This window comes from Streptomyces sp. Je 1-79, from assembly GCF_025195125.1.
Lineage (GTDB): Bacteria > Actinomycetota > Actinomycetes > Streptomycetales > Streptomycetaceae > Streptomyces.
Map to the genome: position 1 here is coordinate 1 of NZ_JAMGSL010000022.1, position 50,709 is coordinate 50,709.

The window sequence follows — 50,709 nt, forward strand, 5'->3', positions numbered from 1 at the left end:
CCTTCGCCGCGCGTACGAGGATCGGCGCCGGCTGGAACACGTACAGCCACCTCGTCGGCGTCGGCGACGCCGACCGCGACGGCCGCCCGGACCTGTACGCGGTCGGCGCCGCCCCGTGGGAGGCGCTCCTGTACAAGGGCACGGGCGACTGGCGCGCGCCGTTCCGCTCTCGCGAGCAGGTCGGTGTGTACTCCGACGGCACCGAGCGCCGCCACGACCTCTTCGCCTGATCGCCGCCCCCGTCGAGCACCACCTCCCAGGGAGAGACCTTGAGTTCCGCACGCACCACCCGCCACCTCGCGGCGGCGATCACGGCCGCCCTCGCCATGACGACGGGCACGCTGGCGGCCGGACCGGCCGTCGCGGCACCGGCCACCGAGGGCGTGGTCCTGCCGGCCTCGGAGACGGACCAGCAGGACGTCATCGCGTTCCCTAAGCGCTCCGACATCACTTTCGCGGGCCGGACCGGGTTCCTGACGCGAGCGTGGTACTCCAACGAAATCCGATGGACGCGGTTCTCGGACGGGTCCTCGTCCGTGCTTCCGGGCATGCGGGTCCTCGGTGTCCCCGGTACAGACCGCGTCGTCGTCGATGACGGGCGGCGGGGCATATCACTGACGGACATGGCCACGGGATCGGACGTCGTGGTCGTCCCGCCCGAGAAGGTGGGCTACCCCGAGGGATGGGCGATCGGCGCCGCCGATTCCACCATCCTCTCCTCGGTCGGCGACGGGTCCCTCCGGCTGTACAGCGTGATCGACGGCGCGTTGAAGCGGAGGTCGGTGACCGGACTCCCTCCGGACGCCGACCTCGTGACCGGCCGGGCGGGCACGGAGCCTGGGACGGCGAACGTGACCTACGCGACCGGGACGAAGAAAAGGCATGAGGCCGTCGTGGACCTCGCGACCGCGACGGTCGTCGGGATCCACGATCTCCCGGCGCCCGGTCCGGACGCGGTGATCGACGACTCCGCCGAGTCGGACACGCACAGGGCCTGGGCGGAGAGGTCCCTCGTGTCCGGGGACACGACGCTGGTCGTGTCGGACCGGCAGACGGGCGCGACGCAGCGCATCCCGCTCGGAACCATGACCTCCCCCGCCGTCGGCCTCGCCGGGAACTGGGTGACGTACGCGGCGAAGGGAGGGTACGGACCGGAGCCCAAGTACGCCCTGACCGCCCGTTCCCTCAAGGACGGATCCACGCGCAGGCTCCTGGATCACGTCTCGTCCGAGGTCATGGCCCCCGACGGCACACAACTGGTACGCGGTGGCACGGTCGCCCAGGGCGAGGGGCTGTACCGGATCGCACCCGGTGCGGACGGTGCTCCGATCGCCACGCTCGTCGCGACCACCGGAGAGCCGACCAAGGTCACGCTGGTGCGGCACAGCATCCCGAGCGTGATCGACCTCGACCGCAACGGTGGGGTGGTCAACCTGGACTGGGAACTGTCCCGGGTCAACGTCGAGATGACCGTCACCCTGCGCCACACACGGACCGGGACGACGGAGACGGCGTACCTGTCCCCCAGCCAGGACGAGCTCGTCAGGGAACGAATCGCCCGTCTCCCGTGGGGCGGCAACGTGTACAACGGCGACTACACCTGGGAGATCAGCGCCCGGCCCCTGAACGGCATCGGGCCGGTGCTGAAGGAGTCCGGCGCGTTCAAGGTCGTCCGCAAGACCGCCCCGCACGACTTCAACGACAACGGCTCCCCCGACGTGCTCCTGCGCGACGGCGCAGGTCGACTCTGGCGCAGCGACACCAACTACTTGGCGGGCGGCGACCAGTTGTACGGCCGGCGCAGCCTCGTGGGCAGCGGGTGGCAGATCTACGACCGGATCGAGGCGACGGGGAACCTCGGCGGCCTGGCCGTCGGAGACTTCGTCGCCCGTGACAAGGCCGGCGTGCTCTGGCTCTACCTCGGCAAGGGCGACGGCACGTTCGCCTCCCGTACGCGGATCGGCTCCGGCTGGAACACGTACACCCGGCTCGCCGGCGGCAGCGACCTGACGGGCGACGGCCGCCCCGACCTCGTCGCCACCGACAGGGCCGGGGACCTCTACCTCTACAAGGCCACGGGAGACCACAAGTCCCCCTTCTCCGCACGGAAGAAGATCGGCCACGGCTGGGGCATCTACAACGACCTCACCGCCGTCGGCGACATCGCCGGAGGCACCGCCGGAGACCTCGTCGCCCGCGACACCTCCGGCGTCCTCTGGCTCTACCTCGGCAAGGGCGACGGCACCTTCGCCGCGCGTACGAGGATCGGCGCCGGCTGGAACACGTACACCGACCTCGTCGGCACCGGCGACGCCGACCGGGACGGGCATCCTGACCTCCTCGCGTACAGCGCCGAAGGCTCGTACCTCTACAAGGGGACGGGCGACTGGCGTGCACCCTTCAAGGCGCGTGAACTCGCGGCCGTGGATGAGCTTGCCACCGCGTACAACCTTCTCTCCTGATCAAGGACCCGGGCACGCAGCCCTGGTGCGGCCGGTCGATCGAGAGGAACCGTCCGAACAAGAACTCCGCGCAACTGACGAACAGGTGTACAACCCTCCCCCGCGATCATGAGTCTGACCGGGCGTGGCGCATGGTGCGCCCGGTCTCTCTGGGGGAGGACCTCACTTGTTCCACGTACGAGCCGCCGCTCGTCATCGCCTCGCCGCCGCCGTCACCACGGTGCTCGCGGTCACGGCAGGCGCGGCCCTGACCACGGCCGCCCACGCGAACGCAGTACCCGCAGGGCCCGCCGGCGTCGTCCGGGCGGCTTCCGCCGCACCCGCCGACGCGCGGGACGGCGTCATCACCATCCCCGCGACCTCCCGGATCGTCGGCGCCGGCCAGAGCGGGTTCCTCGCCGCCGAGGCCACCGACAGCGGGTCCGTCTTCCGCTGGACGAGTACGACGACCGGCACGACCACGGAGCTGCCGAAGCGGTACAGCGGGTACCACGCCGGCGGCACCGACACCGTCGCGACCAAGGAAGACGGCAAGACCCAGTACCTGCTGCACGACATGTCGTCGCCCGGCAGCGCCCCGAAGGTCATCTCGCAGCCGGACACCCGCCTCTCCTGGCGAGGGCTCGTCGACAGGACCCTCGTCTTCTCGTCCTGGGACCCGAACGGCAAGAAGGGGCAGCTCCGCCTCGTCCGCGAGGGCATCCACGAGGGCTCCGACCGGCAGGTGACCGGCCTCCCGGCGAACTTCACCTTCCAGAGCATGGAGCCCGTCTCCGCGACCACGATGTTCGTCCGGTACTACGTGGACGACCCCGACGCCCGCCGCTTCCACTTCGCCGTCGTGGACGTCACCAGCGCCTCCGTCGTGGAGCAGCGTGAGGTCGGGGCGGCCGGGTACTCCGTCGACTCGGCGGTCTCCACGGGCCGCATGGCCTGGGTGGAGGGCGCGTCGACGGCGAAGAACGAGCTGAAGTACGCCGACCGCGACGGCACGGGCAGCGCGCCGGCCGTGAAACTCCTCGACCTGGGCAACGCCCTCAACACCCACGTGAGCATCCTGGGCGACTGGCTGGCCTACACCGCCGTGCCGTACGCGCAGTCCTACGACCTCAAGTCCGATCGCTTCGCGTTCAACGCCCTCAACGTCCTCGACAACAGGACGGTGAAGCTGCTGGACCACGCCACGTCCGCGGTCCCCACCCCCGACGGCGCCCTCCTGGTGCGCGGCGGAACGCTCGCCCAGGGCGAGGGCATCTACCGGGTCGCGCTCGGGGAGGACGGCACGCCCACGGCCACGCTCGTCGCGGACACCGGCGTTCCCACCGCGCTCACCGTGCTCAAGACGGACGTTCCCCCCGTCGTCGACCTGGACAGGAACGGCGGCTCGGCATCGCTGAGCTGGACCCTCGCCCGCTACAACGCCAAGGGGACCGTGACGCTGCGTCACGTCCGCACGGGCCAGAGCGTGGAGCGTACGTTCAGCGGGACCAGCGCCACCCACGGGCCCCGAGTCGTCGAGTTCCCCTGGAACGGCCTTCTCACCGGCGCCCAGGGCTACGCAGCGTTCGCCCCCGGCGGCGACTACACGTGGGAGTTCAACGCCACCCCGGTCAACGGCATCGGGCCGGACGTCAAGGAGTCCGGCACCTTCAAGGTCACCCGTGCGGTCACCCTGCACGACTACACCGACAACAGCACCCCGGACCTGCTCTCCCGTGACTCCTCGGGTGTCCTGTGGCGCGACGACTCGGCCAAGACGCCGTCCTCGTCGGCTCCGTACTCGACCGGCCGTGTCCGGGTCGGCAGCGGCTGGCAGATCTTCAACCAGCTGGAGGCCGTCGGGGACGTCGCCGGCAGCCCGGCCGGCGACGTCGTCGCCCGTGACGCCTCCGGTGTCCTGTGGCTGTACCAGGGCAAGGGTGACGGCAACTTCGCCGGCCGTACGAAGGTCGGCGGCGGCTGGAACACGTACAACAAGATCACCGGCGGGAGCGACCTCGACGGGGACGGCAGGTCCGACCTGCTCGCCACCGACACGACGGGTGCCCTGTGGTTCTACAAGGGCACGGGCGACGCGGCCTCGCCGTTCGGCGCCCGGGTGAAGGTCGGCAGCGGCTGGGGGATCTTCAACCAGCTCACGGCCACCGGCAACCTCTCCGGCACCGCCGCCGGCGACCTCGTCGCCCGCGACACGGCCGGTGTCCTGTGGCTCTACGAGGGCAAGGGCGACGGCGCCTTCGCGCCCCGTACGAAGATCGGCGGCGGCTGGGGCGGCTTCACCCACCTCGTCGGCATCGGCGACGCGGACCGCGACGGCCGCAACGACCTCTACGCGGTCGGAGCGTCGGGCTCGAAGCTCTACGCGGGCACGGGCAACACGACGACCCCCTTCGCGCCCGCCGTGGCCGGCAACCTGCTCGGGGACTCGGCACCGGTCAACTCGGTGTTCTGACACCGCCGGCAGCCCTCCGCCTCCTCCCTTGCGAGGGAGGGGCGGAGGGCTGCCCTCGTCCTGACGGACGTCGGCGCGGGCGCCCAGACCGCCTCGCCCGGGTCCCGTACGTCGTGTACGCGGCCGTGCGACCGACGGCGTCGTTGTCAGAACGCGAAGACGGTGCCCGTCTTCGCGTTCAGCTCGCACGTGTTCCCGAACGTCTTCTTCCAGCCGACCGGGACGTTGTCGAAGGTGCCCTGCGCCTCCGCCACCACCGGTTCGTAGACCATCGGGCACATGACGTCCGCGTCGCCGCCCTTCAGCCTGTCGAAGTCGCCGCCCGCGTCGTCCAGGGCGGTGCACGCGACCTCGGCCTGCGGGTGGTTTCCGCCGGTGGGGCCGCACCCGAGATAGACCTCCTTCACGTCGCCGGTCGCGCCGGACGTGATCGTGAGGAAGATCCGGGTGGGCGGGGTGGGCGCGGCGTCCGCCGCGCTCGCGAGCCCGAGGCCCGCGACGGTGGCCGTGGCCACGGCCAGTGCGTGGGTGCTCTTCATGCACCGCAGAACGAGGGCTCCGACCCCGGGTCACCAAGCACCACCCGCATGACCGGGAAGTTCATCCACTTCGCCGTCAACTGGCCGCGTCCCAGCCGGCGACGAGGCCGCCCGGCGGCGGTGGAGAGTCCGCGGCGAACGGGGGTGCTGGCTCCGGCTCCTCGGGCGGGGGCTCCACCCCGTCCACCCCCAGGACCACCCGGCCCGCTCCCCCGCCCTCCGGCGGCGGCTCCTCGGACTCGGGGGCGTACTCGCTGAACGTGGGTGACGGGAAGTGCCTGACGAGCAGCGCCTTCGTGGTCACGTACGCGTGTGAAGGCACCAGTACCCAGCTGTGGCGGAACATCGCCCCCGTGTGAGCGGGCCCGCACGCCGGCCGCCGGGGCCCCGTTCAGTCCGCCCGGCCCTCGTGCTTACCGAACACCGGCACCCGTACCTCTCCCTCCGTACGGAACGTGACCTCCAGGTCCATCCCGATCCGGAGGTCCGCCTCCGCCACGTCCACGATCTCCGTCATCATCCGCGGGCCTTCCGCCAGGTCGACGACCGCCGCCACATACGGCACCCGTTCGCCGAACGGCGGGAGGTCGTTGCGGTGGACGACCGACCAGGTGTACAGCGTGGCCCGGCCGCTCGCCGGCTCCCAGGTCACGTCCTCGCTCCAGCAGTGCGGGCAGAACTCCCGCGGGTAGTGGTGGGCCCGGCCGCACGCGGTGCAGCGCCTGAGCAGCAGACGGCCTGCGCCCGCCGCCTCCCAGTACGGGCGGGTGAAGGCGTCGATGTCGGGGTCGGCGGCCGTCATCAGAAGAGTCCGATCGCGTGGTCGAGGGACCAGGTCTGCCAGGACATCGCGAAGAGGGCGACGAGCGAGATGAGCGCCATCATCGCGTTCTGCCCCTGCTCGGCCCAGTCGTGGATCATCAGGCCGAGGTAGAGCAGGTTGAGGAGCAGGCCGCCGACCAGGGCGATCGGGGTCAGGAAGCCGAAGGTCAGGCCGAGGCCCAGGGCCAGTTCGGCGTAGACGACGACGTACGCCATCAGCTTCGGGCGCGGGGCGACGACCGAGTCGAAGCCGCGCTTCACGAAGGGCCAGCGGTGCTTGCCGGCGACGTCGGCCGCCCAGGCGATGCCCGTGCCGCGCTCGAACCAGCCCTTCCTGTCCTTGTGGCGCCAGCTCTCCAGCCACCAGAGGCCGAGGCCGATGCGGAGGACGGCGAGCCATTCGGCGCCGGTCAGCCAGACGGTCTGCATCGCTCGGTACCTGCCCCTCCTCGATCCTGATCTGACGGTACGTCAGTTCAGCGGATCCGTCACCGTCTGCGCAAGACCCCCGCACGCCACCGCACAGTCCACCCACGCGTGACCGTTTCGCAACCGATTCCCCTCTTGACCGAGACCCACCGAGTGAGCACGCCGTTACGCTGAGCACTCATGGTCAACACCCCCCATTCCAGCCCCGATCACCCGGTGTACGTCATCGGGGGCGGACCCGGCGGACTCGCCGTCGCCGCCTCACTGCGCGCCAAGGACGTCCGGGCCGTCGTCCTGGAGAAGTCCGACGCCGTGGGCGCCTCGTGGCGCTCCCACTACGACCGGCTGCGGCTGCACACCACCCGGCGCCTGTCCGCGCTCCCCGGCCTCCCGATACCCCGGTCCTTCGGGCGCTGGGTCGCCCGCGCCGACATCGTGCGGTACCTGGAGAAGTACGCCGAGGTGCACGAGCTGGAGATCGTGACCGGCGTCGAGGTCTCCCGCGTCGAGCGCGCCGGGGACCAGTGGCTGCTGCACGCGACGGGCGGGCGGCAGCTGACCGGGCGGGCCGTGGTCGTCGCCACCGGCTACAACCACACCCCGCGCCTGCCCGAGTGGCCCGGCCTGGAGGCGTACGGCGGCGAGATCGCGCACGCGAGCGCGTACCGCAACCCCGCCCCGTACGCCGGGCGGGACGTCCTCGTCGTCGGCGCCGGGAATACCGGCGCCGAGATCGCCGCCGACCTCGTCGAGGGCGGGGCGGCGCGCGTACGGCTCGCGGTGCGCACGGTGCCGCACATCGTGCGCCGCTCGACGGCCGGGTGGCCGGCCCAGCGCACGGGCATCCTGGTGCGGCGGCTGCCGGTGCGGCTTGTGGACAAGCTGGGCGAGCTGATGTGCCGCATCGCCGTACCCGACCTGTCGGAGCACGGGCTGCCGCGGCCGGACACGGGGCTCTACTCGCGGGTGCGCCAGGGCGCGATCCCGGTGCAGGACGTGGGTCTGATCGACGCCGTGCGCCGGGGGAAGGTGGAGATCGTGGGCGCGGTCGCATCCTTCGACGGCGACAAGGTCGTCCTGGCCGACGGCTCGGCGGTCACCCCGGACGCCGTGATCGCCGCGACGGGCTACCGTCGGGGCCTGGAGCCCCTCGTCGGACACCTCGGGGTCCTGGACGAGCGGGGAAGGCCGGTGACCCACGGGGCACGGACGCCGCGCGAGACGCCGGGGCTGTACTTCACGGGGTTCACGAACCCGATCAGCGGGATGTTCCGCGAGATGGCGCTCGACGCGGAGAAGATCGCCCGGCGGATCGCGAGAACAGCCACGCGCTGACAGCCACGCGCTGACGGCTACGCGCCGACAGCTACGCCGCCTGACGCCCGCGCGGGTGGACGCGCGGGCCGCCCGTACGGGCTGACCGCGCGGGCCGCCCGTGCGGTCAGCCGAGTCCCGGCGGCCGCGCCCTGCCAGCCGCGCGAGGGGCAGGCCGCGGGGAGGGCAGGCCGCGCGAGGGGCAGGCCTCGCGGGGAGGACAGGCCGCGCGGACGCGGGCCGCGCGGGGGCGGGCGTTGCCTGCCGTCGCCAGTCTCCTCGACGGCTCCCTTCCGGGGCGCCCCACCGGCCCGTATGCGCACACCCATTCCTGACTGCGCGTCAGTTCTGTAATCTGACTATGCGTCAGGTCGATGTGCGGACTGTTCAGCGACGAGCAGGGGAGCGGCGGAACGATGCTTGGATCGACTCACGGCACCTTCACCACCGATCTCCGCGCCCGCGTGGTCGCCTGCGGAGACCACTCCGGGACCCCGGGGGTCGCCGTGCACGGCGTCACCGCCGTCGAGGGGGACACGGACGTCAGCGGGCGGCCGCTCCACGCGCCCGTGCCCGACCTCGACCGGTTCTTCCGGCCCGGGTCCGTCGCCGTCGTCGGGGCATCCGACGCCGAGGGGCGGCCGAACACCGGGATCACCCGGCAGCTGATCGCCTGGGCCGAACGGGTCGGCGCCCGGCTCGTGCCCGTGCACCCCACCCGTACGACCGTCTTCGGCATCGATTGCGCGCCGTCCGTCGCCGCGCTCGCCGAGCCCGTCGACCTCGCCGTCCTGCTGGTGGCCGATCCGCTCCCCGTGATCGAGGAACTGGCTGAGGCCAAGGTGAGGTTCGCCGTCGCCTTCGCCTCCGGGTTCGCCGAGACCGGCGGCGAGGGCGCCGCCGCGCAGGAACGTCTCGCCGACGCCGTGCGGCGCTCCGGGATCCGTCTCCTCGGCCCGAACACCAACCTCAACGCCTTCGAGCGGTTCCGGGACGACCTGGACGGGCCCGCCATCGCGCTCATCACCCAGTCGGGGCACCAGGGGCGGCCCGTCCACACCCTCCAGGAGCTGGGGGTACGGCTCTCCCACTGGGCGCCGACGGGCAACGAGGCCGACCTGGAGACCGCCGACTTCATCTCGTACTTCGCGACCCGTCCCGAGGTCGGGGCCATCGCCTGTTACGTCGAGGGGCTCAAGGACGGCCGCTCCTTCCTCCTCGCCGCCGACCGCGCCGCCCGCGAGGGCGTGCCCGTCGTCGCGGTCAAGGTCGGGCGGACGGAGACCGGGGCGCGGACGGCCGCCTCGCACACCGGGAAGCTGACGGGCGCCGACCAGGTGGTGGACGCGGCCATGCGGCAGTTCGGAGTGATCCGGGTCGACGGGCTCGACGAACTCCAGGACACCGCGGCCCTGTTGGCCCGCGCGCGCAAGCCGGTCGCCGACGGCGTCGTCGTGTACTCCATCTCCGGCGGTACCGGAGCGCACTTCTCCGACCTCGCCACCGCCGCCGGGCTCCGCCTGCCGACCCTCCCCCGGACCAAGCAGGACGAGCTGCACCAGTGGATACCGCCCTATCTGAACGTCGCCAACCCGGTCGACAACGGTGGGCACCCGGTGGGCGACTGGCGCGGGCGGAAGATCATCGACGCGATCCTCGCCGACCCGTCCGTCGGCGTCCTCATCTGTCCGATCACCGGTCCGTTCCCGCCCATGAGCGACAAGCTCGCGCAGGACCTGGTGGAGGCGGCCGAGACGACCGACAAGCTGGTGTGCGTGGTGTGGGGGTCGCCGGTCGGTACCGAGGCGGCCTACCGCGAGACCCTGCTCGGTTCGTCGCGCGTCGCCACCTTCCGTACCTTCTCCAACTGCATCGGGGCCGTGAAGGCCTACCTCGACCACCACCGCTTCACCACCGGCTACCGCTCCCCCTTCGACGAGGCCCCGCGGACCCCCTCCCCCTCCTTCCGCAAGGCGCAGGCCCTGATGCGGCCGGGCCGGCAGCTCAGCGAGCACGCCGCGAAGCAGCTCCTGCGGGCGTACGGCATCAGGGTGCCGCGCGAGCAGCTGGTGACCAGCGCGGCAGCGGCGGTCCGGGCGGCCGCGCTCGTCGGCTACCCGGTCGTGATGAAGGCGTCGGGCGCGCAGCTCGCGCACAAGACGGAGCTGGGGCTCGTGAAGGTCGGGCTGACCTCGGCGAGCCAGGTGCGGGACGCGTACCGCGAGCTCACCGACATCGCCCGCTACGAGGGCGTCGACCTCGACGGGATCCTGGTCTGCCAGATGGTCGGGCGGGGGGTCGAGATGGTGGTGGGCGTGACCCGCGACCCGCTCTTCGGGCCGACGGTCACCGTGGGGCTCGGGGGCGTCCTGGTCGAGGTCCTGAACGACGCGGCCGTGCGCGTGCCGCCGTTCGGCGAGGACCAGGCCAGGGACATGCTCGGCGAACTGCGCGGGCAGGCACTGCTGAAGGGCGTACGGGGGGCTCCGCCGGCGGACGTGGACGCGCTGGTGGAGGTCGTGCTGCGGGTGCAGCGGATGGCGCTCGAACTGGACGGCGACCTCGCCGAACTGGACATCAACCCGCTGATGGTGCTGCCACGGGGGCAGGGCGCGGTGGCGCTCGACGCGCTCGCGGTCTGCCGATAGGAGCCCTGGTGGAAGACCTGCTGCACGAGGTCGGGAACGGCGTCTCGTGGATCACCCTCAACCGGCCCGAGGCGATGAACGCGGTCACCTGGGACCAGCGCGAGCGGATCATCACGCTGCTGGCGGAGGCGTCCGCCGACCCGGACGTACGGGCGGTGGTGGTGACGGCCACCGGGCGGGGCTTCTGCGCGGGGGCGGACCTGCGGGGCACGCCGTCGTCGGACGAGCGTGTGCCGGACGAGCGTGTGCCCGGGGGGCATGTGCCGGGCGAGCGTGTGCCGGGGGAGCGTGTGCCGGGGGACGTGGCGCGGACGATCCGGCAGGGCGCGCAGCGGTTCATCGGGGCCGTACTGGACTGCGAGAAGCCGGTGATCGCGGCGGTGAACGGGACGGCGGCCGGGATCGGGGCGCATCTGGCGTTCGCGTGCGATCTGGTCCTGGCGGCCGAGTCGGCGAAGTTCATCGAGGTGTTCGTGCGGCGGGGTCTGGTGCCGGACGGGGGCGGGGCGTATCTGCTCCCCCGGCTGATCGGGCCGCAGCGGGCGAAGGAGCTGATGTTCTTCGGGGACGCGGTGACCGCCCACGACGCCCGGGAGCTGGGCCTGGTGAACCGGGTCGTGGCGGCAGAGGAGCTGGAGAAGACCGCGCGGGAGTGGGCCGAGCGTCTCGCCCAGGGGCCGACCCGCGCCCTGGCGCTCACCAAGCAGCTGGTGAACGCCTCGCTGGACGCGGACCGGGCCGCCGCCTTCGCCGCGGAGGCGGCGGCCCAGGAGATCAACATGACCACGCGGGACGCGAACGAGGGCGTCGCGAGCTTCGTGGAGCGCCGGACGCCCCGGTACGAGGGCCGCTGAGCCGCGCGAGGGGTCAGGGCGCGGTCAGGGCAATCAGGCGGTCAGGGCAATCAGGGCGCGGTCAGGCTGAACTTCTGCCCGTTGGTGTTGCTGGCACCAGGGCTGTTGATGTTGTTGTTGGTGCTGATGTTGTTGAACATCGGCAGGACGCCGTTGAGGTTGACGGGGAGGATCGACAGGACGCCGCCCCCCTCCTCGCCGTCGTCGTCACAGTCGCCGCCGGTGACGGTCGTGGGGTCGCTCGCGGAGTCCGAGGCGCCGGTCGGCGTGTCCTCCACGATCGCGGTGTTGGTCAGGTTGCAGGGAGCGTCGGCGGCGACCAAGACCGTCACGTCGATGGCGTAGCCCTGGCCGGCGGGGATCGCGGGGGTGTTGCACGTGAGCGTCTGGGTCCAGACGCAGCTGACCGCGACGTCGTTGTCGACGACGTTCAGGTCGTCGATCTGGAGCCCTGCCGGAAAGGTGTCCGTCATCTCCGTCCCGCCGCTCGCCTCGTCACCGGAGTTGGTGACCGTGATCCGGTAGACGCCCTGACCACCCCGGGCGAAGTCGCCCGTGTGGGTCTTCGTGATCTCCAGCTGGGCCGCCGCGTAGGCGGAGGTGACCCCGAAGGCGAACGGCAGCCCGAGACCGAGTCCCAGGACGGTGCCGACGGCCGACATGCGGCGCCCGAACGTGTGCGTGGCCATGTACGTCTCCTGTCGTGTGATGTCTGTCGCGACCGGCTCCGGCTGCTCCACGGCGGCACGGTCCACGGATGTCTGCACGTCGGCAACGCACCAGGTGGGGGCCTGATTACGGGGGCATGGCCCGCTTCACCCGATCGCCATGACGAGGTGGCCGCCGTGCGGGGTACGGACGGTCCTCGGCACACGGGTTTTCATCTGACGACTCGTCAGGTTCAATGGACGTGTGATGGGACACGCTGGGATGGCGGCCACCGCCGTCCGATACCTCAGGTCGGCCGGATCGCCCACGACCGTCGAAGCACCGCCCAGGCCGCGGCTCCGGGCGGTACGGGAGGACGAACGGCTGCCCGTGGACCCGGCCGAGTTCCGGCGCGTGCTCGGGCACTTCGCGAGCGGCGTCACCGTGGTGACGGCGCTGGACGCGGACGGCCCGGCCGGCTTCGCCTGCCAGTCCTTCGCCTCGCTCTCCCTGGACCCTCCCCTGGTGGCCTTCATGGTCGCCCGTACGTCGACGACCTGGCCCCGGATCGCCCGCGCCGGGGTCTTCTGCGTCAACGTGCTGGGCGCGGACCAGCGGGCCCTGTGCCTGGGCTTCGCGAAGAGCGGGGCTGACAAGTTCGCGGGGGTGGCGTACGACGCGGCTCCGGTCACGCGCTCGCCCCGGCTGGCCGGGGCCCCCGCGTGGATCGACTGCACGATCGCCACGGTCCACACGGGCGGGGACCACCTGATCGTGGTGGGCAGGGTGGAGGCCCTGGGCACTCCCGACGAGGACGAGGGCGAGCCGCTGCTCTTCCACCGGGGCCGGTTCGGGCGCTTCGGCGACTGACGGGCGCCTGTGGCGGGTGCCGTCGGGGCCAGGCGTCGCCGGTTCCTCGATGCCGGGGACGCCGTGTATCGCGGGCGTATCGAAAACCGCATACGCCACCGCAACGGCCCCCCGTCTCCAATGGGCACATGACCCACGACGCATCCCTGCCGGTACCGACCCGCCGCACGCGCAGGACCGTGCTCCTCGGCCTGGCGGTCCTCGGCGTGGCGAGCGCCCTGTTCGTCGTACGGAAGCCGCTCATGATGTCCGCTCCGAGGTGCATGGCCGGGCGGTGGCACGGCTGCCTCGACACCTTCAACGGCGTGATGCTCATGACCTTGGTCACGCTGCCGCTGGCCGCGCTGGTGGCGTGGGCCCTGGCGCGTCGTCGGCGGGCCGCAGGCGTCGCGTCGGCGTGGCGGAAGTCGCTCGCCGAGGTGGGCATGGTCCACGGGACGGTGCCGTTCGTGTGGATGACGATGATGCCGGGCGGCGGGGCCGGGACCGTCCCCGCGCGGGTGAGCCTGGTACCGCTGCGGGACCTGGTCACGATGGGGCCGCTCGGGATCGGCGGCAACCTGCTGGTCTTCGCGGCGCTCGGCTTCTTCGCCCCGATGCGGTCCGCGGCGCTGACATCCGTACCGCGGATCCTGGCGCTCGGGGCGGGCTGCTCGGTCCTGGTCGAGACCGCCCAGTACGTCCTGCGGCTCGACCGGGTGTCCTCCGTGGACGACGTACTGGTCAACGCCGCCGGCGCCGCGCTGGCCGGGCTGGCGTCGCGCCGCTGGTGGCGCACGTCGCCGGAGACGCCCTCCTCGTACACGTCGGCGGTACGGCGTGCTGCTTAGGCTTCCGGCATGCGCGTACTGATCGTGGAGGACGAGCCCTACCTGGCCGAGGCCGTCCGTGACGGCCTGCGGCTGGAGGCGATCGCCGCCGACATCGCCGCCGACGGCGACACCGCCCTGGAACTGCTCAGCGTCCACTCCTACGACCTCGCGGTCCTCGACCGCGACATCCCCGGCCCCTCCGGCGACGAGGTCGCCCGGCGCATCGTCGCCTCCGGCAGCGGCATCCCGATCCTCATGCTCACCGCCGCCGACCGGATCGACGACAAGGCCTCCGGGTTCGAACTCGGCGCCGACGACTACCTCACCAAACCGTTCGACCTGCGAGAGCTCGTCCTGCGGCTGAGGGCGCTCGACCGCAGACGCGCGTACGCCCGGCCCCCGGTCCGCGAGATCGCGGGCCTGCGGCTCGACCCCTTCCGCCGGGAGGTCTTCCGCGACGGCCGCTACGTCGCGCTCACCCGCAAACAGTTCGCCGTGCTGGAGGTCCTCGTCGCCGCCGAGGGCGGGGTCGTCAGCGCCGAAGAGCTGCTGGAGCGGGCCTGGGACGGGAACGCCGACCCCCTCACCAACGCCGTGCGCATCACCGTCTCCGCCCTGCGCAAACGGCTCGGCGAACCGTGGATCATCGCCACGCTCCCCGGCGTCGGCTACCGGATCGACACCGGCACGGACAGCGCCCCGGGCACGGACACCACCGGCCCCGGCACGGACCGCGCCCCCGGGACGGACGCCACCGGCCCCGGCAGCACTCATGCCTAGACGCCGAGGGCTCAGCGCCCGACTGAAACTCACCCTCAGCTACGCCGGGTTCCTCGCCGTCGCCGGAGCCCTCCTGCTGGCCGTGGTCTGGGGGTTCCTGCTGCGCTACGTACCCGACAACTCCCAGGGCCTTCTCGGGATCTCACCCAACCGCTACCTCCTGGTGCGCACCTTCGTCCCCGCCGCGGCCGTGGCGATGCTCTTCCTCCTCCTGTTCGGCCTCGTCGGGGGTTGGATCCTCGCCGGCCGGATGCTCGCGCCCCTCACGCGGATCACGGACGCGGCACGGAGGGCCGGGAACGGGTCGCTGTCCCACCGGATCCGTATGAAGGGCCGCCAGGACGAGTTCCGCGAACTCTCCGACGCGTTCGACTCGATGCTCGAACAGCTCGAGTCCCACGTCGCCGAGCAGCAGAGGTTCGCCGCGAACGCCTCCCACGAGCTGCGCACCCCGCTGGCGATCTCGCGCGCGCTCCTCGACGTCGCCCGCGAGGACCCCACGCGGGACCGGGGCGAACTCGTCGAACGCCTGCACGCCGTCAACACGCGGGCGATCGACCTCACCGAGGCCCTCCTGCTGCTCAGCCGCGGCGACCGCGGAACCCTCACCCGCGAGAGCGTCGACCTCTCCCTCCTCGCCGAGGAAGCCGCCGAGACGCTGCTTCCCCTCGCCGAACAGCGCCGGATCACCCTCGACGTCACCGGCGGGGCGGCCCGGACCAGCGGCTCGGCGGAGCTCCTGCAGCGGATGGTGACGAACCTCGTCCAGAACGCCGTCGTCCACAACCTCCCCGCCGACGGCACCGTGACGGTCCACACCGAGGCGTACGGCGACAGGAGCGTGCTGCGGGTCGAGAACACCGGTCCTCGGCTGCCACCGGAACTCGTACCGACCCTCACCGAACCCTTCCAGCGCGGAGCGGAGCGCGCCCGCACCGACGAGCACGCCGGCGCCGGTCTCGGCCTGGCCATCGTGGCCAGCATCGTCCGCGCCCACGACGGGACCCTCGAACTCGCCCCCGGCCCGGCCGGCGGTCTCCTCGTCACGGTCGGGCTTCCCGGCACGCCGTAGACACAGTCTCTGAGCCTCGGTCCGTGCTCGGGCGCGGCCCGTTCAGTCCGTGTTCGTGGGCTCAGCGACGTCCGTGGCCTCCCTGGCCCTGGTGACCAGTGCGTCGGCGACGTCGGCGGCCAGGTAGAACGGCAGCCACCGGTTCACCAGGTCCTCGTTGTCGCGGTAGCGGGCGAAGGGGAGCAGGGAGGCGAGCAGGGCCCACTGGTATTCGAGGTCGTTGAAGGCCCAGTTCGACTGCTCGCAGCCCTTGAGGATGCTCCGCAGCTTGATGACACAGGTCAGGATGCGGCGCATCGAGTCGTCCGCGCCCGGCGGGAGGTCCGACAGGGACGGGCTCCACAGCTTGTCCGCGTGCAGTGACGCGGCGAACCACTCGCGGATCAGGGTCACCTGTTCCGGCCCCCACAGGAACGTCCGCGACCACAGCGCCGCTTCGAGGCGGGCGAAGTCCTTGGCGATGTGGCCGCGGTGCGTGGTCTCGAAGTCGATCACGTACAGGTGGGGGTCGGCCGGGTCCGGACCGCTGGCGAGGATGTTCTCGCAGTGCAGGTCGCCGTGCGAGACGCAGGTGAGGTACCGGGTCGTCAGGCCGTGCTCCCGGTCGTAGAGCAGCCAGTCGATGAGCCGGGCGGAATCCGGCTCGGGCTTCGCGATGTCGGCGATCCGGGCCACCAGCCACAGCGGGCTGGTCCGCTCCTTGTCCGACGCCAGTCCGCCGACGCGCGAAGGGTCCCCCAGCAGCCTGCCCAGGGTGTCGGGCCGCGAGGAGAGACCGTCCGGGACCCCGAAGAGGGCGCCGACCTCCTCGGAGGCGAACTTGTCGAGCTCCGACTCGGCGTCCTTGCCCGGGCGGTAACCGGCCCGTTCGAAACCGGCCGGGCGCAGGGCCGGATACTCGCCCCGCAGGTCGCCCACGGCCCGGCTGGCATTGCTCAGCCACGGACCGAGCGCCTTGACGAAGAGCCGCTGGACCACGTGGCCGAGCGCCTCGTCGCTCACGGGCTCGGGCCGCGTGAGCCAGTCGCGGAACGTGCTCGGTTCGTCGTCCTCACGGAAGACGTACGACGTGAGGATCGCCTGGTAGCGGCTGCCGTTGCTGCGGTTGACGATCGCCGTGGACGAGACCGTGCACTTGCTCGACCGGTAGAACGGCTGGAGCTGTTCGCCGAACTCGTCGAAGTTGTCCTTCTCCCGCTGGACCTTGCTCTCCTCGTCGATCTTCAGCACACCCACCGGGCCGAAGACGTTGCGCGCCAGGAACGTCGGCACGGGGCGGCCGGCGAACAGGGCGCCCTGCACCATGAGGCCGCCGTGCCGGGGGGCCAGTTCGGCGGCCACGCCCTGGAGGAGCCGGTTGGGCAGCTGGAGCATGTGGTCCCGCTCCGTGAGGGACATCGAAGCGGTCGTCTCCGACGCCGTGCCGGGCTCCCAGGCGTTCTTCACGACGCTCACGTCCCGGGCCTTGTCCAGCAGGTCGACCGCGTGCCGGCGCCAGAACCGGCGGACGTCCCTGTCGCGCGCCGAAGGCTCCCTCTGGGGATTGTGGTACAGCCCCGTGAGCAGCCGGTCGAGCTGGTCCTCCTTCCAGCCGGAGAGGTTCAGCAGCATGAAGGCGGTGCTGTGCCGGTGCTCCGGCATGTTGGCCCACTGGTCGAGCAGATGGGTGGCCCACCACTCGGCGGTGTCCACGTCCCTCACCCGCGGGTCCTGATTGCTGTACTCGGGGTCGACGGGGTCGGGGCCGCCGATGAGCAGCTGGATACCCACGGCATGCCGCAGCCAGCCGCAGACCGGGAGCAGGCGCAGCTCCAGGTCGACGTCCTGCAGCTCGCTGACGGCGACCAGCGTGGTCGCCTCCGCGGCGGCGAGCAGCAGTTCGCGCTGATCGCTGTTGCGCCGGTGCTCGGCCTGGATGGTCTGGAGGTAGGCGACGACGTCGGCCACGATCTGGTAGTTGTTCGATCTGAGGTGCTCGCGCAGGCAGAAGTTCAGCAGGGCGCTCTGCAGGAACCTCATCCGGACCTGCTGCGCCTCGGAGGCGGTACCTCCGTTGACGTAATTGCGCATGGCCGCGCGCGCCGCGTTCCGGACCCTCATCGCGCCGTCGTGCAGGGGCCAGTACTCGTCAGCCGGAATCCGGACGTCCGCGAGCTCGTCCGTCAGCATCTTCAGGTCGGAGTCGATGAGGGGCCGCAGAAGCTCGGCCGCGTCGGGGGCGTGCTCGGTGAGGCGTTCCACGAGCCGCTTCTGGAAACCGGCGTACAGCTCCGAGAAGGAGGCCTTCCACGGCTGGTCGGACCGCCAGCGCGCGAACAGATCCAGCGCGACCTGTCCGGCGGGGGCGGTCATGCGGGTCTGACCGGGAATCCTGGCCCGGGTCGGCCCCGGTGAGTTCGACGGCTCGGCCTCGACCTCCACCTCCACCTCCACCTCGACCGCCACCTGGGCCTCGGCCGCGTCGGCCGCCGGTACCTCCTCCTGGACCGGTGGCGGGGGACCGAGCAGCACGAGCCCCTTGCGGCACTCGTCGATCGACTGCTGGAACCTGTCCGGATGGCGAGACTCATATAACCGGACCGCCAGGTCGAACAGGACGCGGGCGCGTCCGGGGTCCGCCTCCGCGTAGTGCAGCTGCGCGGCGATCTTGGCCGCATTGGCGATCTTGAAAGTGGGACCCGCGAAGTTCCCGTTCGCGAGCTCCTCCTCGGCCGTGGCCAGGATGCCGAGCGACCTGGACAGGTCGCCCGGCAACCGGCCGTCGGCCCCGGCGGCGTCGTGCAGGGCCTTGGTGACGATGTTGTACGCCTCATTGAACTCATCCGGCGACACCGACGAAGCAACCATCATCTGTTCCTTCCGAGAGATCACGACAGCCCCGTGCGAGCGGGGGGCGGAGCGGGACGAAACCGGCAGGTGGCACACGGTTGATGCCAGGGGGAAGCGGGTGGGGCCGGCCGCGGTGCAGGCGCGCCGAGCCGGACGTGGTCCGAGCCGGAGTGGTCCGAGCCGGCCCTGGTCTGAGCCGAAAGCGGTCCGACCGGGAGCCCTTCACGCCGGGCGCGGTCCGGGCCGAGGCAGTCCGGACGGGACGGGAGAGTCGGCCCCGAGGGACGGCGGACCGCCGCGGCGGGTCAGGACACCGGGGCGATGTCCTCCCGGACCCGGCGGTCGCCCGCGAGGAAGGCCGACTGGGGCAGGACCACGTGGGCCTGGGACCGCCCCCGGGTGATGTCGCGCCGGGTCACGCCGATGACCAGGGGTTCGTCGGCATCCGCCGCCAGGTTCAGCACGGCCGAGCGGAGCTCGGTCGCCTCCGGCTTGTCGGGCACGAGGTCGTACACCTCGAAGAAGCGGATCTGCCGGTAGGTCTCCCCCGGCACCTTCAACGGCCCGTCGATGTGCCGGCCCACCGGGCGGAAGCCGGCCTCACGGGCCAGCGGGGCGAGCTCCTCGTGGCCCACCTCGCCCAGTTCCTCGACGAGTTCGCGGCGCAGGCACTCGGTCGCCGCCTCGCGGTCGGTGCCTCGCTGGAGCCAGCGGGCGAAGCCCAGGACCCGCAGGGCGGGCAGGAAGCCGCGCAGGTCGTGCCGCATCTCGGCGCGGGCGCGGCCCTCGGGTTCGAAGCCGAACCGTTCGAGCCGGGGCTTGGCCGCTTCGTGGTACTTCACCACGCCGCCGGGCGGGCCGAAGGCCCCCGGGCGGGTGACCGAGGAGAAGAGGACGTAGTGGTCCTCGTCGTTCACCCGCAGCAGTACGGCGACGGAGACGCGTATGCGGCGCGTCGGCGTGAGCAGGACGCGGAGCAGGGTGAGGTGACGCCTGTTCTGCCACAGTATTCGGCCCACCGCCGTCAGCAGAGCCACGACGACGCCACCGACGATCTTCTCAACCACCAGGACAGCCCTCCCCGTCGAGCACGTCGCACCCGGCGGAATCAATGTACTCCGCGAACAGGCGAGTTGACCCTCGGTCACGAGATCCGGTCGGCCTCGCGCGACGGCCGCCCGGTGGGGCGGGAGGAGCCCCACCGCCTCGGCACCGGGCCCTCGCGATCAGACCGCGGCCGCCGGCCCGGCTGCGGCGGCGGTTCAGGCGGTGGCAGTCACGGCCGGGCTGCGGCGGCGGATGACCAGCGCCATCAGCGCCGCCGCCGCGCAGAGCGCGCCCGAGGCGTACCAGACCACGTCGTACGAGCCGAAGACGTCCCGCGCCACTCCGCCGGCGAAGGCGACGACCGCCGCGCCCACCTGGTGGGAGGCGAGGACCCAGCCGAAGACGATCGCGCTGTCCTCGCCGTAGTGCTCGCGGCACAGGGCGATCGTCGGCGGGACCGTGGCCACCCAGTCCAGGCCGTAGAAGACGATGAAGAAGACCATCGGCGGGTGGACCGAGGGCGCGAGCAGCATCGGCAGGAAGAGCAGGGACACGCCGCGCAGCGCGTAGTACACGGCCAGCAGGCGCCGCGCCTCGAAGCGGTCCGTGAACCAGCCGGAGGCGATCGTGCCGACGACGTCGAAGACCCCGATCACCGCGAGCAGCGAGGCCGCCGCGGTGATCGGCATGCCGTGGTCGTGGGCCGCGGGGACGAAGTGGGTCTTGACCAGCCCGTTCGTCGAGGCGCCGCAGATGGCGAAGGTGCCGGCGAGGAGCCAGAACGGGCCGGTGCGGGCCGCCTTGAGGAGCACCGTCACGGCGCGGCGGGCCGCCCCGGTGACGGGGGCGGGCTTCGGTACGAACTCACCGCCGTAGGGCGCGAGACCCACGTCCGCCGGGTGGTCGCGCAGCAGCAGCCAGACGAAGGGGACGACCGCGAGGGCGGAGAGCGCGACGGTGACCGCGGCCGGGCGCCAGCCCTCGTTCTCGACCAGCCAGGAGAGGAGGGGGAGGAAGACGAGCTGGCCCGACGCGCCGGCCGCGGTGAGGATGCCGGTCACGAGGCCGCGCCGGGCCACGAACCACCGGTTCGTCACCGTAGCCGCGAACGCCAGCGCCATCGAGCCGCTGCCGAGGCCGACGAGCACGCCCCAGTACAGGACGAGCTGCCAGGACGCCGTCATCCACACCGTCAGGACCGAGCCGAGCGCGATCACGCTCAGCGCGACGGCGACGACCTTGCGGATGCCGAAACGGTCCATCAGGGCGGCCGCGAAGGGAGCCGTCAGGCCGTACAGGGCGAGGTTCACCGAGACCGCGAAGCCGATCGTGCCGCGCGACCAGTCGAACTCGCTGTGCAGCGGCTCGATCAGCAGCCCGGGCAGCGAGGCGAAGGCCGCGGCGCCGATGATCGTGACGAAGGTGACGACCGCGACGAACCAGGCGCGGTGGACACGGGGAGTACGGGAGGGGGCGGCCGTGGGCGCCACGGGCTCGGTTGTCTGGGTCACGTCACACAGCTTCGCGGCCCGGACCCGCCCCCCACCATTGGCCCGAACGACAGCTTTCGCAAGGATCGGGACACGGATCGGGGCACGGATCGCGCCATGGATCACGCCAGGGATCACGCCATGGACCGGACGTCAGCCTGTCGTGGGTCTCGTCGCCCGGGCCCACAGGAGGCGGCCCGTCGCCCCCGTCACCAGCAGTCCGGCGAGGAGCGTCACGAGCGAGAGCCCCGGGCCCGACGCCCAGTCCACGTCCGGCGCATGGACGGCGAGGACGACCGCCGACGCGAGCGCCACGGACGGGACGGCCAGCAGGGCGGGGCGCAGGCGGGCCAGGTCGTCCTCGGCCAGGGAGCCCAGGACGCCGACTCCGAGCGCGAGCGCCCACACCCCCAGACCCTGCGCGTCGGCGCGGTTCACCTGCCACGGCACGAAGCCCGACCAGAAGTCCGGGACCGCCAGCAGGCCCGCGCCGATGCCGGCCCACCCCGAACCCAGCACCGCGAGCGGCGGCTTCGACCAGCCGGGGAGCGGGGCGACGCGTTCCGGGGACCCGAGCGCGGGCCGCCGGTACTGGAGGGCGACGCAGAGCACGGCCGCGACGGCGAGCGCCCCCAGGGTCGCGACCCAGCCGAGGCTGAAGAGTACGAGGAACAGCGAGCCGCCCTTCGCCACCCACAGCGCCTCGCCGTTGAGCAGGCTCACCACGAAGAGGCCGACCAGCACGACCGTGAGGGGGAGGACCAGGGTGCGCGCCTCCTCCCAGACCCGCGCCCGGCCGACCGTGAGGAGCGCGGGCGCCACGCCCGCCATCGCCGCCCCGACCAGCCCGGGGCTGAGCGCCTCGGGGGAGGTCCAGGCACCGGCGGCGTATCCGGCGACGCTGGTCAGGGCGAGCAGCGCGCCCACCATGACGCTGATGACGGCCACGACGGAGGCCAGCATCGCCACCCCGGGCGAGAGCTCCCGCCCGCCGACACCCGTCCGCGCACCACCGACCACCCCGCCGCCCGCCGGAGTCTCCTCTCTCATCGCCGCCCCGCCTCCTGCTCGTCGGCCGCCGCGGCCGCCACCGCGGGTGGCTCTGCCTCGCGCGCCAGGAGTTCGCGCCCGTACATGACCCGCAGGCTCACCACCGTCGTGGCCGCGAAGGCCAGCACCCCGCAGCCGATGGCGACGCCCGCGACCAGGGACGTCCACGCGTCCAGGCGGACGAACCGCTCCAGCACGAACGCCGCTCCGGCCGAGAACACCGGTGCCAGGCACAGCGCGACGAGATGCAGCCGCCACTCCTCCCGCGCCCAGCCGGCCCCGCGCCGCCCCGCTCGCCGGTGGCCGGCGGCCATGACCGCGTACGTCACGGCGTACGGGACGAGGTACCCGAGGAGCAGTCGCGGGCCCTCCGCGCCCGGACCGTCCAGGAGGGACAGGGAGAGCCGGACCAGGGCCGCGGCACCGGCCAGGTGCGCCGCCACGAACAGGGGCGTCGGGCACCAGGTGCCGCGGACGCCGGGGACCGTGGTCCGCCGGTCGAGCGCCCGCGAGGCGAGCAGCGCGCCGAACACGACCACGGAGCCGAGGTGCATGATCGCGATCCGGTTGATCTCGGCCATGGACAGACCGGGGAACAGCCGGGGCAGGCCGCCCCATTCGAGGCGGAGCAGCGGCGCGGTCAGCAGGAAGCCGTAGCAGAGCAGCATCCACCGCTGGTGCAGGTCGGGGAAGCGGGCGAGGGCGGCGAGGACGCCGAAGGTCACGCTTCCCACGGTGCCGACGAGGATGGTCGCGAGGACGACCCAGAACGCCGCGCCGCTGTACGCGTCCTCCGGTGCCGTACGGGCCAGATAGAGCGCGGCGCCGGCCATCGAGGCGTACACCGTGACCGCGAACACCGTGCCGGCGACGCGGTGCAGGCGGCGCCGCCGGCGGACCGCCGACAGGTACTGGACCGGGCCGAGCAGCATCAGCAGGCCGCCCAGGACCGAGTGGACGATCAGCGGGACCAGGCTGCGCCCGTACGGTCCGATCCGGTCCCGCACGGCCTCGGCGACGTACTCCGGCGACACGATCCGGCCCATCAGCCACTCACCGGGGGCGGGCGCTCCGGGCGACGCGTACGGCCACAACTGGGTCATGGCGACCGGCGCGTAGGCCACGCAGCCCACGATCACCGCGAAGGCGGCCACCCTCCCCCATCTGGTGACGCCCATCGGCACTCTCCCCGCCGCTCCATAGTCCTTTCTGGACTATGGAGGAAGGTAGGGGCGGGTGTCACCCGCGGTCAACGGGTCTGCGTCACGGGCCTGGGCCCGCCTCACGGACGTACGGAGGTCAGGGCTCCCGCCGCTCGACCCACTGCCAGAAGTCGACCATCATCCGCTCGTAGCGGATGCCGAACTCCAGCGCCTCGCGCTGCCCCCGGGTCAGCAGCTCCCCGACGCCCTCCGCGAGCCCCTCGTACTCGCCCAGGGTCCGGCGGTGCTCCTCGACCTGTACGGGGGCGTGCACCCGGGGGCTCGCCCCGAACCAGAGCTTGAGGATGCCGCGTTCGCGCGCCTCGACCGGTACGAAGGCGGGATCGTCGAGCCATGCGGCGAGGGCCGCCGCGCCCGCCTCCGTGAGCCGCATCAGGCGCCGGTTCCGCCCGCCCGTCTGCCGCGCCTCGGAGAGCAGGCCCGCCTCCACGAGGCGGTCGCACTGGGCGTACACCTGCGCGTGGGGCATCGACCAGAACGGCGCCACGGTCCGCGCCGCCTCCACCTTCACGTCGTACGGAGTGGCCTCGCCGAGCTTGTCGACGATGCCGAGCACGAGATAGGAGGGTGTGGTCAAGCGGACTTCAGACATGCCGGGACCGTACCCTCCTAGGCCCGCGGCAGCGTCCTGATCGGCCGGACCACGAGCAGCGCCACGACCACGAGCACCGCGATCCCCGCCCCCGCCAGCAGGACCTCCTCCGTGCCGACCGCCTCCGCGACCGGGCCCGCGAGCGCCCGGCCCGCCGCCATCATCAGGAGCGAACCGGCCACGTCGTAGGCGTGCATACGGTTCAGCGCGTCCTGCGGCACATGCGTCTGGACCGAGGTCGACCACATCACGAGCCAGAACGCGAAGGCCGCGCCGCCGACGAACTGCCCCACCGCCAGCAGCGCCACGGACGCCCCCGAACCGAGCAGGACGAGGTTCACCGGGAGACCGAGCAGCGCGACCGCGCCCGCCGCGAGCGGGCGGCGGGGCCGCAGCCGCAGCGCGAGGAGCCCGCCGGCCGCGTTGCCCGCACCGGCGACGGCCATCAGCACGCCGTACGTGGCCGAGCCATGGTCCCCGGTCACCAGGGTCGCGGTCAGCGGCACCATCGGCCCCGCGACCGTGAAGCCGTACACCGTCCAGATCGCGATCACGCCCCACAGCCAGCTCCGCGCCGTGAACTCCCGCCAGCCGACGGCCATCTCGGCCCGCAGCGAGCCGCGCCGGACCGCGTCGGAGAGGGTCCCGGGGATCCTCATCAGGGCGAGGCAGACGGCGCTGACGGCGAAGGTCGCGCCGTTCAGGCCGAAGGCGGCACCGGCGCCGCCGGTGAGCGCGACGAGGACGCCCGCGGCGGCCGGACCCGCCATCGTCATCAGCGACTCGACGACCCGCAGGACGGCGTTGGCGCGCTGCACGTCCGGGGCGATGCGCGGGATCGTGGACGCGACCCCCGGCTGGAAGAGCGCGGCGCCGACGCCGCTGACGGCGCTCAGCGCGTAGACGGACCACAGGGGCGGGCTGCCGAAGCCGAAGGAGACGGCGAGGACGGCCGCGCCGGGCAGCCGCACGAGGTCGGCGATGATCATCATCCGGCGGGCGGTGAACCGGTCCGCGAGGACGCCGCCGACGACGACGAACAGGGCGAAGGGCCCGATCCAGGCGCCCAGCGCGTAGCCGACGGAGGAGCCGGGGTGCCCGGCGCCGAGCAGACCGGCGGCGAGGGCGACGGGCACCATGCCCTCGCCGAAGACGGCGGCGGCCCGGGCCACGAAGAAGAGCCGGAAGTTACGGTTCCAGAGGGCCGGGGCCCCGGACCCTTCGGGAATGCGCTCCCGGGCCCCGGACTTGTAGGGGTAGTGCTCTGCTCGTCTGTCCGACGGTATGTCCGTCCGCTTGTCCGTCACGGATCCGACTTCTAGCAGCAAGTGGTCTGGACCACAAAGGAAATTCTTGTGCCGCACCGTATCGCCGTCCTGGCCCTGCCCGGTCTCCTCCCCTTCGAGCTGGGCATTCCCCACCGGATCTTCGGCCGCGCCAAGGACGCCGCGGGCCGGCCGCTGTACACGATCGTGACCTGCGCCCCGGTCCCGGGCCCGGTCCAGACGGACGCGGACTTCGCGGTCCACGTGGAGCACGGCCCGGAGGCGCTCGCGACGGCCGACACGGTCGTCGTCCCCGCCTCGTACGAACTGGGCCCCGTCCACGACGAGGGCCGGCTGACCGACGAACTGGCGGCGGCGCTCGCGCACATCCGGCCCGGCACACGGCTCGTGGCCATCTGCACGGGCGGGTACGTCCTCGCCGCCGCCGGCTACCTCGACGGGCGGCCGGCCACCACGCACTGGGCCTCCGCCGAGCACTTCCAGCGGCTCTTCCCGAAGGTCCGGGTCGACGCGGACGTCCTGTTCGTCGACGACGGAGACGTGCTGACCTCGGCGGGCGTCGCCGCCGGGATCGACCTGTGCCTGCACATCGTGCGCCGGGACCACGGGAGCGCCGTCGCCAACGACGTGGCCCGCATGACCGTCGTACCGCCGCACCGGGACGGCGGGCAGGCCCAGTACATCGAGCGGCCGCTCCCGGAGGCCGGGACGGCGACGACGACGTCGGCGCGCGCCTGGGCGCTGGCGCATCTGCACGAGCCGATCCAGCTCCGGGACCTGGCGGTACGGGAGTCGATGAGCGTGCGGACGTTCACGCGCCGCTTCCGAGAGGAGGTCGGCGTCAGCCCCGGCCAGTGGCTGACCCAGCAGCGCGTGGAGCGGGCCCGGCACCTCCTGGAGTCCACGGACCTGGCGGTCGACCAGGTGGCGCGGGACGCCGGATTCGGGACGCCCCAGTCGCTGCGGTCCCACCTCCAGGCGGCGATCGGCGTGACACCGACGACCTACCGCCGCACCTTCAGGACGAGCGCGGCGCGCTGACGGGCGTGGCGCGCTGACGGGCGTGGCGCGCTGACGGGATCAGTCGGTGCGCGAGGGGCGCCGGCTCTCCACGCCCGCCCAGGCGTCCCGGGCGTCCGGGGCTTGCGGGGCGTCCGGAGCGACCGGGGTCTCCCGGCCTTCCGCCGAGGAGCCCGCCCCTGCTTCGCCGAGGCGGACCCGGCGCCACTCGCCGGCCGCGCCGATCGCCGCGAGGAGCAGCGTCAGGCCCACGCCCCACAGGATGGCCGTCGACGGCGCCACGACCTTCAGTAGGGCGCCCGCGAGGGAGCCGCTCGCCGCGTATCCGGCGCCCACGGCCGCGTACATCACCGAGTAGCCGGCGGCCAGGGCGTGCGCCGGAAGCATCTGGCGGAGCGCCAGGTTGCGGGTGAGCATCGCCGGGGCCTGGAGCAGCCCGGCGAGGACGAGGGCGAGGGCGATGGCGCCCGCCCACGGCAGGACGGCGACCAGCACCACGCCCGCCGAGACACCGAGGATGAGGACCAGGCTCTGCACCGGCAGCCGGCCGGGCCAGCCGCCGCGGAGCCCGTACACGAACGCGCCGACGGCCGAGCCGATCGAGAACCCCGCGAGCAGGGGACCGGCCCAGCCGATCCCGATCGCGCGCTGTTCGAGGAGGGCCGGGAGGATCAGCTCGGCGAGGGCGAGCAGCGTCAGGCTCGCCGCGCCCGTCACGTACACCGGCCAGGCCCGGCCGAGGACGCGCCGCATCGGTTCGCCGTGCTCGTCGCCCCGCCCGTCCGCCCGCCAGCCGGCGGGCAGCGTCCACAGGCCGGCGACGGAGGCCGCCATGAGGACACCCATGAGCAGCAGCGGGACGCCGGGGCCGGCACCCAGCGCCAGACCGGTCACGAGGGCGGGCGCGGCGGCCCAGATGCCGAAGGTCAGTACGGACTCCATGGAGAGCGCCTGCGTGACGGCCTTCTCCGGGACCATGCCGGTCAGCAGCGCGCGCATGGCGCCGGGCGCGGCACTCGGCCCGGCGCCCGCGAGGAGGGCGAGGAGGCCGAGGACCACGGGGTGCGCGGTCCCGGAGATCCCGAGGCCGAGCCCGGTGAAGGCGAGCGCGCCCACCACGAGCCCGACGGCGAGGTGCGGCCGCGCCCGCTCCGCGTTCATCCTGATGCCGAGGACGGGCGCGGCGACGATCTCGCCGAGGACGTACGCGGCGGCGAGCGCCGCCCCGAGGGTGTAGCCGCCGGGCCGCTCGCGCACCAGGAACACCAGGGCGAGCGGCGCCATCGCCACCGGCAGCCGGCACGCGACGGCGACGGCCGACCAGGCGAGGACGGGGCGGGTGACGATGTCTCGGTAGGCCATGGCCACGACCGTAACGGGCGGACGGCCGTGGCCGGCGGGTGCCGGGCGGACGGGCGGACGGGCGGACGGGCGGACGGACTGGCGGACGGGCGGACGGACCGGCGGACCGGCGGACCGGCGGTGAGGCGCTAGAAGGTCAGCACGCCGCGTGCGACACGCCCCGCCTCGGCGTCCTCGGCGGCCTTGGCGAAGTCCTCCACCGGATAGGTCTCGGTGACGAGTTCGTCGAGGAGGAGGCGGCCTTCGCGGTACAGCTCCGCGTAGAGCGCGATGTCCCTCTGCGGACGGGAGGAGCCGTAGCGGCAGCCGAGGATCGACTTGTCCAGGAACATCGCGGCGGGCGGGAAGCTCGCCTCGGCGGTGGGGGCGGTCATGCCGAGGAGGACCGCCTGGCCGTGCCGGTCGAGGAGGTCGATCGCCTGCCGGACGAGGCCCACGTGGCCGACGCACTCGAAGACGTGGTCGGCGCCGGTGGGAAGGACCTCCCGTACGCCGTCTGCCGAGGCCAGGAAGTGCGTGGCGCCGAAGCGGCGGGCGACGTCCTCCTTGGCGGGGTTGGTGTCGACGGCGACGATCGTGAGCGCGCCGGCGATCCGGGCGCCCTGAAGGACGTTGAGCCCGATGCCGCCGGTGCCGATGACGACGACGGTGTCGCCCCGGTCGACCTTGGCGCGGTTGAGCACGGCGCCGACGCCGGTGAGGACCCCGCAGCCCATGAGGGCGGCGGAGGTGAGGGGGAGGTCCTCGGGGATCTTCACGGCCTGGACGGCCTTGACGACGGTCCGCTCGGCGAAGGAGGAGTTGGAGGCGAACTGGTAGAGGGCCTGGCCGGTGCCGCTCCGGGAGAAGGGCTGCTTGGGCATCCCGATGGCCTTGCGGCACATGGTGGGGCGGCCGCGGTCGCAGTCGGCGCAGGTACCACAGTTGGCGAGCGTGGACAGGGCGACGTGGTCGCCGGGGACGACATGGACGACCCCGGGTCCGACGGCCTCGACGACCCCGGCGCCCTCGTGGCCGAGGACGACGGGGGCGGGGAAGGGGATGGTGCCGTCGAGGACGGCGAGATCACTGTGACAGAGCCCGGCGGCCCGGACTCCGACGAGCACCTCGCCGGGCCCGGGCTCACGAACCACCAGGTCGTCGACGACCTGAACGTGCTTGCCGTCGTAGACGACACCTCTCATCTGCGTGCTCCTTCGTCGTCGGGGGCGGGAGTCCCCACCCCGCGGTGGGCGTCTGCGCGTCCGGGTGAGCGGAATCCCCACCCCCCAGTGGGCGTCTACGCGTTCAGGCGGGCCGGATCCCACCCGCGGTGGGCGGATACACGACCGGACGGGCCGGACCCCCACCCGCGGTGGGCGTCTACGCGCTCGGACGGGCCGGACCCCCACCCGCGGTGGGCGTCTACGCGTTCGGGCGGGAGCCCTCCGACGCGGCCCTCGCCATCTCCTCCAGGCGCGCCAGCATCGGCATCGGGTCCGTTCCCACCGTCCCCGGCAGGAAGTCCGCGATCCGTTCCGGCGTCCAGGCGCCCGCCTCCGCGTAGCCCGCCCGCAGCTCCCTGGGCTGCGCCCACACCGCGATCTTGGGGCCCGCGATCGTGTAGACCTGGCCGGTGATCTTCTCCTCGCGGGCCCGTTCCGAGAGCAGGTAGACGACGAGCGCCGCCACGTCCTCCGGCTCCCCGATCTCCTTCAGCTCCATCGGCACGTTCGCCGACATCCGCGTCCGCGCCACCGGCGCCACCGCGTTCGCCGTCACCCCGTACTTGTGCAGGCCCAGCGCCGCCGACCGCACCAGCGAGATGATCCCGCCCTTGGCCGCCGAGTAGTTCGCCTGCGCCACCGACCCCTGGTGGTTCCCGCTCGTGAAGCCGATCAGCGTCCCGGTCCCCTGCTTGCGCATCACGGCCGACGCCGCCCGGAAGACCGTGAACGTCCCCTTCAGATGTGTGGCGACGACCGGGTCCCACTCCTCCTCGGACATGTTGAAGAGCATCCGCTCGCGCAGGATGCCGGCCACGCACACGACCCCGTCGATCCGCCCGTACTCGGCCAGCGCGATGTCGACGATCCGCTGTCCGCCCGCCATGGTCGAGATGTCGTCGGCGACCGCGACGGCCGCGCCTCCCGCCGCCTCGATCTCCTTGACCACCGACAGCGCGACCTCCGACGTCGGCTCCCCGCCCTCGATGGAGACCCCGTAGTCGTTGACGACCACCTTCGCGCCCTCCGCCGCGCAGGCGAGGGCCACGGCGCGTCCGATCCCGCGCCCCGCTCCCGTCACCGCCACGACCTTGCCTGCCAAGAAGTTCCCCACGCCCGGCCCCTTCCCGCACTTTCTGACGGTCCGTTAGATTCGTTCGTCAGGTGGATTCTACGACCCGTCAGATACCGGAGAACAAGACCCGCGGAGGCCCCGATGTCAGATCCCGCGCAGCTCCCTGCCGAATTCCATGAAATCGCCAAGCGCGTGAACAACTGGGGACGTTGGGGCCAGGACGACGAGATCGGCACCCTCAACCTGATCACCGACGGCGTCGTGCGGGACGCCGTCGCGACCGTACGCTCCGGCCACCGCGTCCCCCTCGCCCTCGACCTCACGCAGGACGGCGTGCAGACCGGGATGATCCCCGGGCGGGTCAACCCGCTCCACGTCATGGTCCAGATAAACCAGGAGCTCTTCGGCCCCGGCACCGTCGCCACCAGCGACGACGCGGTGACCCTCGGCCTCCAGGCGGGCACCCACTGGGACGCGCTCACCCACGTCTCGCACTCGGGCAAGATCTACAACGGCCGCCCCGCCGCCACCATCACCCCGCACGGCCGCTCCGAGTTCAGCGGCATCCACACGGCCCGTCACATCGTCAGCCGCGGCGTCCTGCTGGACGTGGCCGCCGCCAAGGGCGTGGACCGGCTTCCCGGCGACCACGCCGTCACCCCCGAAGACCTCGACGAGGCCGCGGAATTCGGCCGGGTCACCGTCCGGGCCGGCGACATCGTCCTCGTACGGACGGGACAGGTGCGGCAGTACCTCGCCGGGGACAAGCACGGCTACGCGTTCCCCTCCCCCGGCCTCTCGGTCCGTACGCCCGAGTGGTTCCACGCCCGCGACGTGGCCGCCGTCGCCAACGACACGCTCACCTTCGAGATCTTCCCGCCCGAGATCGAGAACCTCTGGCTGCCCGTGCACGCGCTGGACCTCGTCGAGATGGGCATGCTCCAGGGGCAGAACTGGAATCTGGAAAGTCTGTCCACAGCCTGTGCACAGCGCGAGCGGTACGCGTTCCTGCTCTCCGCGATGCCCGAGCCCTTCGTGGGCGGTACGGGCACGCCAGTGGCCCCGGTGGCGATCCTCTGAGCCCCTGAACGCCCGTCAGGGGTACGTCACGGGCGGCGGCGCGCTCGCGCGCGCCCCGAGCACGGCGAGCGCGGCGAATGGGGGTCCTCCCGCGTGAGAAACGCTGCGGGGGACGCCGCCACCCGGACACGACCCGCACTCGTCGAGGGCGCAGGGCTCACCGGCCCGCCCTCGTCGTCCCCTCGCAACGAATCGCTCACCCCCAGGGTGAGCAAATCGCCACGAACCGTCAACAGTGCACCGAGACCGTCGGACCGACAGCCGGGGCCGAAGACGGCTTCGACGCACCCCGGTCCACCTCGCACCAGATGCTCTTGCCCGCACCCTCGCGCTGCCATCCCCACCGGTCGGCCAGACCGTCCACCAGTTCCAGGCCGCGCCCGTTGGTGTCCTCACCCTGCGCGTGCCGCGGCAGCGGCGGCCGGTCGCTCGAATCGGCGACCTCCACCCGTACCGTCCCGGCCTCGGGGCAGCCGGCGCCGAACAGCATCCGCAGCACGGCCGGACAGCCCGTGTGGACCACCGCGTTGGTCACGAGTTCGGAGATGAGCAGCACCAGCGTCTCGGCCAGCGGCTCGTCATCCCCTATGCCCGATCCGGCGAGCCTCGAACGCGCCCACCGCCGGGCACGCCCCACCTCCGCCGGGTCCGGCCCGACCTCCAACTGAACCTGAAGCACCTGCACCGCTCACACCATCCGAACCGGCGGACACATCGCCTCGCGCCTCACAGCCATCGACGCCCCTACGGAACGTGATTTCCTTGTGAGACAGCATGGTTGACGTACAGTCACCGCAACAAGCGCTTCGGGCATATTCCAGCGCGAAGGAGTACGCGTGGTCCATACTGTGCGACGCACGCTGCGGGGAGTCGAACAGGAGGGCGTCCAGCGCCTCCACGGGGTACGAGCGGCGGGCATCGCCCGATCCGGGGCCGCCGTTTCGGCGACACCGGGACGATCCGGGCTCACAACCACTCGCATCCCACGGAGAGTACCGGAGCGGGACCCCGACTCCGGGCCGTGACGGCCCGGCCGAAGGACACAACCCGATATCGACGCTCCGTGAGCGCCCACCCACCCCGGTGCCTACAAGTGCGACGCCTCCACCTCCTCGGCCCGCGCCTTCGAGAGGCCCCGCTCGGCCCGTACCCAGGCACGTTTCAGGTGCAGATGGACGTCCGCCTCCCAGGTAAAGCCCATCCCGCCGTGCACCTGGAGGCAGTCCCGCGCGCAGTCGACGGCCGCCTCGTCGGCGAGCAGCTTCGCACCGGCGATCTCGACGGGATCGCCGGTGACGGCGGCCGCGTAGACCGCCGCACGGGCGACCTCCGTACGCACGAGCATCTGCGCGCACAGGTGCTTGACGGCCTGGAACCCTCCGACGGGCTGCCCGAACTGCTCCCGGGTACGCGCGTGGGAGACGGCCATCTCGGTGGTCCGCCCGGCACTCCCGACCTGCTCGGCGGCGGTGAGCAGGTCCGCCGTCACGGGCACGGCGGAACGGCTCCCCGGCAGCCGGTGCAAGGGCGTCAGCGGATCCACCGACCGCACGGGCACGGCCCCGGCGACCTCCCCCAGGACCACGTCCGCCGCCTCCAGCCACTCGACGTGCGGCCCGCCGGCCGCGGTGACCACGACCTCCCCCTCCGCGGCGCCCTCGACCGAGCCGGCCGCGAGATGGGTGGCGATCAACGGCCCCGGCAGCAGCGCCCGCCCCGCCTCCTCGAACGCCAGCACCGCCTCCGGCAGCCCCAGGCCGACACCGCCGTCCCCCTCCGGCACCCGCAGGGCGAAGAACCCGGCGGCCCCCAGCTCCCGCCACAGCGCGCGGTCGAGCGTTCCGCGCTCGACCGAGGCCCGCAGCGCGTCCCGGCCGAAGCGGCCGGCGAGCAGCTCCCGTACCCCCGCCTTCAGCGCCTTCTGGTCGTCCGTCAGCCGGAAGTCCACGTCCGCTCTCACCGCCCCTTCGGCAGGCCGAGGATCCGCTCGGCGACGATGTTCCGCTGGATCTGACTCGTACCGGCAGCGATCGTGTACGAGAGCGAGGACAGCCGGTCGAGGTTCCACTCGCGCCCGAGGTCGAGCGCGTCCGGCCCGAGGACGTCCGCGGCGGCGTCGTACAGCTCCTGACGCGCGTGCGAGTACCGCAGTTTGAAGACCGAGCCGCCGATCCCCGGCACCCCGCCCGTCGCCTCCGCCTCGCTGACGTTCCACTGGGTCAGCCGCCACAGCGCCCGGAACTCGGCGCTCAGCCTCCCGAGCCGCCGCCGGATCACCGGTTCGTCCCAGGTGCCGTTCTTCCGGGCCGTGGCGGCGAGTTCACCGAGGACGCGGCGGCAGGCGACGACCTCGCCGACGAAGGCGGTGCCGCGCTCGAAGGACAGGGTCACCATCGTGACGCGCCAGCCGTCGTTCTCCTCGCCGACCCGGTTGGCGACCGGCACCCGCACCTCGTCGAGGAACATCTCCGCGAACTCCGTCGACCCGGCGAGCGTCCGCAGCGGCCGGACGGTGATCCCGGGCGCGTCCATGGGCATGGCGAGCCAGCTGATCCCCCGGTGCCTGGGGCCCGAGGCGTCCGTCCGCACGAGCAGCTCGCACCAGTCGGCGACCTCCGCGTGCGAGGTCCAGATCTTGGAGCCGGAGACCACGTACGCGTCCCCGTCCCGCACGGCCCTCGTCCGCAGCCCGGCCAGGTCGGACCCGGCCTCGGGCTCGCTGAAGCCCTGGCACCACACCTCGTCGCCGCGCAGCACCGGCTGAAGCCATCTCTCCCGCTGTGCGGCCGTCCCCTCGGCGGCGATCGTCGGCCCGGCGTGCAGCAGCCCGACGAAGTTCGCGCCGACGTACGGGGCCCCGGCGCGCTCGGTCTCCTCCAGAAAGATGAGCCGCCGGGTGGGCGAGGCGTCCCAGTGGACGTCGGCGTAGCCCGCGTCGAACAGCCGGCGCTGCCAGCCGCAGTCGTAGGCCCGGCGCCCCGGCCAGTCCATCGGATCGGGCTTCGGCGGCAGCGTGGGCAGGACGGTCGCGAGCCAGGCCCTCAGCCGCGCCCGGAACTCCTCCTCCTCTTCGCCGTACGCGAGGTCCATCAGACGATGCCGAGGTCCAGCATGCGGATGGCGTTGCCGCGCATGAGCTTGTAGACCGTCTCGTCGTCGAGGCCCTTGACGTGGTCGAGGGCGACTTCCTTGGTGTGCGGGAAGGTGGAGTCGACGTGCGGGTAGTCGGTCTCGAAGGTGGCGTTGTCCCGGCCGACGACGTCGAGCGAGGCGATGCCGTGCTTGTCGCGGAAGAAGCAGCAGAAGATCTGCCGGTAGTAGTACGTCGAGGGGGGCTCGGGGATCAGGTCGCGGACGCCGCCCCAGGCGCGGTGCTCCTCCCAGACGTCGTCGGCGCGTTCGAGGGCGTACGGGATCCAGCCCATCTGGCCCTCGCTGTAGGCGAGCTTGAGCCGGGGGAACTTCACCAGCACCCCGCTGAACAGGAAGTCCATCATCGAGGCCATGGCGTTGTTGAAGCTGAGGGAGGCCTGGACGGCGGGCGGGGCGTCGGGGGAGGCGGCGGGCATCTGGCTGCTGGAGCCGATGTGCATGTTGACGACCGTCCCCGTCTCCTGGCAGACGGTGAAGAACGGGTCCCAGTGGCCGGAGTGGATGGACGGGAGCCCCAGGTAGGTGGGGATCTCGGAGAAGGTGACGGCCTTGACGCCTCTCGCCGCGTTCCGGCGGATCTCGGCGACGGCCAGGTCGATGTCCCAGAGCGGGATGATGCAGAGCGGGATGAGCCGGCCGCCGCTGTCGCCGCACCACTCCTCGACCATCCAGTCGTTGTAGGCGCGGACGCAGGCGAGGGCGACCTCCTTGTCCTTGGCCTCGGCGAAGGTCTGGCCGCAGAAGCGCGGGAAGGTGGGGAAGCAGAGGCTGGCCTCGACGTGGTTGAGGTCCATGTCCTTGAGCCGCTCGACGGGGTCCCAGCAGCCGCGGCGCATCTCCTCGCGGGTGATGCCCTCCAGGGTCATCTCGTCGCGGTCGAAGCCGACGGCGGCGATGTTGCGCTTGTACGGGAATTTGAGGTCCTCGTAGATCCACCAGTCGGTCGGCGGTCCGTCCGGGTCCATCGTGATCTGGTACTTGCCGCCGACGTAGGCGAGCTCCCCGATCCCGGCGGTCAGCGGCTGCGGCCCGCGGTCGCGGTACCTGGCCGGGAGCCAGGCGCTGAAGAGGTGGGCCGGTTCGATCACATGGTCGTCGACGCTGATGATGCGAGGCAGTTCCGTCATGAGACCCTCCGTTTCTGATGGATCGTCAGATCCTGCTTCAAGCTAACGGGTTTCCCCGGCCATCGGTAGTGCTTCCTTGTCCGAGTGCCGACGGTGGACCCATCGAATACGCCCTCCGTGGCTCCGCTCCTCACGGCTGACCTTCTGGTCGCCGTGAGCGTCGGCGATCCCCGGCCGGGAACTCGGCTGGGGGCCGGAGCAGCCCCCACCACCGGCCGGCACCGGCCCAGAGGTGCGGGGCGCAGGCTTCCGCCTGCACGCTCAGGCCACTCGCCCTCGGCGGGACCCCCTGCCGGGCCCGAGTGCGCAGGGGAGCACAGGGCTGACGAGCGACGCCGGCCGCGCGCCTCTGGACCGACAAGCAGCGGGCCTCTACGCTCTCCAGGCAATCTGACTGACCGTCAGTTGGGGACGGAGAGGGGATCGTCGTGACCGACACCGCACACACCCTTGGCACCTCCCGCACCCTCTGGGAGCTGGTCGAGCGCCGCGCCGCCCTCACCCCCGACCGGCCCGTCCTCCTCCAGGGCGACCGCTCGCTCACCTTCGGTGAGCTGCGGGAACGTGCCGAGCGGTGCGCCGCCGGGCTGTACGGGAAGGGGGTCCGGCCCGGGACGGTCGTGGCCTGGCAGCTGCCCACCCGGATCGAGACCGCGGTCCTCTCCTTCGCGCTCGCCCGCGTCGGCGCCGTGCAGTCCCCGGTCATCCCCTTCTACCGGGACCGCGAGGTCGGCTTCGCGCTGCGCGAGTCGAAGGCCGAGTTCTTCGCCGTGCCGGGCGTGTGGCGCGGCTTCGACCACACGGAGATGGCCCGCCGGCTCGGCGCGCGGGGGGTCTTCGAGGCGTACGGCACGCTGCCCGACGGCGACCCGGCGGTCCTGCCTCCCCCGCCCTCCTCGGGCGAGGACGTCCGGTGGATCTACTGGACCTCCGGCACGACCTCGGATCCCAAGGGCGTCCTGCACACCGACCGCTCGCTCATCGCGGGCGGCTCCTGCCTCGCCCACGCGCTGCACCTGACCGAGGAGGACATCGGCTCGATGGCGTTCCCGTACGCGCACATCGCCGGGCCCGACTACACGGTGATGCTCCTGCTCTACGGCTTCCCGGCGGTGATGTTCGAGCAGTTCGCGCTGCCCGACGCGCTGGCGGAGTACCGCAGGCACGGCGTGACCGTGGCGGGCGGCTCCACCGCCTTCTACTCGATGTTCCTCGCCGAGCAGCGCAGGCTGCCGCCCGGCGAGAAGCTGATACCGAGCCTGCGGCTGCTCGCGGGCGGCGGTGCGCCCAAGCCGCCGGAGATCTACCACGCCGTCGTACGGGAGATGGGCTGTCAGCTCACCCACGGCTACGGCATGACCGAGGTCCCGATGATCACGATGGGCTCGCCGGACGACACCGTCGAGAACCTCGCGACCACGGAGGGCCGCCCGCCGGCGGGCATGGAGATACGGATCGCCGAGGGCGGAGAGGTCCGGCTGCGCGGGGAGGCCGTGTGCCGGGGCTATCTGGACCCGGCCCAGAGCGCCGCCGCCTTCGACGAGGACGGCTTCCTGATCACCGGCGACGTGGGGCACGTGACCCCGAGCGGGCATCTCGTCCTCACCGGGCGGATCAAGGACATCATCATCCGCAAGGGCGAGAACATCTCGGCCAAGGAGATCGAGGACCTCCTCCACCAGCACCCGGGGGTCGGCGACGCGGCCGTCGTCGGGCTCCCGGACCCCGACCGCGGCGAGCGGGTCTGCGCGGTCGTCGAGCAGCCGCCGGGCGCCGCGCCCCTGACCCTCGCGGCGGTCACCGGCTTCCTGCGCGGCCAGGGCCTCTCCGTCCACAAGCTGCCGGAGCAGCTGGAGGTGGTCGAGGCCCTGCCGCGCAACGAGACCCTGCGGAAGGTGCTGAAGTACAAGCTCCGCGAGCGGTACGGATCCGGCGCGGCTACGCCGTCATGAAGTAGCGGGCGAACGCCGTGACCGCCTCCCCCTCGTCGACCGAGCCGGAGGCGGCGGTCGGCAGGGTGCGGGCGCTCATCGCGGCCCCGACGGGCGTGATGCCGAGGGCCAGCAGGGCGCGCTCCACGTCGGCGGGGGTCGTGGCGATGGCGAGGACGGCGTGCACGAACGGGCGGGCGATCTCGGCGAAGCGTTCGGGATGGTCGTGCAGGCGCTTCACCGCGCCGCCGAGGAACTCCTCACGGCTGACCTTCTGGTCGCCGTCGACGTCGGCGATCCCCGCCATGCCCTGCCAGAAGGCCTCGGCGCCGTCGCACAGCGCCTGCCCCCGGTCGGAGCGGAACGAGACGTCGAACTCGTTCAGAAGTCGTTTCGCCGCCGTGCTGAAGTCCTCGCGCGAGATGGTCCCGTCGCCGTCCTGGTCGAACGCGGCGAAGCGGCGGGCGATCCGGCGCTGGTAGACCTCTGCGGGTTCCTGCTCGGGTTCCATGGGCTCCATTCCGGGAGGGTACGACGAGACGGGCCGCCGTGCCGAGAGGGACGGCGTCCACCTGTCGAGACGCGCCGAGGGGGCCGGAGACGACCCCTAGGCCGAGAGCGGCTGGGCCTCGTCGTCCACGGCGGCTTCCGCGTCCCCGTAGACGTCGAAGAGGCGGCGTACGCCCAGCGCGGCGAGGACCCGGTTGACGTGCGAGGCGTCCTCCGAGCCCCGCTCGGGCAGGACGACGCGCAGCCGGCCCTGGCAGGAACGCATCAGCCGGCGCGAGGCGATCAGCACGCCCACACCGCTGGAGTCGCAGAAGAGCACGCCCGAGAGGTCGAGGACGACATCGTGCCGGCCACCCGCGACGGCGTCGTGGACACGTCTCCTGACCAGGGGCGAGGACATCAGGTCCAGCTCCCCGCTGATCCGCAGCACGGTCCAGGGGTCCTGCTCGTCCTTTTCGACGTGGAGGTTCACGCGATCGTGCCCTTCGAGCGGAAGCAGATTCATGCGGCAGCGCTTTCAAGCGGAGGCATTCGTTCCCGTCCCCTCCCGCTGCCCCGCCACCGCTCGTCGAAACCCTTCGCTTCATGGATGACGCTTTCCTTACCATCGGACCCCGCCGCGGAGGCGTACTTGTCACAAAGGGGCGTGCGCTCTCGGGCGGCGCACTACTTTGGACGGAGAACTCGGGTCGGGAGGGCCGCCGAACAGCTCCGGAGGCAACGCATGGCGAAGGACACACCACCGCGCTGGGACCGCAGGATGCAGCAGCGGCTCGCGCGCGGTGAGGCCGCCGCGCTCGGAGAGCTCTACGACCGGTTCGCCTCCCTGGTGCACAGCCTCGCCCACCGCGTCCTGGACGACGACAGCGCCGCCGACCAGGTCACCCGCGAGGTCTTCGGCTACATCTGGGAGAACCCCGACGCCTACGACCCCAAGCAGGGCAGCATGCGCTCGTGGGTCGCCAGGCTGACCCAGCGGCAGGCCGTGCACCGGCTGCGGCAGACGGAGGCGACGGCGTACGCGGAGACCGGCGAGGGCTCGGCGGAGGAGCTGGAGCAGAAGGTGCGCAGGGCCTCGGTCGCGGCCCGCGCCGACTACATCGTGACGTCGATGCCGGCGCCGCTGCGGGCCGCGCTGGAACTGGCCTACTTCCAGCGGCGCGACTACCGCCAGACGGCGGCGGATCTCGGTGTGACCGAGGACGAGGCGCGGCGTCGGCTGCGGCTCGGGCTGCAGCTGCTCTCGACGGCGAACACCCGCCCGCTGGAGGGCTCCTCGCCGCCCGGTTACGGACGCTCGCTGTGAACGGGCCGGACGACGAGCCCGACGGCGTGGCGCGCGCCCCGCGCATACCGGGGCCGCGGCCCGCCGCGGACGACCACGCGGACCTGACGGGTAGCGCCGCCGTGGCCACGCCCGAGCGGATCGAGGAGCCCGCGGCCCTGCCGCCGCTCGCTCCCCTGCCTCCGCCTCCTCCCCCGCCCCCGCCGCACGGCGTGCTCAAGTCCCTCCTCGGGGCGTGGGCGCTGTCGGCGTGTTCGCCGGAGGAGACCCAGGCGGTCGAGGACCATCTGACCGTGTGCGCCCCGTGCGCGGACGAGGCGCTGCGGCTGCGGGACGCGGTCGGGCTGCTGCACTCCGAGCGGGATCTGGACCTCGATCCGCTGCTGCGCTCCCGGGTCCTGGAGAACTGTCTGGGCCGCCGCCCGGCCCGTATCCCCGTGCCCTCCTGGGCGACTCCGTACGACGCGAAGACGGCCCGGCTCGACGCGCTGCTGCGGGACATCGGCGAATCGGAGTGGCACGCGCCGGTCCGGCTGAAATGGTTCGAGGGCGAGCGGCCGGTGAACCGCAGGACGACCGTGGCCGGGGTGATAGGCCATCTGCTGACGGTGGACGGTCTGGTGGCCACCGCACTCGGCCTGGACGACCCGTTGGGCCCGAAGGCCACGGAGGTGGCGCCGTCGGAGCGCACGGAGGCGTACTGGCAGGGCTCGTACCACCCGCCGACGCGGGGCGTGCGCGAGCCGTGGCGGGAGCAGAGTCACACGCTGATCCGCACGGTGTCGTTCGCGGGGCGGGGCGTCGCGGACCTGACGGTGACGTACGGCGACTTCGCGCTGCCGATGCGGGACTCGCTGCTTGAGCGGGCCTTCGAGTGCTGGGTGCACGCGGACGACATCGCGAACGCGGTGGCGTACCCGTACGACCCGCCGAGCGGCGCGCATCTGCACGGCATGATCGACCTGGCGGCGCGGCTGCTGCCGGCGGCGCTGGCCGGCCGGCGCCGCGCGGGGCTGGCCTCTCCGCCGCGCCATCTGGTCGAGGCGGGCGCCCCGGGCCGCTCGCTCCACCTGGAGGTGGAGGGCTCGGGCGGCGGCCACTGGTACATCGCCCTGGACTCCCCGGCGGCCGTCGGCTCCCCGGACCACGCGGTGGCCCAGGTGGCGATGGACGGGGTCGAGTTCTGCCAGCTCGTGGCGGGTCATGTCCCGCCGGAGGAGGCCGCGGCGGGCCAGGACGGCGACCGTGAGGCGATCCGCGACGTCCTGTTCGCGGCGGCGTCCCTGAGCCGGCTGTAGCGGCCCGGGGACGGCGCCCCCACCCGTAGGCCTACGCGAAGACGACGGTGCGGCGGCCGTTGAGGAGGATGCGGCGCTCGGCGTGCCACTTCACCGCGCGGGCGAGCGCCTGGCACTCCACGTCGCGGCCGATCGCCACGAGCTGGTCCGGGGTGACCTCGTGGCCGACCCGCTCGACCTCCTGCTCGATGATCGGGCCCTCGTCGAGGTCGGCCGTCACGTAGTGGGCCGTCGCGCCGATCAGCTTCACACCGCGGGCGTGCGCCTGGTGGTAGGGCTTGGCGCCCTTGAAGCTCGGCAGGAAGGAGTGGTGGATGTTGATGATCCGGCCGGACAGCTGCTTGCAGAGGTCGTCGGAGAGGACCTGCATGTAGCGGGCGAGCACGACCAGCTCGACGTTCTCCTCGCGCACGAGGTCGAGCAGCTCGGCCTCGGCCTGCGACTTGTTGTCCTTCGTGACCGGAATGTGCCGGAACGGGATGCCGTACGAGCTCACCAGCTCGGAGAAGTCCGTGTGGTTGGAGACCACGGCGACGATCTCGACCGGCAGCGCACCGATCCGCGAGCGGAAGAGCAGGTCGTTCAGGCAGTGGCCGAACTTCGAGACCATCAGCACGACGCGCATGCGCTCGTCGGCCCCGTTGATGTGCCAGTCCATCACGAACGAGTCGCCGACCGCCGCGAAGCTCGCCCGGAGCTTCTCCACGGTCACCGGCTCCTCCGCGGAGAAGTGGACCCGCATGAAGAACAGGCCGGTGTCCCGGTCCTTGAACTGCTGGCTGTCCTCGATGTTGCATCCCGTGATGAACAGGTAGCTCGACACGGCGTGCACGATGCCCTGTTTGTCCGGGCAGGAGAGCGTGAGGACGTACTGGTCGGTCATCCCCGTAGGGTGCCACACCCCGCCGTGACGGCAGGTCCGGCGTCCGTCAGGCGGACCGCGTCATGATACGGAGCACGTCCAGGGAGCGCGGGGGCGTGTCGGGGTCCTCGCCGTCCGCGGTCGCCATCCGTATGTGCGCCTCGCGAGCGGCGCGGACGGCCTCCGGCCACCCGTGGTGCTCCATGTACGCCGAGAACGGCGCGTCGGGGCCCACCTGGTGCATGATCCGCAGCACCCGCAGCACGGCCACGTCCACCAGCGCGGCCTCGCCGGAGTCGCGGAAGATCGTCCCGACGTACTTCTCGGCGGACCAGTTGTCGAGCCACGTGTCCTCGACCAGGCGGTAGACGGCGTCGGTGACGTCGCCGTACCCCTCGTGGCCGGCCAGCCAGGTGGTCTCGTGGAACCCGGGGTCGGAGAGCATGTGCAGCGCCGAGCGCACATTGCTGCGCCAGCGCCACCACGGCATGTCATTGAGCGGCATGCCGCCCATGGTGGAGGAGCGACGGCCGCGACGGGAAGAGTTCACCGAAGCTGAGACTGGACTGGACACCGTTCGATCGTACGTTCCCCTTCAAGATCGGCGGACCGGGCCCCTGCTCCCCACTCGCCGACCCCGGCAATTCACCTTCACGTCACCCTTCGTTGAACCCCGCTCACTTCTGCGTTACCCGTGGGGCGGAATTGTGCGTGTCCATGACCGGTAGGCGACTGACCTCACTCCTCGCGTATGTCACGACGGCGGCGGCCGGGGCGTCGCTGCTCACCGGCTGTGGGGTGCTCCCTGGGACCGCGGGGGGGTCCAGGGAGCCCGTCACGGTGATGACGTGGGCCCCCGACGGCACCCGTGCCACCAACCAGCCCGGCATGCCCGCCATGGCCCAGGCCTTCGCCCGCTGGGTGAACGCCTCCGGCGGCATCGACGGCCACGAGCTGCGGATCCTCACCTGCAACGAGAAGAACACCTCCGCCGGGGCCGCGGAGTGCGCCCGCCGGGCCGTCCGCGAGGACGTCGTCGCGGTCGTCGGCTCGTACAGCCAGAACGGGCGCGCGTTCATGGCCCCGCTGGAGGCGGCCGAGATCCCGTACATCGGCGGCTACGGCATCGCCGAGGACGAGTTCACCAGCCCGCTCTCCTACCCGGTGAACGGCGGCCTCGCCTCGCTGATGGCCGGTCACGGCCGGCAGCTCGCCGAGTCCTGCCGCAAGGTCTCCCTCGTCCGGCCCGACACCCTGGCCGGCGACAAGCTGCCCGACCTCCTCAACTCCGGCCTCCGCAAGGGCAGTCACGACGGCGCCACCGACATCCCGGCCTTCGAGGACGCCGCCGAGTACACCGCGCAGGCCGACCGCGCCCGCGCCAAGGCCGGAAGCGAGGACGGCTGCGTCGCCGCCGTGCTCGGCGAGCGCACCCAGACGTTCTTCGACTCCTTCCGCCGCCTCCCCGCCGACGAGGACGGCTCGGGCGGCTCGGGCGACGGCAAGGGACAGGACGAGGGCGAGGTACGGATCTCCTCCGTGCTCGGCAGCGTCAGCCAGCCCGTCATCGACCGCACCGGCGGCGCGCACAGCCCCTTCGAGGGCGCGTACGTCACGGGCTGGTACCCGGAGGCGAACGACGCGCGCTGGGCGCCGATGCGCAAGGTGATCAAGGAGCACGCGTTCGCCGACAACCGGGTCGACCCGACCGACTCGGGCGTCCAGACGACGTGGATCGCGTACACCGTCCTGAAGAGGGTGATCGAGTCGCTCGACAGCGACTCGATCTCGGCGGGCGCCGTGGCGCACGCACTGGACCGCGGTGTACAGGTCGACACCGGCGGCCTCACCCCCGAACTGCGCTGGCGTTACGAGGACATGCTCGGCGCACCCCGCTTCCCCCGGATCGTCAACCACGAGGTGACGTTCCAAGTGGTCCGCAAGGGGCAGCTCGTGGCGCAGAAGCCCGGCTTCGTCGACGTCGGCGAGACCGTCCTCAGCGCCCCGTAGCGCCCCCGCGTGCCGGGCCCGCGGCGGGCCCCCGCCCTACAGCTGGGTGGGGGTCCGCTGCGACAGTCCGAACTTGCCGGCCGTCGGGTTCCACAGCGACGCCGCCTCGCGCTTGGCGATCGTGGCGTCGGAGCTCTTCTTGCCCGCCTCGGCCGTGTGCGGGGTGTTGCGGGCCTTGCCGCCCTTGCACAGCTTCTTGTTGCCCTTCACCTGGTCCGCCCAGGCGGCGTAGTGGTCGTCGGCGGACGCCGAGGCCTGCCACGCCTTGGTGAGGGCGGCGGTCAGCGCCGCGTTGTCCGGAAGCTTGTCGACCGTCAGACCCTGCAACCGGGTCACCAGGCCGCGGCGCTGACCGGCGGCGTCCCGGAGATCGGTGGCGGCCTGGTCGAGGTTCTTGCACTGCTTGATGCTCTCGACCGAACGGATCACCGCGTCACGGCTGTTGTTGCTGTCCGCGAGCAGCTTGTCGAGCTCCTTGGCCTGCGGCTCGGCCGGGTCGGCCGCCGCCTTGCCGGTCGGGGCGGCCGACGGGGTGCCGGAGCTGGCGGCCACGTTCTGCGCGGGGCCCTTGTCCTTCTTGTCGTCCCCGCCGCTGAGCAGCGCACCGGCACCGAGGCCGACGACCGCGCAGCCGACGACGACGGCGGCGATCAGGGCGACGGGCGACCGGCGGCGCGGCTCGGGCTCGTCGTCGTACCCGTCGTCGTACGCGCCCTGGTAGGCGGCCGGGGCGGGGGCCTGGAACTGCTGCTGCGGAGAGGGCTGGGGGGTGTACTGCGGCTGCTGGAACTGCGGCTGCCGGGGCTGCTGCGGCGGCTGCTGCTGGGGCATGTGCTGCGTCGCGTCGCTGCGGAAGAGGTTGTCGAACTCGGCGGGCGGCTGCCGCTCACCGTGCGTCTGCGACGGTACGGGAGCGATGTACTGCGTCGCGTCGGACGCCCCGGCGGGCTGCTGGCGGCTCAGGGGCCCCGTACCGAGGAACTGGGTGTCCGAGCCGCCGCCCTGCGCCGCGACGGGCGGGATGTGCTGGGTCGCCTGCATGTCGCCGGCGGACGGCCCGGGGGGCTGGTGCGCGGGGGCCTGGTGCACGGGGGCCGCGGGAGGGTAGCCGTAGCCGCCCTGGGGGCCGGGCTGCGCCGGAGCGGCCGGGTGCGGGTACCCGTAGCCGCCGGGCGGCGGGGTGTGGGACGGCATCGGATGCCCGCCCGGTATCCCGCCCTGCGCCCCGGGCATCGGCCCGGGCATCGGACCCGGCCCGGCGGGCTGGGCGCCCTGCGGCGGGACCGGCGCGATGTACTGCGTCGCCTGCATGTCCGAGGCGCCGCCCGGTACGGCCTCCGGCGGGAGCGGCTGGGCCGGCGGCAGCGGCTGCCCGGACGACGGGGGCTGCTGACCCTGCGGTCCCCCACCGGGGCCCCAGGCGCCGCCCCACGGCTGACCCCCGGTCGGGCCCGCGCCCTGACCGGTCTCCACGCCGCCCTCCGCGGGCAGCACGACACCTTCGTGCGTGGGCCGTACCGCCGGATACTGCGGCTCCGGACCCTGTCCGCTCTGCGTCACCGGGACTCCTACTGATGGACCTACGGAATCGTCGGTTCACGCTACCGGGTGCGTCCGGCGCCGTGCACACACGTGTGAGCCCGGTAACAGACCCACAACGACATCCCTCTCAACTCCCGTACCACCACGTCCCGATCGCCCCACCGTGCTTGCTTTGACGGTGACCCCCGTCACACCAGGTCAGGCCGCGTGGAGCTCCAGCCGCGCCCCGAACTCGCGCACCGCGGGCTCCTGCGCGAACGGCTCCAGACGCTCCTTGAGATCGTCCAGGTACTCCGCGCCGCGCGAGGACCGCAGCGTCGCGAGCAGCTCCAGAGCCCGCGTCCCCGTGTGGCAGGCCTGCTCCACCTCGCGCCGCTGCACCTGCGCCGAGGCGAGCAGCGCCAGACCGATCGCCCGCCGCCTGGCCCGCGTCTGCGGATGGCCGACGAGCGACTCCTCCGCCGCCAGCGCCGCCGCCGTCGCCTGCCCCAGGTCCCGGTGGCAGTGGGCCAGTTCGTCGGCGAGATACGCGTGGTCGAAGTGGGCGATCCACGAAGGGTCGTCGCCCGACTCCGGATCCGCCCGGTCGAGGGCCCGTACGGCCCGACCCGCGACCGCCTCGAAGGAGTGCGCGTCCCCGAGCAGCGCGTGGCCCCGCGCCTCCGCCGCGTAGAACATCGCCTCCGCGCGCGGCGTCACCCGCCCCCGTGCGCCCTCCTGCGCCGCCCGCGCCAGCTGGGCGATCTCCCGGGGGTTCCCGAGCTGGGCCGCGAGGTGGCTCATGGAGGCGGCGAGCACATAGCCGCCGTAGCCCCGGTCGCCCGCGGCCTGCGCGAGCCGCAGCGCCTGGATGTAGTACCGCTGGGCGAGCCCCGGCTGCCCGGTGTCCACGGCCATGTACCCCGCCAGCTCCGTGAGCCGCGCCACCGCCGCGAACAGCTGCCGGCCGACCGCCTCCCGGTACGAGCCCGACAGCAGCCCCGCCACCACGCTGTTCAGGTAGTGCACGACCACCGGCCGCACGTGCCCGCTGCCGAACCTCCGGTCCAGGTCGACCAGCGCGTCCGTCATCGCCCGGACCGCCTCCACGTCCGAGGCCCCCACCCGCGCCCCGGCCGACCGGGCCACGTGCGCGTCCGCGCCCGTGATCAGCCAGTCCCGGCTCGGCTCCACCAGCGCGGAGGCCGCCACCGTCGACCCGGAGAGGAAGTCCCTGCGCCCCACGTCGCTGCGCCACAGCTCGCAGACCTGCTCGATCGCGCCCAGCACCGTCGGCGAGAACTGCAGCCCGACGCCCGCCGCCAGGTTCCTGCCGTTCGCCATCCCGATCTCGTCGATCGTGACCGTGCGGCCCAGCTTGCGGCCCAGCGCCTCCGCGATGATCCCCGGCGCCCGCCCGCGCGGCTGCTGCCCGCGCAGCCAGCGCGCCACCGACGTCTTGTCGTACCGCAGATCGAGTCCGCGCTCGGACCCGACCATGTTCACCCTGCGGGCGAGACCGGCGTTGGAACACGCGGCCTCCTGAATGAGCGCCTGCAGCCGTTCGTTCGGCTGACGGGCGACGAGTGGCCTGGCTGACATGACTACCCCCTGAGGCCGGTGCGATCGAAGAGAACTGATCACTGCCCGGCGGATATCCGGTCAATGCCGATGTGAACACGCGAAACCGGACGGATCGGCCACGGGCAGCCGGCCGACACCCCCCACCTCTGGCTACCCCTCCACCGCTCCCCGGCCCCACGCGCGCCCCCGTCCGTGCACCCATGCGCCCCGCCGTGCAGGATCGATGCTCCAGACAGCGCGGCGCCCCGCCCGTAACCCCAGGTGACGGCGGGAGTTGAGTTCACCGTGGATGAGACCATCGGAGTCACGGAAGCCGCACAGATCCCCAAGCAGCGAGGCGAGCAGCTGCTGGACTGCGCCGTGCGGTATGCGGAAGAGCGGCACTGGGACGTGTTCCCCGGGACCTGGCTGGAGGCGGTCGAGGGCCGGGAGCGCTGCTCCTGCGGCGTGGAGGAGTGCGTCACCCCCGGCGCCCACCCGGCCAGGCCCGACTGGTCGACCCAGGCGACCGGCAGCGCGGTCGGTGCGCGGCGCATGTGGTCGAAGCAGCCCAAGGCGTCGATCCTGCTGCCGACCGGCCGCACCTTCGACGCGATCGAGGTCCCGGAGTCGGCGGGCTTCCTCGCGCTCGCGCGGATGGAGCGCATGGAGCTCACCCTCGGCCCCGTGACGTGCACGCCGGACCGCCGGATGTTCTTCTTCGTCCTGCCGGGCGCCGCCACCAAGGTCCCGGATCTCGTACGGAAGCTGGGCTGGACCCCGGCGTCGATCGACCTGACCACGCGCGGCGAGGGGTTCTACGTGGCGGCCCCGCCCACCCGGGTCGGCGGGCACGGCGCGGTGCAGTGGGCGAGGCGGCCCACCCCGGCGAACCGCTGGCTCCCGGACGCCGAGGAGCTGATCAGCCCCCTCGCCTACGCCTGCGGGCGGGAAGCCGCGGCCGCGAGGGCTCGCAGGCCGTGAGGGGCGGCCCCTAGGGTGTGCTCGTACGGAGTACGGGGACAACCGGAGGGTTGACGCACCATGCCTGACCAGGCATTCGACGGAGTACACGAAGAGGGCGGCGCCGCACGCGCGGGCGCCGGGCCGACGGCGGGCATCGCATCCCACGACCAGGACGACGCGGTGCCCGCCGTGCGTGTCGAGGGGCTGTGGAAGCGCTTCGGACAGCAGATCGCCGTCAACGGCATCGATCTCGTCCTGCCGGCGGGCAGGTTCATCGGTCTCGTCGGCCCCAACGGCGCCGGCAAGACCACCACCCTCTCCATGATCACCGGCCTGCTGCGGCCCGACGCGGGGCGGGTCCTCGTCGCCGGGCACGACGTCTGGCGCGACCCCGAGTCGGTGGCCGAGGTCAAGGCACGGATCGGGATCCTCCCCGAGGGGCTGCGGCTCTTCGAGAGACTCTCCGGCCGCGAACTCCTCGCGTACAGCGGGCGGCTGCGGGGGCTGCCCGGTGCCGAGGTCGACAAGCGGGCCGACCAGCTCCTCGGCGTACTCGACCTGACGGGCGCGCAGAACAAGCTGGTGGTCGACTACTCCACCGGTATGCGCAAGAAGATCGGGCTCGCCGCCGCACTGCTGCACAACCCAGAAGTCCTCTTCCTTGACGAGCCGTTCGAGGGCGTCGACCCGGTGTCGGCGCAGACGATCCGGGGCGTTCTGGAGCGGTACACCGCCTCGGGCGCCACCGTCGTCTTCTCCAGCCATGTGATGGAGCTGGTGGAGTCCCTCTGCGACTGGGTCGCGGTGATGGCCGCCGGCCAGATCCGGGCCCAGGGCCCGCTCGCGGCCGTACGCGGCGACGCGCCGTCGCTCCAGGCCGCGTTCCTGGAGCTGGTGGGCGCGAACGGGCGGGAAGCGGCCGGGGACTCCCTGGACTGGCTGGGCGGCGGTACCGCCCGATGACGACGGTCGCCCCGGCCTCCCCCTCCCTGACGCCCTCCCCCTCCGCCGCGCCCTCCCTGACGTCGGTCTTCGTACGGCTGAAGCTGTCGCTGCTCCGCAACGGCCTGCGGCAGTCGGCCGGCCGGACCGCCGCGTACGTGACGTCGATCGTCGTCTCCGCCCTCTTCGCCGCGGTGATGCTGCTCGCCTTCGTCCTGCTGCGGGGCAACGGGGACGCCGACTCGATCACGATCCTGCTGACCGGGGTCCTCGCGCTCTCGTGGACCGTGATGCCGCTGTTCGTACCGACCGGCGACGAGACGCTCGACCCCTCGCGGCTCGTGATGCTGCCGCTGCGCCCCCGGCCGCTGGTGCGCGCGCTGCTCGTGGCCTCACTGGTGGGCGTCGGGCCCGTGTTCACCCTGCTGATAGGGGTGGGCGCGGCCCTCGCGCTGGCGCGGGGCACGGCGGGTGTCGTGGCCGCGCTGCTCGCCGTGCCGCTGCTGGTCCTGGTGTGCGTGGCGCTCTCACGGGCCGTCGCCGCCGCCAACGTACGGCTCCTGACCTCGCGCAAGGGCCGTGACCTGGCGGTACTGAGCGGTCTGGTGATCGCGGTCGGGATCCAGGTGGTCAACTTCGGGGCGCAGCGGCTCAGCCGCGCCGGCGGCCTCTCGTCGCTCGAACCGGCCGCGGCGGTCGTGGGCTGGCTGCCGCCCGCCTCGGCGATCGGGGCGGTCGACTCGGCGAGCGAGGGCGACTACGCCCTGGCGGCGGGCCGGTTGCTGCTGACGGCCGTCGCCCTCGGGGCGCTGGTGTACTGGTGGCAGCGGAGCCTGGTGAAGCTGATGACCGCCCCGGACGGTTCGACGATCGGCGCGGCGGACTCGGGCGGCCGGGACCGCGCGAGCACGGGACTGCTCGGGCGGCTGCTGCCGGGCGGGCGTACGGGAACGGTGATGGAGCGCAGCCTGCGCTACATCGCGCGCGACCCGAAGACGAAGGCCGCGTGGATCACGTCGCTCGCGATCGGCGCGATCGTGCCGCTGTTCAACGCCCTCCAGGGCACGGGCTCCCTCTACTTCGCCTGTTTCGCCTCCGGCATGCTCGGCATCCAGATGTACAACCAGTTCGGGCAGGACACCTCGGCGTTCTGGATGGTCGCGCAGACGATCTCGACGACGAAGGAGGCGTACGCCGAACTGCGGGCGCGGGCGTACGCCCTGCTGCTGATCACCCTGCCGTACACGGTCCTGGTGACGGCGGCGACGGCGGCGGTCCTCGGCGACTGGGAGTCCCTTCCGGAGGCGCTGGGCCTGGCGTTCGCGCTGCTCGGCGCGATGCTGGCGACGGGCGCGGTGACCTCGGCGCGGTTCCCGTACTCGATCCCGCAGGACAGCGCGTACAAGAACGTCGCGCCGGGGCAGGGCGGTCTGGCGTGGATCTCGATCTTCGGCGGCATGCTCGGCGGCGCGCTGCTGTGCGCCCCGGTGATCGGGGCGACGATCGCCCTCCATCTGACCGACCAGGAGTCCCTGCTCTGGATCCTGCTGCCGGCCGGGGCGGCGTACGGCGCCCTGCTCGCCTGGGGCGGCCTGAAGCTGGCGGCGCCCGCGACGGCGTCGCGGCTGCCGGAGATCCTGACGGCGGTCAGCAAGGGGTGACGGCCTGACGGGAAGCCGAAGGTGAGGCGGGCGGCCGGTCCGAGGGACCGGCCGCCCGTACTGCTGTGGGAAGGCGCGCTGTTCCGCTGTCAGAAGGCGCCGTTCAGGCCCCTCCACTCGCCGTCGGTCCGCTCGCCGTCGTCGGTGAAGTCGCCGACGGCGAGCCCCGTAGGACCGGCTTCCGGTCGAACAGGGCTTCCGACAACTGCTCCAATTTCGAACAAATTTCACAACTCCGCAGGTCAGGCGGTCGTTCGAGGTTGCACGACCGGCCCGTGGAGCGCTCTCGAACACGCCGACACCCCTCCCGAACAGCCCGAACGTTCGGTCGTGACCGGAAAGCGGCGACGGATGTGCGATCACCCTCCGCGCCGACAAGACTCCGGGGCGCAATCAAGAAGCACCCGCCTCGAAGGGAAACCCCCGTGCGTTACGTCCTCCGCAACACCGCCCTCACCACGGCTCTCGCCACCGGCCTCGCCCTCGTCGGCGTCGCCGCGACGTCCGGCAGCGCCCAGGCCGAGCCGGCCGGGCTGTACCCGCCGTCAGCGCTCGTCCTCACGATCGGCAAGGGCGAGGCCGCGGCGACGGCGACGATCGACCGGGCGGTCACGCTGAACTGCGCCCCGACCGCGAGCGGCACCCACCCCGCGCCCAAGTCGGCCTGCGCGGAACTGAAGTCGATCAACGGCGACTTCGCCCAGCTGGGCACGGCGTGGAGCACCGCCGCCCCCTGTACGCGCATCTGGGACCCGGTCACGGTCACCGGCGAAGGCGTCTGGGACGGCAAGCGGGTCAGCTGGTCGGCCACGTACGGCAACGCGTGCGAGATGCGCGCCGGAATGGCGAGGACCTCGGTCTTCACGTTCTGACGCGCAGGGCGTGGAGCGGCGGCCGCCGGGAGGCATCCCGGCGGCCG

At 72.5% G+C, this 50,709-nt stretch carries 44 protein-coding genes and 1 pseudogene; 20 read left to right on the top strand and 25 right to left on the bottom strand.

The genetic code is table 11. From position 1 onward, the window contains the following. From M5362_RS31815 to M5362_RS31825, 3 genes and pseudogenes are all read left to right on the top strand, one after another. A pseudogene (locus tag M5362_RS31815) lies at nt 1–230 on the top strand (hypothetical protein); the annotation flags it as partial. Nucleotides 231–269: 39 nt separating this feature from the next. Beyond that, complete coding sequence (locus M5362_RS31820) at nt 270–2,462, top strand: VCBS repeat-containing protein (protein WP_260231361.1); 2,193 nt, start codon at nt 270–272, stop codon at nt 2,460–2,462. 166 nt (nt 2,463–2,628) lie between these two features. Beyond that, nucleotides 2,629–4,914: a VCBS repeat-containing protein gene (locus M5362_RS31825; RefSeq protein WP_260231362.1), complete on the top strand. Its 2,286-nt coding sequence runs from the start codon at nt 2,629–2,631 to the stop codon at nt 4,912–4,914. 146 nt (nt 4,915–5,060) lie between these two features. On the opposite strand, the gene M5362_RS31830 is transcribed toward M5362_RS31825, so the two are convergent. From M5362_RS31830 to M5362_RS31845, 4 genes are all read right to left on the bottom strand, one after another. After that, nucleotides 5,061–5,453 (bottom strand): subtilase-type protease inhibitor, encoded by a 393-nt coding sequence (locus M5362_RS31830; protein ID WP_260231363.1) that lies wholly within the window; start codon nt 5,451–5,453, stop codon nt 5,061–5,063. A gap of 76 nt (nt 5,454–5,529) precedes the next feature. Beyond that, a complete protein-coding gene (locus tag M5362_RS31835) occupies nt 5,530–5,757 on the bottom strand; it encodes a hypothetical protein (protein ID WP_260231365.1) in 228 nt (75 codons plus the stop codon). Between the two features lie 87 nt (nt 5,758–5,844). Further along, nucleotides 5,845–6,255 carry a Zn-ribbon domain-containing OB-fold protein gene (locus M5362_RS31840; protein ID WP_260231367.1) on the bottom strand — a complete coding sequence of 137 codons (411 nt, stop codon included), beginning with the start codon at nt 6,253–6,255 and terminating at the stop codon, nt 5,845–5,847. Next, the gene (locus tag M5362_RS31845) at nt 6,255–6,704 is read right to left on the bottom strand and encodes a DoxX family membrane protein (protein WP_260231372.1); all 450 of its coding nucleotides are present in this window, start codon (nt 6,702–6,704) and stop codon (nt 6,255–6,257) included. The genes M5362_RS31840 and M5362_RS31845 overlap by 1 nt, the downstream gene beginning before the upstream one ends. Before the next feature lie 180 nt (nt 6,705–6,884). Here M5362_RS31845 and M5362_RS31850 point away from each other — a divergent pair, with 180 nt between their 5' ends. From M5362_RS31850 to M5362_RS31860, 3 genes are all read left to right on the top strand, one after another. Continuing rightward, entirely contained in the window at nt 6,885–8,039 is a 1,155-nt protein-coding gene (locus M5362_RS31850) for an NAD(P)/FAD-dependent oxidoreductase (RefSeq protein WP_260231374.1), read from the top strand. Between the two features lie 395 nt (nt 8,040–8,434). After that, nucleotides 8,435–10,666, top strand: coding sequence for an acetate--CoA ligase family protein (locus M5362_RS31855; RefSeq protein WP_260231376.1), 2,232 nt, complete (start codon nt 8,435–8,437; stop codon nt 10,664–10,666). 74 nt (nt 10,667–10,740) lie between these two features. Next, entirely contained in the window at nt 10,741–11,520 is a 780-nt protein-coding gene (locus M5362_RS31860; protein WP_374214560.1) for an enoyl-CoA hydratase/isomerase family protein, read from the top strand. Between the two features lie 50 nt (nt 11,521–11,570). Here the strand turns inward: M5362_RS31860 and M5362_RS31865 are convergent, their stop codons facing one another. Next, complete coding sequence (locus M5362_RS31865; protein WP_260231378.1) at nt 11,571–12,209, bottom strand: DUF11 domain-containing protein; 639 nt, start codon at nt 12,207–12,209, stop codon at nt 11,571–11,573. 241 nt (nt 12,210–12,450) lie between these two features. On the opposite strand from M5362_RS31865, the gene M5362_RS31870 reads away from it, so the two are divergent. The 4 genes from M5362_RS31870 to M5362_RS31885 all read left to right on the top strand — a co-directional run bounded on the left by M5362_RS31870 (nt 12,451) and on the right by M5362_RS31885 (nt 15,702). Then, a complete protein-coding gene (locus tag M5362_RS31870) occupies nt 12,451–13,038 on the top strand; it encodes a flavin reductase family protein (RefSeq protein WP_260231456.1) in 588 nt (195 codons plus the stop codon). Between the two features lie 128 nt (nt 13,039–13,166). Next, complete coding sequence (locus M5362_RS31875; RefSeq protein WP_260231379.1) at nt 13,167–13,868, top strand: VanZ family protein; 702 nt, start codon at nt 13,167–13,169, stop codon at nt 13,866–13,868. A 9-nt stretch (nt 13,869–13,877) separates the two neighbouring features. After that, nucleotides 13,878–14,630: a response regulator transcription factor gene (locus M5362_RS31880; RefSeq protein ID WP_260231380.1), complete on the top strand. Its 753-nt coding sequence runs from the start codon at nt 13,878–13,880 to the stop codon at nt 14,628–14,630. Continuing rightward, nucleotides 14,623–15,702 (top strand): HAMP domain-containing sensor histidine kinase, encoded by a 1,080-nt coding sequence (locus tag M5362_RS31885; RefSeq protein WP_260231381.1) that lies wholly within the window; start codon nt 14,623–14,625, stop codon nt 15,700–15,702. Before M5362_RS31880 ends, M5362_RS31885 begins: the two co-directional genes overlap by 8 nt. Nucleotides 15,703–15,744: 42 nt before the next feature. On the opposite strand, the gene M5362_RS33080 is transcribed toward M5362_RS31885, so the two are convergent. The 7 genes from M5362_RS33080 to M5362_RS31920 form a co-directional block, all read right to left on the bottom strand. Next, the gene (locus tag M5362_RS33080) at nt 15,745–18,549 is read right to left on the bottom strand and encodes an aminoglycoside phosphotransferase family protein (RefSeq protein ID WP_261366756.1); all 2,805 of its coding nucleotides are present in this window, start codon (nt 18,547–18,549) and stop codon (nt 15,745–15,747) included. A 287-nt stretch (nt 18,550–18,836) separates the two neighbouring features. After that, nucleotides 18,837–19,598, bottom strand: coding sequence for a hypothetical protein (locus M5362_RS31895; RefSeq protein ID WP_260231383.1), 762 nt, complete (start codon nt 19,596–19,598; stop codon nt 18,837–18,839). Nucleotides 19,599–19,793: 195 nt separating this feature from the next. Continuing rightward, the gene (locus M5362_RS31900; protein ID WP_260231384.1) at nt 19,794–21,089 is read right to left on the bottom strand and encodes an MFS transporter; all 1,296 of its coding nucleotides are present in this window, start codon (nt 21,087–21,089) and stop codon (nt 19,794–19,796) included. A gap of 132 nt (nt 21,090–21,221) precedes the next feature. After that, nucleotides 21,222–22,118, bottom strand: a complete 897-nt coding sequence (locus M5362_RS31905) for a hypothetical protein (RefSeq protein WP_260231385.1) — start codon at nt 22,116–22,118, stop codon at nt 21,222–21,224. Then, nucleotides 22,115–23,296 (bottom strand): DUF2306 domain-containing protein, encoded by a 1,182-nt coding sequence (locus M5362_RS31910; RefSeq protein ID WP_260231386.1) that lies wholly within the window; start codon nt 23,294–23,296, stop codon nt 22,115–22,117. The genes M5362_RS31905 and M5362_RS31910 overlap by 4 nt, the downstream gene beginning before the upstream one ends. 121 nt (nt 23,297–23,417) lie before the next feature. After that, nucleotides 23,418–23,933 carry a PadR family transcriptional regulator gene (locus M5362_RS31915; RefSeq protein WP_260231388.1) on the bottom strand — a complete coding sequence of 172 codons (516 nt, stop codon included), beginning with the start codon at nt 23,931–23,933 and terminating at the stop codon, nt 23,418–23,420. Nucleotides 23,934–23,950: 17 nt separating this feature from the next. Beyond that, nucleotides 23,951–25,162: an MFS transporter gene (locus M5362_RS31920; RefSeq protein WP_260231460.1), complete on the bottom strand. Its 1,212-nt coding sequence runs from the start codon at nt 25,160–25,162 to the stop codon at nt 23,951–23,953. Between the two features lie 126 nt (nt 25,163–25,288). On the opposite strand from M5362_RS31920, the gene M5362_RS31925 reads away from it, so the two are divergent. Continuing rightward, nucleotides 25,289–26,260, top strand: a complete 972-nt coding sequence (locus M5362_RS31925) for a GlxA family transcriptional regulator (RefSeq protein ID WP_260231389.1) — start codon at nt 25,289–25,291, stop codon at nt 26,258–26,260. Nucleotides 26,261–26,299: 39 nt separating this feature from the next. Here the strand turns inward: M5362_RS31925 and M5362_RS31930 are convergent, their stop codons facing one another. From M5362_RS31930 to M5362_RS31940, 3 genes are all read right to left on the bottom strand, one after another. Then, on the bottom strand, nt 26,300–27,601 hold the full coding sequence (locus M5362_RS31930) for an MFS transporter (RefSeq protein WP_260231390.1): 1,302 nt from the start codon (nt 27,599–27,601) through the stop codon (nt 26,300–26,302). A gap of 128 nt (nt 27,602–27,729) precedes the next feature. Beyond that, complete coding sequence (locus M5362_RS31935) at nt 27,730–28,785, bottom strand: Zn-dependent alcohol dehydrogenase (RefSeq protein ID WP_260231391.1); 1,056 nt, start codon at nt 28,783–28,785, stop codon at nt 27,730–27,732. A gap of 220 nt (nt 28,786–29,005) precedes the next feature. Further along, nucleotides 29,006–29,920 carry an SDR family oxidoreductase gene (locus tag M5362_RS31940; RefSeq protein WP_260231393.1) on the bottom strand — a complete coding sequence of 305 codons (915 nt, stop codon included), beginning with the start codon at nt 29,918–29,920 and terminating at the stop codon, nt 29,006–29,008. Nucleotides 29,921–30,022: 102 nt separating this feature from the next. Between M5362_RS31940 and M5362_RS31945 the strand changes: the two genes are divergently transcribed. Beyond that, nucleotides 30,023–30,961, top strand: coding sequence for a cyclase family protein (locus tag M5362_RS31945; RefSeq protein WP_260231394.1), 939 nt, complete (start codon nt 30,023–30,025; stop codon nt 30,959–30,961). Between the two features lie 229 nt (nt 30,962–31,190). On the opposite strand, the gene M5362_RS31950 is transcribed toward M5362_RS31945, so the two are convergent. From M5362_RS31950 to M5362_RS31965, 4 genes are all read right to left on the bottom strand, one after another. Further along, on the bottom strand, nt 31,191–31,646 hold the full coding sequence (locus M5362_RS31950; RefSeq protein WP_260231395.1) for an ATP-binding protein: 456 nt from the start codon (nt 31,644–31,646) through the stop codon (nt 31,191–31,193). A gap of 402 nt (nt 31,647–32,048) precedes the next feature. Continuing rightward, nucleotides 32,049–32,909: an acyl-CoA dehydrogenase family protein gene (locus tag M5362_RS31955; protein WP_260231461.1), complete on the bottom strand. Its 861-nt coding sequence runs from the start codon at nt 32,907–32,909 to the stop codon at nt 32,049–32,051. Nucleotides 32,910–32,917: 8 nt separating this feature from the next. After that, nucleotides 32,918–34,051 (bottom strand): acyl-CoA dehydrogenase family protein, encoded by a 1,134-nt coding sequence (locus M5362_RS31960; protein ID WP_260231396.1) that lies wholly within the window; start codon nt 34,049–34,051, stop codon nt 32,918–32,920. Continuing rightward, nucleotides 34,051–35,241, bottom strand: coding sequence for an amidohydrolase family protein (locus M5362_RS31965; RefSeq protein ID WP_260231397.1), 1,191 nt, complete (start codon nt 35,239–35,241; stop codon nt 34,051–34,053). Before M5362_RS31965 ends, M5362_RS31960 begins: the two co-directional genes overlap by 1 nt. A gap of 428 nt (nt 35,242–35,669) precedes the next feature. Here M5362_RS31965 and M5362_RS31970 point away from each other — a divergent pair, with 428 nt between their 5' ends. Next, the gene (locus tag M5362_RS31970; protein WP_260231398.1) at nt 35,670–37,193 is read left to right on the top strand and encodes a class I adenylate-forming enzyme family protein; all 1,524 of its coding nucleotides are present in this window, start codon (nt 35,670–35,672) and stop codon (nt 37,191–37,193) included. On the opposite strand, the gene M5362_RS31975 is transcribed toward M5362_RS31970, so the two are convergent. Beyond that, nucleotides 37,180–37,692: an EF-hand domain-containing protein gene (locus M5362_RS31975; RefSeq protein ID WP_308354928.1), complete on the bottom strand. Its 513-nt coding sequence runs from the start codon at nt 37,690–37,692 to the stop codon at nt 37,180–37,182. The two genes, M5362_RS31970 and M5362_RS31975, sit on opposite strands and share 14 nt — an antisense overlap. Nucleotides 37,693–37,779: 87 nt before the next feature. Then, nucleotides 37,780–38,187: an STAS domain-containing protein gene (locus M5362_RS31980; protein ID WP_261366757.1), complete on the bottom strand. Its 408-nt coding sequence runs from the start codon at nt 38,185–38,187 to the stop codon at nt 37,780–37,782. A gap of 219 nt (nt 38,188–38,406) precedes the next feature. On the opposite strand from M5362_RS31980, the gene M5362_RS31985 reads away from it, so the two are divergent. Then, nucleotides 38,407–38,988 carry a sigma-70 family RNA polymerase sigma factor gene (locus M5362_RS31985; RefSeq protein WP_260231399.1) on the top strand — a complete coding sequence of 194 codons (582 nt, stop codon included), beginning with the start codon at nt 38,407–38,409 and terminating at the stop codon, nt 38,986–38,988. Beyond that, nucleotides 38,985–40,265 carry a zf-HC2 domain-containing protein gene (locus M5362_RS31990; RefSeq protein WP_260231400.1) on the top strand — a complete coding sequence of 427 codons (1,281 nt, stop codon included), beginning with the start codon at nt 38,985–38,987 and terminating at the stop codon, nt 40,263–40,265. Before M5362_RS31985 ends, M5362_RS31990 begins: the two co-directional genes overlap by 4 nt. 31 nt (nt 40,266–40,296) lie before the next feature. Here the strand turns inward: M5362_RS31990 and purU are convergent, their stop codons facing one another. Further along, nucleotides 40,297–41,148, bottom strand: a complete 852-nt coding sequence (gene purU / locus M5362_RS31995) for a formyltetrahydrofolate deformylase (RefSeq protein WP_260231401.1) — start codon at nt 41,146–41,148, stop codon at nt 40,297–40,299. Between the two features lie 46 nt (nt 41,149–41,194). Next, nucleotides 41,195–41,641 (bottom strand): hypothetical protein, encoded by a 447-nt coding sequence (locus M5362_RS32000; protein ID WP_260231465.1) that lies wholly within the window; start codon nt 41,639–41,641, stop codon nt 41,195–41,197. 203 nt (nt 41,642–41,844) lie between these two features. Here M5362_RS32000 and M5362_RS32005 point away from each other — a divergent pair, with 203 nt between their 5' ends. Next, on the top strand, nt 41,845–43,137 hold the full coding sequence (locus M5362_RS32005; RefSeq protein WP_260231402.1) for an ABC transporter substrate-binding protein: 1,293 nt from the start codon (nt 41,845–41,847) through the stop codon (nt 43,135–43,137). Between the two features lie 36 nt (nt 43,138–43,173). Here M5362_RS32005 and M5362_RS32010 read toward each other — a convergent pair whose 3' ends face one another. Both M5362_RS32010 and M5362_RS32015 read right to left on the bottom strand, forming a co-directional pair. Then, on the bottom strand, nt 43,174–44,697 hold the full coding sequence (locus M5362_RS32010) for a hypothetical protein (RefSeq protein WP_260231403.1): 1,524 nt from the start codon (nt 44,695–44,697) through the stop codon (nt 43,174–43,176). A gap of 180 nt (nt 44,698–44,877) precedes the next feature. Further along, nucleotides 44,878–46,260, bottom strand: coding sequence for a transcriptional regulator (locus tag M5362_RS32015; protein WP_260231404.1), 1,383 nt, complete (start codon nt 46,258–46,260; stop codon nt 44,878–44,880). 267 nt (nt 46,261–46,527) lie between these two features. On the opposite strand from M5362_RS32015, the gene M5362_RS32020 reads away from it, so the two are divergent. The 4 genes from M5362_RS32020 to M5362_RS32035 all read left to right on the top strand — a co-directional run bounded on the left by M5362_RS32020 (nt 46,528) and on the right by M5362_RS32035 (nt 50,662). Then, on the top strand, nt 46,528–47,205 hold the full coding sequence (locus M5362_RS32020; protein ID WP_260231405.1) for a bifunctional DNA primase/polymerase: 678 nt from the start codon (nt 46,528–46,530) through the stop codon (nt 47,203–47,205). Nucleotides 47,206–47,265: 60 nt separating this feature from the next. After that, nucleotides 47,266–48,150, top strand: a complete 885-nt coding sequence (locus M5362_RS32025; RefSeq protein WP_260231406.1) for an ABC transporter ATP-binding protein — start codon at nt 47,266–47,268, stop codon at nt 48,148–48,150. Further along, a complete protein-coding gene (locus M5362_RS32030) occupies nt 48,147–49,790 on the top strand; it encodes a transporter (RefSeq protein ID WP_260231410.1) in 1,644 nt (547 codons plus the stop codon). The genes M5362_RS32025 and M5362_RS32030 overlap by 4 nt, the downstream gene beginning before the upstream one ends. Nucleotides 49,791–50,215: 425 nt before the next feature. Continuing rightward, nucleotides 50,216–50,662 (top strand): subtilase-type protease inhibitor, encoded by a 447-nt coding sequence (locus tag M5362_RS32035; protein WP_260231411.1) that lies wholly within the window; start codon nt 50,216–50,218, stop codon nt 50,660–50,662. The last annotated feature ends 47 nt before the right edge of the window (nt 50,663–50,709 follow it).

Coding starts and splice junctions, on each gene's coding strand:
- M5362_RS31905 (WP_260231385.1), bottom strand. CDS start 22,118: ATGAGAGAGGAGACTCCGGCGGGCGGCGGGGTGGTCGGTGGTGCGCGG.
- purU (WP_260231401.1), bottom strand. CDS start 41,148: ATGACCGACCAGTACGTCCTCACGCTCTCCTGCCCGGACAAACAGGGC.
- M5362_RS31860 (WP_374214560.1), top strand. CDS start 10,741: ATGAACGCGGTCACCTGGGACCAGCGCGAGCGGATCATCACGCTGCTG.
- M5362_RS31865 (WP_260231378.1), bottom strand. CDS start 12,209: ATGGCCACGCACACGTTCGGGCGCCGCATGTCGGCCGTCGGCACCGTC.
- M5362_RS31880 (WP_260231380.1), top strand. CDS start 13,878: ATGCGCGTACTGATCGTGGAGGACGAGCCCTACCTGGCCGAGGCCGTC.
- M5362_RS31870 (WP_260231456.1), top strand. CDS start 12,451: ATGGCGGCCACCGCCGTCCGATACCTCAGGTCGGCCGGATCGCCCACG.
- M5362_RS32000 (WP_260231465.1), bottom strand. CDS start 41,641: ATGGGCGGCATGCCGCTCAATGACATGCCGTGGTGGCGCTGGCGCAGC.
- M5362_RS31875 (WP_260231379.1), top strand. CDS start 13,167: ATGACCCACGACGCATCCCTGCCGGTACCGACCCGCCGCACGCGCAGG.
- M5362_RS31845 (WP_260231372.1), bottom strand. CDS start 6,704: ATGCAGACCGTCTGGCTGACCGGCGCCGAATGGCTCGCCGTCCTCCGC.
- M5362_RS31930 (WP_260231390.1), bottom strand. CDS start 27,601: ATGGCCTACCGAGACATCGTCACCCGCCCCGTCCTCGCCTGGTCGGCC.
- M5362_RS31985 (WP_260231399.1), top strand. CDS start 38,407: ATGGCGAAGGACACACCACCGCGCTGGGACCGCAGGATGCAGCAGCGG.
- M5362_RS31885 (WP_260231381.1), top strand. CDS start 14,623: ATGCCTAGACGCCGAGGGCTCAGCGCCCGACTGAAACTCACCCTCAGC.
- M5362_RS31945 (WP_260231394.1), top strand. CDS start 30,023: ATGTCAGATCCCGCGCAGCTCCCTGCCGAATTCCATGAAATCGCCAAG.
- M5362_RS31935 (WP_260231391.1), bottom strand. CDS start 28,785: ATGAGAGGTGTCGTCTACGACGGCAAGCACGTTCAGGTCGTCGACGAC.
- M5362_RS31975 (WP_308354928.1), bottom strand. CDS start 37,692: ATGGAGCCCATGGAACCCGAGCAGGAACCCGCAGAGGTCTACCAGCGC.
- M5362_RS31830 (WP_260231363.1), bottom strand. CDS start 5,453: ATGAAGAGCACCCACGCACTGGCCGTGGCCACGGCCACCGTCGCGGGC.
- M5362_RS31980 (WP_261366757.1), bottom strand. CDS start 38,187: ATGAATCTGCTTCCGCTCGAAGGGCACGATCGCGTGAACCTCCACGTC.
- M5362_RS31965 (WP_260231397.1), bottom strand. CDS start 35,241: ATGACGGAACTGCCTCGCATCATCAGCGTCGACGACCATGTGATCGAA.
- M5362_RS31855 (WP_260231376.1), top strand. CDS start 8,435: ATGCTTGGATCGACTCACGGCACCTTCACCACCGATCTCCGCGCCCGC.
- M5362_RS31850 (WP_260231374.1), top strand. CDS start 6,885: ATGGTCAACACCCCCCATTCCAGCCCCGATCACCCGGTGTACGTCATC.
- M5362_RS32030 (WP_260231410.1), top strand. CDS start 48,147: ATGACGACGGTCGCCCCGGCCTCCCCCTCCCTGACGCCCTCCCCCTCC.
- M5362_RS32005 (WP_260231402.1), top strand. CDS start 41,845: ATGACCGGTAGGCGACTGACCTCACTCCTCGCGTATGTCACGACGGCG.
- M5362_RS31915 (WP_260231388.1), bottom strand. CDS start 23,933: ATGTCTGAAGTCCGCTTGACCACACCCTCCTATCTCGTGCTCGGCATC.
- M5362_RS31960 (WP_260231396.1), bottom strand. CDS start 34,051: ATGGACCTCGCGTACGGCGAAGAGGAGGAGGAGTTCCGGGCGCGGCTG.
- M5362_RS31910 (WP_260231386.1), bottom strand. CDS start 23,296: ATGGGCGTCACCAGATGGGGGAGGGTGGCCGCCTTCGCGGTGATCGTG.
- M5362_RS32025 (WP_260231406.1), top strand. CDS start 47,266: ATGCCTGACCAGGCATTCGACGGAGTACACGAAGAGGGCGGCGCCGCA.
- M5362_RS32015 (WP_260231404.1), bottom strand. CDS start 46,260: ATGTCAGCCAGGCCACTCGTCGCCCGTCAGCCGAACGAACGGCTGCAG.
- M5362_RS31840 (WP_260231367.1), bottom strand. CDS start 6,255: ATGACGGCCGCCGACCCCGACATCGACGCCTTCACCCGCCCGTACTGG.
- M5362_RS33080 (WP_261366756.1), bottom strand. CDS start 18,549: ATGGTTGCTTCGTCGGTGTCGCCGGATGAGTTCAATGAGGCGTACAAC.